The 56,853-nt window shown below is 60.4% G+C and carries 50 protein-coding genes and 2 pseudogenes (1 of these 52 running past the window's edge); 22 read left to right on the forward strand and 30 right to left on the reverse strand.

Features of this window, described 5'->3' with window-relative positions:
• Positions 1-34: 34 nt before the first annotated feature.
• The 3 genes from JFT85_RS21615 to JFT85_RS21625 are packed head-to-tail and all read left to right on the forward strand — an operon-like array spanning position 35 to position 1,663.
• A complete protein-coding gene (locus tag JFT85_RS21615; protein ID WP_053257811.1) occupies positions 35-715 on the forward strand; it encodes a class I SAM-dependent methyltransferase in 681 nt (226 codons plus the stop codon).
• A gap of 4 nt (positions 716-719) precedes the next feature.
• Positions 720-1,439, forward strand: a complete 720-nt coding sequence (locus JFT85_RS21620) for a lipopolysaccharide kinase InaA family protein (protein WP_053257810.1) — start codon at positions 720-722, stop codon at positions 1,437-1,439.
• Positions 1,436-1,663, forward strand: coding sequence for a hypothetical protein (locus tag JFT85_RS21625; RefSeq protein ID WP_053257809.1), 228 nt, complete (start codon positions 1,436-1,438; stop codon positions 1,661-1,663). Before JFT85_RS21620 ends, JFT85_RS21625 begins: the two co-directional genes overlap by 4 nt.
• Positions 1,664-1,803: 140 nt before the next feature.
• Here the strand turns inward: JFT85_RS21625 and JFT85_RS21630 are convergent, their stop codons facing one another.
• From JFT85_RS21630 to JFT85_RS21640, 3 genes are read right to left on the reverse strand one after another with little or no spacing between them, the layout of a single operon-like run.
• Positions 1,804-2,901, reverse strand: coding sequence for a DUF1513 domain-containing protein (locus JFT85_RS21630; protein WP_201230926.1), 1,098 nt, complete (start codon positions 2,899-2,901; stop codon positions 1,804-1,806).
• Between the two features lie 2 nt (positions 2,902-2,903).
• Positions 2,904-3,968, reverse strand: coding sequence for an imelysin family protein (locus tag JFT85_RS21635; protein WP_169875611.1), 1,065 nt, complete (start codon positions 3,966-3,968; stop codon positions 2,904-2,906).
• Positions 3,969-4,000: 32 nt separating this feature from the next.
• Positions 4,001-5,440, reverse strand: coding sequence for a di-heme oxidoreductase family protein (locus JFT85_RS21640; RefSeq protein ID WP_053257806.1), 1,440 nt, complete (start codon positions 5,438-5,440; stop codon positions 4,001-4,003).
• A gap of 139 nt (positions 5,441-5,579) precedes the next feature.
• On the opposite strand from JFT85_RS21640, the gene JFT85_RS21645 reads away from it, so the two are divergent.
• Positions 5,580-6,143 carry an NAD(P)H nitroreductase gene (locus JFT85_RS21645; RefSeq protein WP_069551674.1) on the forward strand — a complete coding sequence of 188 codons (564 nt, stop codon included), beginning with the start codon at positions 5,580-5,582 and terminating at the stop codon, positions 6,141-6,143.
• Positions 6,144-6,282: 139 nt separating this feature from the next.
• Here the strand turns inward: JFT85_RS21645 and JFT85_RS28765 are convergent, their stop codons facing one another.
• The 8 genes and pseudogenes from JFT85_RS28765 to gap form a co-directional block, all read right to left on the reverse strand.
• Positions 6,283-7,038, reverse strand: coding sequence for a methyl-accepting chemotaxis protein (locus tag JFT85_RS28765; protein ID WP_371850820.1), 756 nt, complete (start codon positions 7,036-7,038; stop codon positions 6,283-6,285).
• A gap of 102 nt (positions 7,039-7,140) precedes the next feature.
• Positions 7,141-8,475 (reverse strand): annotated as a pseudogene (locus JFT85_RS28770) (PDC sensor domain-containing protein); the annotation flags it as partial.
• Positions 8,476-8,560: 85 nt separating this feature from the next.
• Entirely contained in the window at positions 8,561-8,962 is a 402-nt protein-coding gene (locus tag JFT85_RS21655; RefSeq protein WP_053257803.1) for a YbaN family protein, read from the reverse strand.
• A gap of 94 nt (positions 8,963-9,056) precedes the next feature.
• Positions 9,057-9,665, reverse strand: coding sequence for a biliverdin-producing heme oxygenase (locus tag JFT85_RS21660; RefSeq protein ID WP_053257802.1), 609 nt, complete (start codon positions 9,663-9,665; stop codon positions 9,057-9,059).
• Positions 9,666-9,803: 138 nt separating this feature from the next.
• The gene (locus tag JFT85_RS21665) at positions 9,804-12,368 is read right to left on the reverse strand and encodes a TonB-dependent receptor (protein WP_201230392.1); all 2,565 of its coding nucleotides are present in this window, start codon (positions 12,366-12,368) and stop codon (positions 9,804-9,806) included.
• Between the two features lie 116 nt (positions 12,369-12,484).
• Positions 12,485-13,453 (reverse strand): FecR domain-containing protein, encoded by a 969-nt coding sequence (locus JFT85_RS21670; protein WP_201230394.1) that lies wholly within the window; start codon positions 13,451-13,453, stop codon positions 12,485-12,487.
• 74 nt (positions 13,454-13,527) lie between these two features.
• Positions 13,528-14,046: an RNA polymerase sigma factor gene (locus JFT85_RS21675; RefSeq protein WP_053257799.1), complete on the reverse strand. Its 519-nt coding sequence runs from the start codon at positions 14,044-14,046 to the stop codon at positions 13,528-13,530.
• 221 nt (positions 14,047-14,267) lie between these two features.
• Positions 14,268-15,269 carry a type I glyceraldehyde-3-phosphate dehydrogenase gene (gene gap / locus JFT85_RS21680; protein WP_053257798.1) on the reverse strand — a complete coding sequence of 334 codons (1,002 nt, stop codon included), beginning with the start codon at positions 15,267-15,269 and terminating at the stop codon, positions 14,268-14,270.
• Between the two features lie 221 nt (positions 15,270-15,490).
• Between gap and edd the strand changes: the two genes are divergently transcribed.
• From edd to JFT85_RS21700, 4 genes are all read left to right on the forward strand, one after another.
• Positions 15,491-17,317, forward strand: coding sequence for a phosphogluconate dehydratase (gene edd / locus JFT85_RS21685; protein WP_201230395.1), 1,827 nt, complete (start codon positions 15,491-15,493; stop codon positions 17,315-17,317).
• Positions 17,314-18,270, forward strand: a complete 957-nt coding sequence (locus JFT85_RS21690; protein WP_053257796.1) for a glucokinase — start codon at positions 17,314-17,316, stop codon at positions 18,268-18,270. The genes edd and JFT85_RS21690 overlap by 4 nt, the downstream gene beginning before the upstream one ends.
• Before the next feature lie 135 nt (positions 18,271-18,405).
• The gene (locus JFT85_RS21695) at positions 18,406-19,140 is read left to right on the forward strand and encodes a response regulator (protein ID WP_053257795.1); all 735 of its coding nucleotides are present in this window, start codon (positions 18,406-18,408) and stop codon (positions 19,138-19,140) included.
• Complete coding sequence (locus tag JFT85_RS21700; protein WP_053257794.1) at positions 19,130-20,599, forward strand: ATP-binding protein; 1,470 nt, start codon at positions 19,130-19,132, stop codon at positions 20,597-20,599. The genes JFT85_RS21695 and JFT85_RS21700 overlap by 11 nt, the downstream gene beginning before the upstream one ends.
• A 125-nt stretch (positions 20,600-20,724) precedes the next feature.
• Here JFT85_RS21700 and JFT85_RS21705 read toward each other — a convergent pair whose 3' ends face one another.
• Positions 20,725-21,654 carry an AraC family transcriptional regulator gene (locus JFT85_RS21705; RefSeq protein ID WP_053257793.1) on the reverse strand — a complete coding sequence of 310 codons (930 nt, stop codon included), beginning with the start codon at positions 21,652-21,654 and terminating at the stop codon, positions 20,725-20,727.
• A 328-nt stretch (positions 21,655-21,982) separates the two neighbouring features.
• Here JFT85_RS21705 and JFT85_RS21710 point away from each other — a divergent pair, with 328 nt between their 5' ends.
• Both JFT85_RS21710 and JFT85_RS21715 read left to right on the forward strand, forming a co-directional pair.
• On the forward strand, positions 21,983-22,324 hold the full coding sequence (locus JFT85_RS21710) for an antibiotic biosynthesis monooxygenase family protein (protein ID WP_053257792.1): 342 nt from the start codon (positions 21,983-21,985) through the stop codon (positions 22,322-22,324).
• A 43-nt stretch (positions 22,325-22,367) separates the two neighbouring features.
• Complete coding sequence (locus JFT85_RS21715) at positions 22,368-22,616, forward strand: hypothetical protein (protein ID WP_201230396.1); 249 nt, start codon at positions 22,368-22,370, stop codon at positions 22,614-22,616.
• 126 nt (positions 22,617-22,742) lie between these two features.
• Here JFT85_RS21715 and JFT85_RS21720 read toward each other — a convergent pair whose 3' ends face one another.
• Entirely contained in the window at positions 22,743-23,375 is a 633-nt protein-coding gene (locus JFT85_RS21720) for a flavin reductase family protein (RefSeq protein WP_069551669.1), read from the reverse strand.
• 192 nt (positions 23,376-23,567) lie between these two features.
• Between JFT85_RS21720 and JFT85_RS21725 the strand changes: the two genes are divergently transcribed.
• Entirely contained in the window at positions 23,568-24,323 is a 756-nt protein-coding gene (locus JFT85_RS21725) for a COG4705 family protein (RefSeq protein ID WP_053257789.1), read from the forward strand.
• A 139-nt stretch (positions 24,324-24,462) separates the two neighbouring features.
• On the opposite strand, the gene JFT85_RS21730 is transcribed toward JFT85_RS21725, so the two are convergent.
• The 4 genes from JFT85_RS21730 to JFT85_RS21745 form a co-directional block, all read right to left on the reverse strand.
• Positions 24,463-25,782, reverse strand: coding sequence for an MFS transporter (locus JFT85_RS21730; protein ID WP_053257788.1), 1,320 nt, complete (start codon positions 25,780-25,782; stop codon positions 24,463-24,465).
• 296 nt (positions 25,783-26,078) lie between these two features.
• On the reverse strand, positions 26,079-27,404 hold the full coding sequence (locus JFT85_RS21735) for a sigma-54-dependent transcriptional regulator (RefSeq protein ID WP_201230397.1): 1,326 nt from the start codon (positions 27,402-27,404) through the stop codon (positions 26,079-26,081).
• Positions 27,401-29,164, reverse strand: a complete 1,764-nt coding sequence (locus JFT85_RS21740; protein ID WP_069551668.1) for an ATP-binding protein — start codon at positions 29,162-29,164, stop codon at positions 27,401-27,403. The genes JFT85_RS21735 and JFT85_RS21740 overlap by 4 nt, the downstream gene beginning before the upstream one ends.
• Before the next feature lie 239 nt (positions 29,165-29,403).
• Positions 29,404-30,927: a fumarate hydratase gene (locus JFT85_RS21745; protein ID WP_053257785.1), complete on the reverse strand. Its 1,524-nt coding sequence runs from the start codon at positions 30,925-30,927 to the stop codon at positions 29,404-29,406.
• A gap of 221 nt (positions 30,928-31,148) precedes the next feature.
• Between JFT85_RS21745 and JFT85_RS21750 the strand changes: the two genes are divergently transcribed.
• On the forward strand, positions 31,149-32,081 hold the full coding sequence (locus JFT85_RS21750) for an iron-sulfur-binding ferredoxin reductase (protein ID WP_201230398.1): 933 nt from the start codon (positions 31,149-31,151) through the stop codon (positions 32,079-32,081).
• Positions 32,082-32,111: 30 nt separating this feature from the next.
• A complete protein-coding gene (locus JFT85_RS21755; RefSeq protein ID WP_078827241.1) occupies positions 32,112-32,861 on the forward strand; it encodes an enoyl-CoA hydratase-related protein in 750 nt (249 codons plus the stop codon).
• A gap of 159 nt (positions 32,862-33,020) precedes the next feature.
• Here the strand turns inward: JFT85_RS21755 and pyk are convergent, their stop codons facing one another.
• Complete coding sequence (pyk, locus tag JFT85_RS21760) at positions 33,021-34,472, reverse strand: pyruvate kinase (RefSeq protein ID WP_053257783.1); 1,452 nt, start codon at positions 34,470-34,472, stop codon at positions 33,021-33,023.
• Positions 34,473-34,646: 174 nt separating this feature from the next.
• Between pyk and JFT85_RS21765 the strand changes: the two genes are divergently transcribed.
• Complete coding sequence (locus tag JFT85_RS21765) at positions 34,647-35,021, forward strand: tetratricopeptide repeat protein (protein WP_053257782.1); 375 nt, start codon at positions 34,647-34,649, stop codon at positions 35,019-35,021.
• A 225-nt stretch (positions 35,022-35,246) separates the two neighbouring features.
• The gene (locus tag JFT85_RS21770) at positions 35,247-35,606 is read left to right on the forward strand and encodes a PilZ domain-containing protein (protein WP_053258039.1); all 360 of its coding nucleotides are present in this window, start codon (positions 35,247-35,249) and stop codon (positions 35,604-35,606) included.
• A 61-nt stretch (positions 35,607-35,667) separates the two neighbouring features.
• On the opposite strand, the gene JFT85_RS21775 is transcribed toward JFT85_RS21770, so the two are convergent.
• Genes JFT85_RS21775 through JFT85_RS21800 form a run of 6 tightly spaced genes read right to left on the reverse strand, consistent with a single transcriptional unit; the run spans position 35,668 to position 42,335 of the window.
• Positions 35,668-36,999 carry a DUF58 domain-containing protein gene (locus JFT85_RS21775; protein ID WP_078827240.1) on the reverse strand — a complete coding sequence of 444 codons (1,332 nt, stop codon included), beginning with the start codon at positions 36,997-36,999 and terminating at the stop codon, positions 35,668-35,670.
• Positions 37,000-37,006: 7 nt separating this feature from the next.
• Positions 37,007-38,002, reverse strand: coding sequence for an AAA family ATPase (locus JFT85_RS21780; RefSeq protein WP_053257780.1), 996 nt, complete (start codon positions 38,000-38,002; stop codon positions 37,007-37,009).
• Entirely contained in the window at positions 37,999-39,156 is a 1,158-nt protein-coding gene (locus JFT85_RS21785; protein ID WP_053257779.1) for a DUF4350 domain-containing protein, read from the reverse strand. Before JFT85_RS21785 ends, JFT85_RS21780 begins: the two co-directional genes overlap by 4 nt.
• The gene (locus JFT85_RS21790) at positions 39,153-40,679 is read right to left on the reverse strand and encodes a DUF4129 domain-containing protein (RefSeq protein ID WP_069553477.1); all 1,527 of its coding nucleotides are present in this window, start codon (positions 40,677-40,679) and stop codon (positions 39,153-39,155) included. Before JFT85_RS21790 ends, JFT85_RS21785 begins: the two co-directional genes overlap by 4 nt.
• Positions 40,666-41,646: a stage II sporulation protein M gene (locus JFT85_RS21795; protein ID WP_053258038.1), complete on the reverse strand. Its 981-nt coding sequence runs from the start codon at positions 41,644-41,646 to the stop codon at positions 40,666-40,668. The genes JFT85_RS21790 and JFT85_RS21795 overlap by 14 nt, the downstream gene beginning before the upstream one ends.
• Complete coding sequence (locus tag JFT85_RS21800) at positions 41,643-42,335, reverse strand: RDD family protein (protein WP_053257777.1); 693 nt, start codon at positions 42,333-42,335, stop codon at positions 41,643-41,645. The genes JFT85_RS21795 and JFT85_RS21800 overlap by 4 nt, the downstream gene beginning before the upstream one ends.
• Before the next feature lie 166 nt (positions 42,336-42,501).
• On the opposite strand from JFT85_RS21800, the gene sbcB reads away from it, so the two are divergent.
• Positions 42,502-43,929, forward strand: coding sequence for an exodeoxyribonuclease I (gene sbcB / locus JFT85_RS21805; protein WP_201230399.1), 1,428 nt, complete (start codon positions 42,502-42,504; stop codon positions 43,927-43,929).
• Between the two features lie 91 nt (positions 43,930-44,020).
• Here sbcB and mvaT read toward each other — a convergent pair whose 3' ends face one another.
• Complete coding sequence (gene mvaT / locus JFT85_RS21810) at positions 44,021-44,395, reverse strand: histone-like nucleoid-structuring protein MvaT (protein WP_005790963.1); 375 nt, start codon at positions 44,393-44,395, stop codon at positions 44,021-44,023.
• Positions 44,396-44,743: 348 nt separating this feature from the next.
• Here mvaT and purU point away from each other — a divergent pair, with 348 nt between their 5' ends.
• Both purU and JFT85_RS21820 read left to right on the forward strand, forming a co-directional pair.
• Positions 44,744-45,592, forward strand: coding sequence for a formyltetrahydrofolate deformylase (gene purU, locus JFT85_RS21815; protein ID WP_005790961.1), 849 nt, complete (start codon positions 44,744-44,746; stop codon positions 45,590-45,592).
• An 86-nt stretch (positions 45,593-45,678) separates the two neighbouring features.
• A complete protein-coding gene (locus tag JFT85_RS21820) occupies positions 45,679-45,849 on the forward strand; it encodes a hypothetical protein (protein WP_169875601.1) in 171 nt (56 codons plus the stop codon).
• 36 nt (positions 45,850-45,885) lie between these two features.
• On the opposite strand, the gene JFT85_RS28775 is transcribed toward JFT85_RS21820, so the two are convergent.
• Positions 45,886-46,650 carry a methyl-accepting chemotaxis protein gene (locus tag JFT85_RS28775; RefSeq protein WP_371850819.1) on the reverse strand — a complete coding sequence of 255 codons (765 nt, stop codon included), beginning with the start codon at positions 46,648-46,650 and terminating at the stop codon, positions 45,886-45,888.
• Between the two features lie 93 nt (positions 46,651-46,743).
• A pseudogene (locus JFT85_RS28780) lies at positions 46,744-47,778 on the reverse strand (HAMP domain-containing protein); the annotation flags it as partial.
• Between the two features lie 204 nt (positions 47,779-47,982).
• Here JFT85_RS28780 and JFT85_RS21830 point away from each other — a divergent pair.
• Positions 47,983-49,461, forward strand: a complete 1,479-nt coding sequence (locus tag JFT85_RS21830; RefSeq protein ID WP_053257774.1) for a helicase HerA-like domain-containing protein — start codon at positions 47,983-47,985, stop codon at positions 49,459-49,461.
• A gap of 4 nt (positions 49,462-49,465) precedes the next feature.
• On the opposite strand, the gene JFT85_RS21835 is transcribed toward JFT85_RS21830, so the two are convergent.
• On the reverse strand, positions 49,466-49,921 hold the full coding sequence (locus JFT85_RS21835; protein WP_069553475.1) for a DUF721 domain-containing protein: 456 nt from the start codon (positions 49,919-49,921) through the stop codon (positions 49,466-49,468).
• 305 nt (positions 49,922-50,226) lie between these two features.
• On the opposite strand from JFT85_RS21835, the gene secA reads away from it, so the two are divergent.
• From secA to JFT85_RS21850, 3 genes are all read left to right on the forward strand, one after another.
• Positions 50,227-52,962 (forward strand): preprotein translocase subunit SecA, encoded by a 2,736-nt coding sequence (gene secA / locus JFT85_RS21840; protein WP_053257772.1) that lies wholly within the window; start codon positions 50,227-50,229, stop codon positions 52,960-52,962.
• A 122-nt stretch (positions 52,963-53,084) separates the two neighbouring features.
• Positions 53,085-54,302, forward strand: a complete 1,218-nt coding sequence (gene argJ / locus JFT85_RS21845; RefSeq protein WP_201230400.1) for a bifunctional glutamate N-acetyltransferase/amino-acid acetyltransferase ArgJ — start codon at positions 53,085-53,087, stop codon at positions 54,300-54,302.
• Between the two features lie 20 nt (positions 54,303-54,322).
• On the forward strand, positions 54,323-55,267 hold the full coding sequence (locus JFT85_RS21850) for a Nudix family hydrolase (RefSeq protein WP_053257770.1): 945 nt from the start codon (positions 54,323-54,325) through the stop codon (positions 55,265-55,267).
• 128 nt (positions 55,268-55,395) lie between these two features.
• On the opposite strand, the gene JFT85_RS21855 is transcribed toward JFT85_RS21850, so the two are convergent.
• Positions 55,396-55,974: a cob(I)yrinic acid a,c-diamide adenosyltransferase gene (locus tag JFT85_RS21855; protein ID WP_053257769.1), complete on the reverse strand. Its 579-nt coding sequence runs from the start codon at positions 55,972-55,974 to the stop codon at positions 55,396-55,398.
• Positions 55,975-55,976: 2 nt separating this feature from the next.
• Positions 55,977-56,853 carry the 3' portion of a sensor histidine kinase gene (locus JFT85_RS21860; protein ID WP_069553474.1) on the reverse strand. It continues 1,160 nt past the right edge of the window, so the window shows 877 of its 2,037 coding nt (coding positions 1,161-2,037); the start codon falls outside the window, past its right edge; the stop codon is at positions 55,977-55,979.

The following is a 56,853-nucleotide window of genomic DNA, read 5'->3' on the forward strand; positions in this document are numbered from 1 at the left end:
AAGGTTGTCGGCATCAGCTACTGGAGATCCGTTGATGTCTACCCCGATCAAGCTCGATTTTTCTGAAAAGTACGACGATCAGCACGCGCAGGAATATTTGCTCAAACATCAGGACAATCTGGCTCGCCGGTTGTCCCACAAACGCGACGAGCAATTGGCGCGCGGCGCGTTGGCCATGGCCGGCGAGCCAGGCCTGGTGTTGGACCTGCCCTGCGGGGCTGGACGTTTCTGGCCGTTACTGGCGGAAAAGCCCAACCGGGTGATTATCGGGGCCGACAATTCGGCGTCGATGTTGAACGTCGCCACCATCGCCCAACCGGCGGAAGTGGTGAAACGGGTACGGCCTTTGCAGACTTCTGCGTTCGATATTGATTTACCGGATAATTCAGTCGACAGTATTTTCTGTATGCGCTTGCTGCACCATATCGGTGACGCGGCGCACAGACTGGCAATATTGAAGGAATTTCAACGCGTTACCCGCGACAGCGTGATCGTTTCGCTGTGGGTAGATGGCAATTTCAAGGCCTGGAAACGCAAGCGCCTCGAAGCGAAACGTCGCGAGAAAGGTGAGCAGGAAGGTTATCAAAACCGGTTTGTGTTACCGGCTGCTACTGTTGAGGCAGAGTTTGAGCAGGCCGGTTTCCGGGTTCAGGAGTCCCTGGACTTCATGCCGCTCTACGCCATGTGGCGAGTATATGTATTGCGTAAGAGGTAACAGGATGGCAGTTGAGTGCGTATCAGGCAGTCACGTAGCTCCCGAAGAGCGATTTGATTATTTCTGGCGCCAACGGGGCGAGTGGGTCGAGGAACCCAATCGTCGACGTGGGGGGGAAAGTGGCGTGCAACGGGTGATCAGCGCTAACGGCCGCTTGCTCTACAGCAAGCGCCAGACCGGGCATATCTACCGCAGTTGGCTCCACCCGTTTGGTCGCCCGACCGTGTTGCGCGAGCGCGATGCCCTGATGGGCCTGCGCTCGTTGGATGTGCGTGTTCCGGAACTGGTGTTTTGCGGCGCGCGCCGTGACCCGGAGCACCAGTGGAAGGCGCTGTTGGTGACTGCGTCATTGGACGGTTTCGACGAGATCGAAAACTGGTACGCCGCCGGCGGCCGCGAGCAGTACGGCGAGTTGGTCCACGAGCGCGTGCTCAAAGAGTTGGCGGGCACCCTGGCGAGAATGCACAAGGGCCGCTGGCAGCATGGCTGCCTGTACATCAAACACATCTTTGTACGGGTAACCGGCGAGGGCGACTCGGCCAATGTGGAAGTGGCGCTGCTGGATTTCGAAAAGTGCCGCCAGCGTTTGACCGCTTATCGGGCGGCGTCCCATGACATGCTGCAACTGCGGCGCCATTCGTCGTGGAGCAGTACCGACTGGGAAAAACTCAGCTACTTTTACGAGACGGCGTTTGGCAGCGCTATCAAGGGTTTAACCAGATGAAGCTAGAAATAGCACGAGGTTTGTTCCTGGTCGGCGCGTTGGGCATTGCAGCCCTGGCGCTGGCTGCGTGGGAACAACCTCGCACACAAGTGCTGAGCGCGGTGCAGGGTAGCGGGCAATGTCTGTTACCACGTGTTGCCAAGGCCAGTGTGGCGGTCAAGCCTGATCATGATTTGCTGTTATTCATGTTCGGGATGTCCCAAGGGATGAGACCGCAGAGTTGAATACATCACAGCCAACGTAAAAGGCCCCGCACTGCGGGGCCTTTTACGTTGTAGCAGCTGCAGATAGGTGCCGAGGAGCCTGCGCGTTACTGTTCCAGATCGTTTAAAAATCGGCGCCCGGAACGCTGCCATGACGGCGATCAGATCAGGTGCAGATGGTTATCCCAAAGCCCGGCCGGCAATTCCAGCGGCGTGGCGACCAACTGCTGCTGGCGGCAATCGTAGAAGCGGCAGCGCCCCTGGCCTGACGTGACAACGAACCCATCCGCCACCGCGCCCACGCCTGCACAGTCCGGCAAAGGCCCATCCAGACGCAGCTCGCCGCTGTCCATGTCCCAGATAAAAAAGCGGTTGCCCCGTGGCGCTGTCAGCGCGACCAGGCGCAGTTCGCTGTGCACTGCGACACTCGCGGTGTAGTGCCCCATCGCCTGCAATTGCTCATCGGCCACCGGGAACGCCACGAACGGCTGACCCGGACGCTTGATCGCGAGCAACTCGGAACGCTCCTGGGACGGCCCCATGAACTGCTGCCCGGTGAGGATGGTGCCATCGCTGGCAATCCCCATGTGCCGCACGCTGTTCATCTGCTGGCCGAGGGTTTCCTTGCTGATCAGGCTGCCGTCGCGGCGCATCAACACCAGGCTCGGCTCCATGGCGTTGAGGTTCATCTCCACACGGCTTTCGGCTTCGGTACGAATGCCGCCGTTGGCCACCACCAGGGTTTCGCCGTCGGGCATCCATGACACCTGATGCGGGCCGATACCGTGGGTGGAGATTTCGCCGCTGTGGACCAGTCGCTCACCTTCGAACGTGTACACGCCCAGCAGGCCGCGGCCCGGATCGGAGGTGTCGTTCTCGGTTGCGTACAGCCAGTTGCCGCTTTTGTGAATGACCGCATGGCCATAAAAGTGCCGATGGGCATTCGACGTGATGGTTTGCAGCAGCGCGCCATCACGCAGGTCGATCAGGTAACTTTCGGTGCCCGGGCGACGGGCGACGAACAGTGCAATCGACAGCGTTGGGTGGTTGATGATGTCGTGGCAGCGCTGGCCGACCTGAGTGGCAAACACCTGCTTGCCGTCCAGGCGATAGCCTACGGCGTAGTGCCTGCCGTCCGCATCATCGCGCGCCGACAGCAGCAGCGGGCCTTTGTCCTTTTGCTTGAACAGCGTCCAGCCACCCAACGTGATCGCACTGAGCAGCACGCTGCCCACCGCCAAAGCCTGTCGCCTGAGCATCATCAGTCACCGTCGTTGGCGTTAAAGCCCAGTTGGATGCCCAGCGCTTTGGCCAACTCGCCTTCATGCAGGCGGTGGACGACGTTGAGGCTGTCATAGATCGCGTCGAGCTGCTGGCGCCCGGCATCGTCGGCCAACAGTTCATTGAGGGTGCGCGGGTTGCCGGCGAACAGTTTCAGCGACGCGGCATAGGCGGCGTCGATCTTGTCGGCCAACGGCTTCTGCTCCGACGGCAGCAGGCCACGCAGGCCTTTGTTGTCGACCCCGACCCACACGGTCTGAGCCGCCGCGAGGCTGGCCTGCAGGCTTTGCAGGGAAGACTGGCTGCGCCAGGCATCGGCCTGGAACGGTTGCGCGATGCCCTTGGTCTGGCGACCCATCGGCGTGCCGAGTTTTTTCTTCAGGGTGTCCAGCGCAGTCACTTGCGCGCGCAGCAGGTCGGCGATGGCTTCGTGGGAGTCAGCGTAGCGCTGGTTCGGAAACTTGGTCATCTGCGCAAGCATGCCGTCGGTGCTGTTCCAACTGGCCAGGATCTCTTCGGCCAGGGCCTTCTGGCGCTCGCCGATGGCGACCAGCAGCGGGCAGTAGCGGGCTTTCTGGGTTTCGTCGGCGACGTCAGGCCGTGCGTCGTAGAGGATGTATTCGTAGGCCGACAGGCCCTGCACCACGACACTGGATTTGGCCAGGGCGGCGGCATCGATCTGCGGCTGGGCGGTGACCAGTTGCTCAACCTGGCGACCCACGAGGTTTTTCTTGTCCGGCCAGAACTGCACCTGCCACGAACGGTTGCCCTCGGCCAGTGGGCCGATCAGCAGCGGTTGCAACTCGGCCCAGGCCTTTTGCGCGTGGAGAAAGTCGGCACGCGCGGTCTCCAGGCTTTCCTTGCCCTGGCAGTAGGCGAGGGCGCTGACGGCCAGTTGGCGGTCAGCTTCAACCCAGCGGCTGTAGGTCGGCAGGATTACTTGCTTGGCGATGGCCGCCGAAGTCACGGCTTGCGGGTCCTGCGGCGAGCAGGCGCCGAGCGCGAGGGCGGCCAGGCTGGTGAACAACAACTTGGGACGAAACATGTCGAGCTCCCTTCGGTCAATTGGGGCAAAGCTTATAGAGAATTCAGGAACGCCAGCAACGCAGCCCGCTGCTCGGCATTAAAGGACAACACATGCTGCTGCGCCGCCTGCGCTTCGCCGCCGTGCCAGAGCACGGCTTCAAGCAGGTTGCGGGCGCGGCCGTCATGCAAAAACTGCGTGTGGCCGCTGACGGTTTGCGTCAGGCCAATGCCCCACAACGGCGGCGTGCGCCAGTCGCGGCCACTGGCCTTGAATTCGCTGCGGTGGTCGGCCAGGCCGTCGCCCATGTCGTGTAACAGCAGGTCGCTGTAGGGGCGAATGATTTGGTTGGCCAGTTCGGGTTCGGCAGCGTTGGCGGCGGTGGTGAACGTCGGCTTATGGCAACCCTGACAACCGGCCTGGTAGAACAGGTTTTTACCGGCCAGCACCTGCGGTGTGTTGACGTCACGGCGTACCGGCACGGCCAGGTTGCGGGTGTAGAACAGCACCAGACGCAGGATGTTATCGCTGACTTCCGGCTCGCCGTCAGGGCCATTGCCGTTAGGGGCCTGCTTGCAGGCGACTTGGGCCTCGGTGCAGTCATCGAAGGGTCTTAGCGACGTGGTGAGGCCCATGTCACCGGAGAACGCGTGAACATTCTGTTGATTGAGGTTGGGTTGCCCGGCTTTCCAGCCAAACCGCCCGAGGACCGTGGTGTGCCGGGCATCATCCCAGACCTGGTTGGCTCGGCCGACGATGGCTTCTTTGTCGGCGGTCTTCGGGTCGGTGTTTTTCAGAATGTCGGCGTCGCTGATCGCTTCGAGCAGGCCCAGGCCGATCATCGGCGGGGCGATTCGCGCCGAGAACAGTGTCTCCGGGTGCATCGGGCCGTAGCCGAGCTGGGTGATTTGCAGGGCGGGCTTGCGCAACTCGACCCGCGTGCCGTCCTTGAATGTCACGTTGACGGGCGTGTAGTCGACCCGCACTTTGCCTTCGGGGACTACGCCCGGCACGGCCATGTCTTGCAGTTGCCCGCCGTACACCGGCTCGGGCACCACGCCGAGCTGTTCAATGAGCTTGGCGTAGGCCGGCAGGTCTGAGCTGGGCGCGGGGATCGACAAGCGCACCAGCATCGACACCGCATTCGGCGCATCGGGCAGCGGCGGGTGACCACGGCCGTCCTTGATATGGCAGTTCTGGCAGGCGTTGGTGTTAAACAGTGGGCCGAGGCCATCGCGTGCGGTGGTGGTAGAGGGCGCAATCACCCAGGGGCTGCGAAAGAAGCTGTTGCCGACGCTGAAATCCAGGCGGCGGCTGGGAGCAAGGTTGGCCGAGGGCAGGGAAAACGCGTTCTGGTCACGCTTGTTCACCGTCGCCGCGCCGCCGGCTCGCGCTTCACCGGGCTGCGCCTTGGTGAAGCGTGGGGCGTCATCGCAAGCAGTCAGGCTCAAGGCCAACACTATTGCGGACAGGTGAAGAAGCGAACGGAACATCGAATTTCCTGAACGAAGGCGGAAAATGAGGCCGCAAAGTCTAACAGGGCAAGGCGGATTGAATAAGAGCAATTATCGTTTGGTCGAATCCGATTCATTACCGCTAGAATGGCCGCACATTTTTATCTGGAGGTGGCCAATGCAGGCTCTCGACGCTTTGCTCAACCGTGTTTCCGTGCCGCGTTTGCTGGAACCGGCACCGACCCAGGCGCAGCGCGATGTGCTGTTCGCCGCCGCCATGCGCGCGCCCGACCATGGCCAACTGCGCCCATGGCGTTTCCTGACCGTGGAAGGCGCGGCCCGTGAGCAAATGGGCACACTGCTGGCCGAAGCCGCGCGACTGCAGGACGCCGACGCGCCGCAAGCCGCCATCGACAAGGCCCAGAACGGCCCATTGCGCGCCCCGCTGGTCGTTGTGGTGATTGCCCGCTTGCAAGACCACTTCAAAGTGCCGAAGTCCGAACAGTTGCTGGCAGCTGCCTGTGCGGCCCACGGCATTCTGTTGGCGGCGTACGCTCAGGGGATTGGTGCGGTGTGGCGCACCGGCGAGTTGTCCTACTCGGCCCATGTGGCCAAAGGCCTGGGGCTGACGGCGGATGAGGAAGTGATTGGCTTTCTCTACCTGGGCACCCCACAGAACCCGCCGCGCACAGCGCCGAAAGAAGACCTGACGCCGTTTGTTACAGCCTGGACGGGTCTGTAAGAAAGCGCAGATCTGCTTTATGTGGGAGCGGGCTTGTTCGCGAATGCGGTGTGACAGTCACTGGATGTATTGACTGATCCACCGCATTCGCGAGCAAGCCCGCTCCCACATTTGCGCCTCATCGTTTTCAAGGATGGCGTTACACCTTGAACTGATCCATCAACTTCATCTGCTGGCTGGCTAACGCGTTCAGTTGGCTGCTGATGGCCGCTGACTCGGTGGCCTGGCTGGTGAGGGTTTCGGTCACGGTGCGGATTGCCGATACGTTGCGATTGACCTCTTCGGCCACCGCGCTCTGTTGTTCGGCGGCGCTGGCGATTTGCAGGTTCATGTCGCTGATCACCGTCACCGCATCGCTGATCTTGCCTAATGCCTGCACAGCTTGATGGATCTGCCCGGCGTTGCTTTGGGCCTGGTGCTGGCTGGAATGCATGGTCGCCACCACGCCGCGCGTTCCGCTCTGAATGCGTTCGATCACCAGGCGAATTTCCTCCACCGAATCCTGGGTACGTTTGGCCAGGTTGCGCACTTCGTCGGCCACTACCGCAAAGCCACGTCCGCTTTCCCCGGCGCGCGCGGCTTCGATGGCGGCGTTGAGTGCCAGCAGGTTGGTCTGCTCGGCAATGCTGCGAATCACTTCCAGCACCGAGCCGATCTGCTCGCTGTTCACCGCCAGGGCCTCGACTTCGCTCACGGCTTTGCTGACTTCGTCGGCGAGGGTGGTGATATCACGGGTGCTCTGTTCAATGATCGACATGCCTTCACGCGCCGACTGATCGGCCCCACGCGCCGCGCTGGCGGCGTTGGAGGCGCTGTTGGCCACATCGTGGGCGGTGGCGCTCATTTCATTGGAGGCGGTGGCGACCTGATCGATTTCGCGGAACTGCACCTGCATGCCTTCGCTGGTCTGGCGCGCGATGGCCGAAGACTGATCAGCCGTGCCACGTGCTTCGGTGATGCTTTGCTTGATCTGCGCGATAGTCGGCTGCAGCTTGTCGAGGAAACGGTTGAACCAGTTTGCCAGCTCGCCCAATTCGTCTTTCTTGGCATAGCTCAGGCGCTGGGTGAGGTCACCTTCGCCGCTGGCGATGTTCTTGAGCATGGCGGCGACGGTATTGATTGGGCGGGTCACGCCGGTGGCGGTCAGCCAGATCAAAAGCAAGCCGAGCAACGCGGCGGCCGCGCCGACCAGCAGGGCTTTGAGCGTGGAGGCGTTTTGGGCCTTGTCGAGTATCCCTTGCAGTTTCAGTGCATCGGCCAGCATCACGTCTTTGGGCAGCTTGATGACCACCCCCCAGGATTTTGCATCGGCAATCGGTTTTACCGGGTACACGGCGCGGATCGTGTCGTCCTGTTCGCGGATCGTGCGCGTGTCACTGGCCAGCAATTGCACGATGTCTTTGCCTTCGGCGCCAAGGGTGTCGATCAGGTTTTTGCCGACCTTGTCCGGTTGGCCGCTGAACGCTGCAATCAAGCCGGTGCTGGACAGAATCTCCAGGTGTGCGGCGCCGTCGAACAGTTCTTTTTGTGCTGCGTCCGTCGTAGCTTGCAGGGTGTTGAGGGCGATATCGATGCCGATCACACCGATGACTTTGCTGTCGACGATCAACGGCAGTGAGATAGTGGTCATCAGCACCTGCTTGCCGGCCACTTCATCGGAATACGGGTCAAGCAGACAAACGTTGCGCGTGTCACGCGGGCAGGTGTACCAGATGTTGTAGGGCGTACCGCTGAGGTTGAGGCTGGTCTTGTTCAGGTCGTCTTCGACCATCACCGTGTTCAGGCCTTCGCCGCCAGCGCGGCTCCAGTAGCTGGAGAAGCGGCCTTTTTCATTGGAGACGCGGGCTTTATCGTCGACAAACTCGCTGTCCTTGCCGTCCAGACCGTTGGGTTCAAATGACAGCCAAATACCGAGCACCTTGCTGTTGCGCTCGAACGCGGTTTTCAGGCTTTGGTTGAGCTCCTCACGCACCGCACCCGGTTCCAGCGAGCGTTTGCTGGCGAGGGCGCGCAGGTCCTTGACCTGATCGGCGAGTGCGGTGACCACCACCAGATTTTCGCCAAAGGTTTTCTGCAATTGCAAGGCTTGCTCGGCGGCCTTGGCTTGCAACAGATGTTGCACACTTTGGGTGAGCATTCGCGAGCTTGAGTCGCTGATCAACTGATCATTTTGGTTGGTTTCGTACAGGTTGATGCTGATGATCAGCGCAATCACCCCCAACAGGCAAAGGCCGGACAGCAGCACAATTTTCAGGCGGATGGAGAGGGTGTCGAACATAGGTTCACTCGCGAATGGACTTGTCAGGATGCAAACAGGGCGAGCCAAGTCCATTTGGCGCTATGTCCGGAACATCGGCGCATCAAGATGTTTCATGAGGGAAAGGTGATGAGCGGTCGGTAAAACACTAAACGCCACGTTATACGGGCGTTGCGAGCCGTTCCGGGCGTGACCAGATCCACAGGTTACCGAGGCCCATACCGGCAATTGCCAGGTAGATCGGCCAGCCGTGATCGAGCATCACCAGCATCAAGCCGGCACATGCCAACATGCTCAGCGTGGCGCTGACTTTGGCCCTGCGCGCGATGATCTTGCCGTTGCGCCAGTTGAACAGGATCGGCCCGAACAGCCGGTGGTTTTCCAGCCAGGCACTCAAGCGCGGCGAGCTTTTGGTCGCGGCCCAGGCGGCAAGCAGGATGAATTCAGTGGTGGGCAAACCCGGTATGACAATCGCCACCAGCCCAATGCCCAGGCTGACGTAGGCCAGCAGGCCGAAGAGGAGCTGCGCGATTTTTGAGGTGGATTGGGTTTTGCCGGTCATGGGTTGGGTGATCACAGAAGTCAGTATGAAATGAGATTCAACGGTGGGAGCGAGCAAGCCCGCTCCCACAGTTGATTGCATTTCAATTCGAGTGTTACGCCAGTTCAGGGGCCGTAGCGTACGCCTGTTCCAGTAATACGGTGAAGCGCACAAACGCGTCGATCGCACCTTTTTCGACCGCGGCTTCTTCTTCGGCGCTGAACGCCAGGCCATCGAGGGTGCGGGTAAAACGCTTCCAGCCTTCGGCGCGACCACCGGCCGGCTCGCCGAGGTGGCGGGCCCCGAAGGTCTCGCTGAGGCCCAGGCCCACAGCGCGCTTGATCAAGAACGCAGCGCCCAGCTTGGAACCTTCGGACACGAACAGCCAACCCAGAGCCTCGGCCTTGCTCGGGTTTTTCACGGCGCCGGCAACCGGTGCGGGCACTTCGGTGTCGAGGTCACCGAGGTCCAGCCTGGCGGCGTCGGCACGGCAGCGCTCGGCCAGGTCCGGGACGATCTTGATCAATTCGGGGTCGTTGTACAGGGCTACCAGTTCTGATTGGAACAGGTATTGGGCGACCACGAAGCGGGCGAAGTTGGCTTGGGTTTCGAATGGAGCGTGGGCTTTGACCAGCGCATCGAGCTGGGTATGCGGCGCGTGAGTGATTTGGTTCAGGCGCTGGGAGCGCAGGCCTGGGCGTTCTGCGGTAGGGGAAGCGGTCATCGAAAAAAGTCCTTGAGAAGCGTTGCGCCTGGGTGCTCTAAAGAGAGCGGTTATCAACTAGACGAACAAGAAGACGCGGCACAGTAAAAAATCCTCACCTCGCCGCTGATTAATCGTGGCGAGGTAAGGTGGGGATTGTCAGATGTCCCAGATCAGGTTGATCGCAAAGTTGCGCCCGGGCTGGGTCAAGCGGTCGAGGTTGGCCGGTGCTGTAACCCCGGCTTCGCCGACGCCGTCGTAGCTGCGCACGTCATCCCAGTTCCAGTATTTCTTGTCGGTGAGGTTGTAGAGGCCGCCGTTGATAGTCACGTCGTTGGTGACTTTGTAGTAGCCGGTCAGGTCGACGATGCCGAAGCCAGGTGTTTTGAAGGGGGCACTGGTGCTGCCATCAGGCGCGTGGAAGGTGGTGCTGTCGACCCGATTCTGTTTCTTCACCAACGTCCAGCTGACCAGCGCGCCATATTGCGTTTGCTCGTAGCCCAGGCCGAATACGCCTTTAAGCGGGTTGACGCTGTTGAGCGGCTCGCCGTTGTCGTCGTTGCGGCCATAGGTGTAACCAACCGAGCCTTGGGTGTAGAGGCCTTGCGGTGCGCCGAAGGCGTCGAGGTTCAATCGACCTTTGGCTTCAATGCCCTTGATGGTGGCGTGCTTGATGTTGTTGGCTTCGAACTGTTGCACGGTGCCGCCGGCAACCGAGGCGTCCTCGTCGATGAAGTCGCGGTACTTGTTGTAAAACACAGCGATATCGAACGAACCTTCGTCGAAGTTGCCACGAATCCCGGTTTCCACGCCTTTACTGCTCTCAGGCTTGAGGTTCGGGTTGGGCTCGACGGTGTAGCCTTCATTCAAGTTTTCAAAGCGGCCATACAAGGCTTTGGCCGACGGTGTGCGGAAGCCTTCGGCGTATTGGCCGAACCAGGTGTAGTGATCGGTCAGCGCGTAGGTCAGGCCGAATTTAGGGGTGACACGGTGCCAGGTTTTTTCCGCATTGCTGTGATCGTAGATCCGGTTAGGGTCGACGGTGTTGAGGAATTCCTGGGTCAGCTTGGGTTTGAGCTGGGTGTAGTCGTAGCGCACGGCGGGCAGGAAGGTCCATTTGTTCCAGGTGATTTGATCCTGCACAAACAGCGAGTAGGTGTTGATGGTCGGGTCCGGGAAGTCGCTGGACTTTTTCACGCTGTCGCCGGCTGAGGGGCTGGGCGCGCCGATGGCCTTGCAACCGCCGCCAATGGCCAGGCAGCTGGCGGCGCCTTCGCGGGAGCCGGTGACTTTCTGCTGTTTCAAGGTGGTGCCGTACGTCATCTGATGATCGGTTTCGCCGAGGCTGAACGCCTTGTCCAACTGTGCGTCGAACACCCATTGTTTTTCTTCGTACAGGGTTTCGCGGGTGCGCAATACACGGCGCGATGGCTGGTAGATTTCGGCGGTGGTCTGGTCGGTCTTGGCGATCTGGTAGTTGAGACGGGTTTTGATGTGATCGGCAATCGGCGAGTCGAGGGCGAAGCGGTTTTCGATACCAAAGCGCTCACGGGTGATGGTGTCGTTGCCCGAGCGGGCGCGGTAGAAGTTGAAGCCTCGCCCGCCGGTGAACGGTCCGCCTACCGCGTTCTTCAAGTTGACGTCGCGATCATCCTTGAACTTCTCATACGTCAGGCCCAGGCGATTGTCATCGCCATAATTCCAGCCCAGCTTGGCCAGGACATTGGTGGTGCGTGCATCCTCAGGGTTGGCGCCGGTGCGCGCCAGGCCGGTGGCGTTGTTGCCGTCATAGGATTCCATTTCATGGCCATTGCGCTGGCTCAGGTGCAGTAAACCGTCGACGTCCTGCACGCGGCCGGCGACGGTGCCGGAGGTCAGCCAACTGTCGTCGGCGGAGCTGTAGCCGGTTTTCAGGCGGGCGCCGACGTCCTGGCCGGGCTTGATGATGTCGTCCGGGTCGAGGGTGAAGTAACTCACTGCGCCGCCGATGGCGCTGCTGCCGTACAGGGCCGAGGCCGGGCCACGCAGAATTTCCACGCGCTTGACGATTTCCGGGTCGACGTAGTTGCGGCGTGTCTTGGCATAAGGGCCGTTGAAGAAATTGTCCGGCACTTCCACACCGTCTACCTGAGTGAGGATGCGGTCGCCGTCGATGCCGCGAATGTTGTAGCCCGCGTTGCTGGCGCGGGTGCCCGCGCCACCGACTGATACGTTGGGCTCGTAGCGCACCAGTTCACGGAGGGTGTTCACGTTCTGGCGGTCCAGCGCCTGGCGATCCTGAACAGTGACGGTGCTTGGCACGCTGCTGACGTCCTGCTCGTTACGGGTGGCGCTGATGGTCACCTGTTGCAGGTTGAGCACGCGGCCCGCCGCACGTTTCTCCAGGACGATGCTGTTATTGCCCAGTTTGCGATAGCTCAGGTTGGTCCCCACCAACAGCCGGTCCAGGGCTTTTTCCGGCGACAGTGCCCCGCGCACGCCGGGGGATGACACGCCCTGGCCCAACGCCGCGGGCAGGCCGATTTGCCAGCCGGTTACCGCGGTAAAGGCATTCAATGCCGAAACCAGCGGTTGTTGCTCAATGCTGAAACTGTATTGGCCGTGACTGCGCGCGGCAGGTTCGGCGGCGGTGGCGGCCATGGCCGGCGCACTGGCCAGCAGGATGGCAGCGGTCAGCAGGGACAGGACGGGCGAAGAGGACCGGCGGTTGAAACGAGAGTACATCGAGAGCGCTCCGGAGATACGAATCTTATAGTTGCGAACCGAACCAAATAGGAATCAGTTGCATTGGCTATAACGAGACGTACCGCCGGTGGCTATCGAGTAAAAATAATTCTCATTTAGTTCAGGATCACCAACGCCGGGTATTCCGAAAGCTTGGCCGAGGTGATGTGCGCCAGCGAGCGCACCACGTCGAGGGGCTGATCGAGGCGGTAGTTGCCGGTGACGGCGGTGCTTGCGAGCTTGTCGTTGTTGTTGACGATCCAGCCCGGGTAGTAACGGCGCAGCTCGGCGAGCACTTCGCTCATCGGGCAGTTTTCGAACACCAGCCGGCCCTGGACCCAGGCCAGCTCCTTGCTGGCATCCAGCTTGGCGGGTTGGCCAAAGCCCTTCGGGCCGATACGGATGCTCTCGCCTGCGCTCAGGCGAACGCGGGCATCATCGAAGGTGTTGCTCAGGTCGACATCACCGCGCTGCACCTGCACCTGGGCCTCGCCGTTGAGATAGCGCACGGCGAAGTCGGTGTCGCGCACGCGGGCACGCACGGGGCCTGCGTCAATCTCCAAAGGCAGGCCGCGGTTGGGCGTCACTTCAAAAAACGCCTCGCCCTGGTAAAGGCGGGCGACGCGCTGCTGGTCCTTGATGCTGCTGGAGAATGCCGAGTTGGTGTTCAGCAGCACTTTGGAACCATCGTCCAACTGCAGACGCTGGCGTTCGCCAACCACCGTGAGGTGGTCGGCTTGCAGGCGAACAGGCAGGTTGCTGAAGCTGAACAGGCCGATCAGCAGCACGGCAGCGGTGGCTATCGGTTTCCAATGGGGTTTGATCCGGCGCCAGGCCGTCGGCTTGCGCGGCGCGGCCAGCGCCACAGCGGCGCTGTACACCGGCGCACCACCCCAGGCGGCCTGGGCCTTGCTGAAGGCGTGCGGGTGCGCCGGGTCGCTGGCCAGCCACGCGTCGAATTCGGCGCGCTGCCCGGGTTGCGGGCATTGCAAGGCGATCAGCCAGTCGAGGGCCTGGTCCATAGCCGTGTCTTGCAACACCTCATGAGCCAGCTCATGGGGACGCAGTTTATTCGGGGCCGTCACGGTGTTCCTCGGGTCTTCGCCACGTTCTATTCATTTTTCCTGCAGCCTGGATCGACAGTTCTGTCGGGTGAAGCTTAAGGCTGATCCAGACGTTCGGCCACACCTACACAGATGGCCATGATCAATTTCAGTTCCTTTTGCACGGTGCTCAAGGACACTTGCAACTGATCGGCAATCTCCTGATAGCTGCAACCGTGCAGGCGGCTGAGGATGAAAATCTGTTGTTGGCGGGCGCTCAACTGGCCGAGGCTGACGCTCAAGTGTTCGAGCAGTTGCTCGGCCTGCGTCGCGTCTTCGGGGGTGCTGATCGGGGCGGCGACGCTTTGCAGCACGTCCAGCGGGACATCTTCCTGCAGCGTGCGCGCCTGGATTCTGCGCGAGCGCAGATGATCCAACGCAAGGTTGCGCGCGGTTTGATAGACGAAGGGTTCGAGGTGGTCGATCGGCCGCTCACTGAGGGCGCGGGTCACACGCAGGTAGGTTTCCTGCAACAGGTCTTCGGCGGTGCTGGGGTTATTCACCATCCGCTGCAACGTGCGTAGCAGAATCACCCGTTGGGTGAGAAAGACTTGGTTGAAGCGAGATTGGCTCACAGTGATACCAGACCGATAGGCGGTTAATGATAATGCTTATCATCAAGGCGAATGGCAAGTGGCTATTGCTGTGAAGCCGCACCGATCAAATAGGGGAAGGGTTTTTTGTGGGAGGCGGGCTTGCCCGCGATGCAGGCACCTGGGTATTTCAGTCAAACCGAGGTGATGCTATCGCAGGCAAGCCAGCTCCCGCAGAAGCCAGCTGCCACACAGGCCGAGCCTTACTCGGCGTTGCAGAGCGCCAGGCAGTTATCCAGCATACGGTTGGAGAAGCCCCATTCGTTGTCATACCAGGCCAGCACTTTCAGCAATTTGCCGCTGACTTTGGTGTGATTGGCATCGAAGATCGACGACAGCGGGTTATGGTTGAAATCGCTGGAAACCAGCGGCAGCGTGTTGTAACCGAGAATTTTCGAGTGCTGGCTGGCTTCTTTGAGCAGGGCGTTGACTTGCTCGGCCGTGGCGTCTTTTTTCAATTGCACGGTGAGGTCCACCAGGGACACGTTGATCACCGGCACACGCACCGCCATCCCGGTCAGTTTGCCGGCGAGTTCCGGCAGCACCAGGCCTACCGCTTCAGCGGCGCCGGTTTTGCTCGGGATCATGTTCTGGGTCGCCGAGCGCGCACGGTACGGGTCGGTGTGGTAGACGTCGGTCAGGTTCTGGTCGTTGGTGTAGGCGTGAATGGTGGTCATCAGGCCGCTTTCAATACCCAGCTCGCGGTGCAGCACCTGGGCGACCGGCGCCAGGCAGTTGGTGGTGCACGACGCGTTGGAGATGATCTGGTGGGATTGACGCAAAATGTCATGGTTCACACCGTAAACCACGGTGGCATCGGCGCCTTTGGCCGGGGCCGAGATGATCACCTTGCGCGCGCCGGCGGTAATATGGGCGGCAGCCTTGTCACGGTCGGTAAACAGACCGGTGCATTCGAACACTACGTCGATCTTGTGCGCAGCCCAGGGCAGCTCGGCCGGGTTGCGAATGGCGCTGACGGCAATCCGGTCACCATTGACGGTCAGGCTTTCCTGATCGTGGGCGACCTCTGCTTCGAAAGTGCCATGCACGGTGTCGTATTTGAGCAGGTGGGCGTTGATCGAGCTGTCGCCCAAATCGTTGATGGCGACGATCTGCAAATCCTGGCGATAGCCTTGGGTATACAGTGCGCGCAGGACATTACGGCCGATACGGCCAAAACCATTGATTGCGATACGAAGAGTCATTGGAAAGTGCCTGTCGTCGATTTGTTGTAAGAATTACAAGATTATTCGCATAAAAATAGAAAACAAGCCTTTTTAGTGGCAATATTTTGTTCAATCTACAACGAGTGACCTGAATCAACTGGTCCGATGATTCAAACGACACCCGGCCATCCCATGCGCTGCGGGCGTTTGATCAGCATAGGAACGCAGGTCGCCACATCCGTTAGCCTGGAGTTCTACACATGCATCCCCGCGTTATTGAGGTCACCGAACGGCTTATCGCCCGCAGTCGTGCAACCCGCGAGGCTTACCTTGCGCTCATTCGCGGCGCCGCCAGCGACGGCCCGATGCGCGGTAAGCTGCAATGCGCCAACTTTGCCCACGGCGTCGCCGGCTGCGGCACTGAAGATAAAAATAGTCTGCGCATGATGAATGCCGCCAACGTGGCAATTGTTTCTTCATATAACGACATGCTCTCGGCGCATCAGCCGTACGAGCATTTCCCTGAACAAATCAAGAAAGCCCTGCGCGAAGTCGGTTCGGTCGGCCAGTTTGCCGGTGGCACGCCTGCCATGTGCGACGGCGTGACCCAAGGTGAGCCCGGCATGGAGCTGAGCCTGCTGAGCCGTGAAGTCATCGCGATGTCCACGGCGGTAGCGTTGTCCCACAACATGTTCGACGCGGCGCTGATGCTGGGCATCTGCGACAAGATCGTGCCGGGCCTGATGATGGGCGCGTTGCGCTACGGTCACCTGCCGATGATCTTCGTACCGGGCGGCCCGATGCCGTCGGGCATTTCCAACAAGCAGAAGGCCGATGTGCGCCAGCGCTATGCCGAAGGCAAGGCCAGCCGCGAAGAACTGCTGGAATCGGAGATGAAGTCCTACCACAGCCCCGGCACCTGCACCTTCTACGGCACTGCCAACACCAACCAATTGCTGATGGAAGTCATGGGCCTGCACTTGCCGGGCGCCTCGTTCGTCAACCCGTACACGCCGCTGCGTGATGCGCTGACCCGCGAAGCCGCGCACCAGGTCACCCGCCTGACCAAGGCCAACGGCGGCTTCACGCCGATCGGCGAGATCGTCGACGAGAAGTCCATCGTCAACTCCATCGTGGCGCTCAATGCCACCGGCGGTTCCACCAACCACACCCTGCACATGCCGGCGATCGCCATGTCGGCAGGCATCATCCTCACCTGGCAGGACATGGCCGACCTCTCCGAGGTGGTACCGACCCTGTCCCACGTGTATCCAAACGGCAAAGCCGACATCAACCACTTCCAGGCAGCGGGCGGCATGTCGTTCCTGATCCGCGAACTGCTCGAAGCCGGTTTGCTGCACGAAGATGTCAACACCGTGGCCGGCAAGGGCCTGAGCCGTTACACCCAGGAACCGTTCCTGGTCGATGGCGAGCTGATCTGGCGCGACGGCCCGATCGAAAGCCTCGACGAAACCATCCTGCGCCCTGTGGCCCGTGCGTTTTCGCCGGAAGGCGGCCTGCGCGTGATGGAAGGCAACCTCGGGCGCGGTGTGATGAAAGTCTCCGCCGTGGCGCCGGAGCACCAGATCGTCGAAGCCCCGGCGGTGGTGTTCCAGGATCAGCAGGATCTGGCCGACGCGTTCAAGGCCGGCCAACTGGAAAAAGACTTTGTCGCGGTGATGCGCTTCCAGGGCCCGCGCTCCAACGGCATGCCGGAACTGCACAAAATGACGCCGTTCCTCGGCGTCTTGCAGGACCGTGGCTTCAAAGTGGCGTTGGTAACAGACGGGCGTATGTCCGGCGCGTCGGGTAAGATCCCCGCCGCGATTCATGTCAACCCCGAAGCCCAGAGCGGCGGGCCGCTGGCACGCGTGCAAGATGGCGATATCATTCGCGTCGATGGCGTGAAGGGCACCCTGGAGCTTAAGGTGGACGCCGAAGAATTTGCAGCGCGCACGCCTGCCACGGGCCTGTTGGGCAATAACGTGGGGGCCGGTCGCGAACTGTTTGCATTTATGCGCATGGCTGCAAGCTCCGCAGAGCAAGGCGCCAGCGCCTTTACCTCTGCCTTGGAGACGCTTAAGTGAAGCTAGCGCTGGTCGGTGATATCGGGGGTACCAACGCCCGTTTTGCGTTGTGGCGGGATCAGGAACTGCATTCGATCCGTGTGCATGCCACTGCGGATCACCAGAGCCCTGAGGAGGCCATCAAGGTCTACCTCAAGGAAGAGGGCCTGGAAAGCGGGGACATCGGCGCGGTGTGCCTGTCGGTCGCCGGGCCGGTGAGTGGCGATGAATTTAAATTCACCAACAATCACTGGCGCCTGAGCAAAACTGCATTTTGCAAAACCTTGCAGGTGGACGAGCTGCTGCTGGTCAATGACTTCACGGCAATGGCCCTGGGCATGACTCGCCTCAAGCCCGACGAATTCCGCGTGGTCTGCGAAGGCACGCCGGAGCCGTTGCGCCCTGCTGTGGTGATCGGCCCGGGCACTGGCCTGGGCGTTGGCACCTTGCTGGATTTTGGTGAAGGTCGCTGGGCAGCGCTGCCGGGGGAGGGCGGTCATGTTGACCTGCCGCTGAGCAGCCCGCGTGAAACCCAGCTGTGGCAGCACATCTACAATGAGATCGGGCATGTCAGCGCCGAAACCGCCTTGAGCGGTGGCGGCCTGCCACGTGTGTACCGCGCCATTTGCGCGGTCGATGGGCACACGCCGGTGCTGGACACCCCGGAAGCCATTACCGCGGCCGGCCTGGCTGGCGAACCGGTGGCCATGGAAGTGTTGAACCAGTTCAGTATCTGGCTCGGCCGGGTGGCGGGTAACAACGTGTTGACCACCGGTGGGCGCGGTGGCGTGTACATCGTGGGCGGGGTGATTCCGCGGTTTGCCGACTTCTTTATCAACAGCGGCTTTGCCAAGAGTTTCCGCGACAAAGGCTGCATGAGTGATTACTTCGACGGTATTCCGGTGTGGCTGGTGACGGCGCCGTATTCCGGGTTGACCGGGGCGGGCGTGGCGCTGGAGCAGGCTTTTGCATAGGTACTGATGGCCTCTTCGCGAGCAAGCCCGCTCCCACATTTTGAAATGCATTCCAAATGTGGGAGCGGGCTTGCTCGCGATAGGTCGAAGGGCAACAAATGACTTAAGCTTGGCCATAACAACAAGGAGGCCCCCGTGAGCGTAATCAGTAAATCGATTCTCCTCGTCGACGACGACCAGGAAATCCGCGAATTGCTGCAAACCTACCTCAGTCGCGCTGGCTTCCAGGTACGTGGCGTGCCGGATGGCGCAGGGTTCCGCCAGGCCATGAACGAGGCGCCGTGCGACCTGGTCATCCTCGATGTGATGTTGCCGGACGAAGACGGTTTTAGCCTCTGCCGCTGGATTCGCCAGCACCCGCGCCAGGCGCAGGTGCCGATCATCATGCTCACCGCCAGTTCCGACGAAGCCGACCGCGTGATCGGCCTGGAGCTGGGCGCCGACGACTACATCGGCAAACCCTTCAGCCCTCGCGAGCTGCAAGCGCGGATCAAAGCCCTGCTGCGGCGTGCCCAGTTTGGCCAGGAACGCAGCATCGGCGGCGATGTGTGGGTGTTCGACGAATGGCGCCTGGACATGATCAGCCATCGCCTGTTTCACGTTGACGGTGAAGAGGTGATTCTCTCGGGCGCCGATTTTGCCCTGCTTAAATTGTTTCTCGACCACCCTCAACAAATTCTCGACCGCGACACCATCGGCAATGCCACTCGCGGCCGCGATCTGATGCCGCTCGACCGCATCGTTGACATGGCCGTCAGCCGCCTGCGCCAACGCCTGCGCGACACCGAAAAACCTCCAAGGCTGATCCGCACCGTGCGCGGCAGCGGTTATCAGCTGGCAGCCAGCGTGGTTGCCGGCAATGCCCACTGAGCCGTTGACCGAGCGCCGCCGGCGCTTCCCGGTACCGCGCTCACTGTTGGGGCGGATGTTGCTGCTGACCTTGCTGGCGGTGCTGTTCGCCCAGGCGCTGTCCAGTGTGATCTGGGTCTCGCAATTGCGCGCCACCCAGCTCGAAGGCCTGGTCACCAGCGCCCGCAGCCTGGCGCATTCGATGACGGCCAGCGTGAGTTATTTTCGCTCGTTGCCGGTGGCCTACCGCCCGTTAGTGCTAGATCAACTGCGCAGCATGGGTGGCACCCGCTTTGTGGTGACGCTCAACGACCGCCCGCTGGATATGCAGATATTGCCGCAGACCCCGCGCAAGCAGGCGGTATTGCAAGCGGTGGATGAAGTGCTGCGCCAGACCCTGGGCAGCGACGTGCATATTTCGGTGGAGTTCGTCAGCGCCGAGGACCTGCGTATTTTCAATGCCGGTTTGAAGCTCGATGAACTGCCGCGCTCCTGGGCGCATTACGCGCTGACGCTTGAACCGGTCAACCCTCCCGTGTTGGTCACGCAGATCCAGCTCGCACCGGGCGAGTGGTTGTACATTGCCTCGCTGTTGCCCGAGCCCTACACCAGCCTTGAAGAGCAAGGCCTGCCCTCGCAGCAGGTGTGGTTCATCGTATTGACCAGCGGCTTTCTGTTGTTGTTTATCGGCCTGCTGGTGCACTGGCAGAGTCGGCCGCTCAAGCGCCTGGCGCGGGCGGCACGGGACATGTCCCTGGGCGCGGATGTGGAGCCGGTGGCTGAAGGCGGCGGCAGCGAAGTGGTGGAAGTGGGCCGTGCGTTCAATGCCATGCGTGAACGCATCAGCCGCTACCTGACCGAGCGCAGCCAATTATTCAGTGCGATATCCCACGATTTACGCACGCCGATTACGCGCCTGCGCCTGCGTGTGGAACTGCTCGAAGACGAGAACCTGCAAAACAAATTCGGCCGTGACCTGGATGAGCTGGAGTTGTTGGTCAAGGGCGCGCTGCAATGCGTGAAAGACACTGATATCCATGAAAACATCGAGCCGGTCGACCTCAATCACGTGCTCGATTGCCTGGTCGAGCCGTACCTGGCGCCCAATGGCAACGGCCGCATCACCCAGCATGGCCGCGCCCTGGCGCCGTATCCGGGCAAGCCGCTGGCGCTTAAACGCTGCATCGGCAACCTGATCGACAACGCGTTGAAGTACGGGCAGAACGCCCACTTGCATATCGAGGACGATGGCGCGGAATTCATCCTGCACGTTGATGACGAAGGGCCAGGCGTGCCGGAGCAGCGGCTGGAGCAAGTCTTCGAACCGCATTTTCGCTTGGCCGGCCAGCAGCAGGGCTACGGTTTGGGCCTGGGCATCGCGCGCAACATCGCCCACAGCCATGGCGGCGAAGTGAGTTTGCAGAACCTGCGCGAGGGTGGTTTGCGAGTCACCTTGCAGCTGCCGCGAACCCTGGACTAAAGCACACAGAGGATCAAATGTGGGAGCGGGCTTGCTCGCGAATGCAGAGTGTCAGTCACCGATAATTTTGACTGGTCCGCCGCTTTCGCGAGCAAGCCCGCTCCCACATTTTGAACGCCTCTGGGTCAGATGCTCTGGCGCAACCGGGCCAAATCTCTCAGTGGCGGCGCCCCAAACAACCGGCTGTACTCGCGGCTGAACTGCGACGGGCTTTCATACCCCACCCGATACCCCGCCGCCGAGGCCTCCAGCCCTTCGGCGATCATCAACCGCCGCGCCTCCTGCAAACGCAGCTGCTTCTGGTATTGCAACGGGCTCATGGCGGTGATCGCCTTGAAGCGGTGGTGCAAGGTCGAGACGCTGAGGTTCACTTCCTTGGCCAGCTCATCAATACGCAGCGGCTGTTCATAGTTGCCGTTCAGCCAGGTGATCGCCTGGCTTACGCGATGGCTCTGACTGTTGGCCACGGCAATTTCATACAGTCGGTAGCCTTGCGGGCCACGCAGCAACCGGTAGAGGATTTCGCGGTTGATCAACGGTGCGAGCATCGCAATGTCTTTGGGGGTGTCCAGCAAGCGCGCCAGGCGCAGCACGGCATCCAGCAACTGGGCATCAATACGGTCGACGTACATGCCGCGAGACGTCGGCCGCGACGGCACGCCCATCGGCCCGGCCTCGGCAATCAGCGCCGTGAGTTGCGCCGGGTCGATATTGATCCGCACCGACAGGTTGGGGTCTTGCGGCGTCGCGTCGATGACCCGACCGGCCACCGGCATGGCGACCGAAAACACCAAATAGTTGAGCGGGTCGTAGGCAAAGACCTCGTCGGCCAGGCGCACTTCCTTGCTGCCACTGGCAAGAATGCACAGCGCCGGTTCGACCAGCACCGGCATGAAGTCGCGCGGCGTGTTGTGGCGGTTCAGGAACAACGAGGTGACCGCTGTGCCGTAGGAGCCATCTTCCCAGGTATGCCGGTGCACGATGCTGGCGAGTTCGACGCGCTGTTTTTCCGTCTCGGCATCGAGGGGAATGGACGTATGTTGCGGCGACGACATGGGGTGTCCTCTACAAGCTTCTTTGATGGGCTCAGCTTAGCGGTGGCTTTTCAAAAGGTGTTACGTCGATTCTGCACAATCCTTGCCTGATCCTGCGATAAGTCGTGAATCAGGCAAGCACGACGCCTGTCATCTGCCTGAAACACTGAGCCTGTGCATGGAATAAATCCCGGGCGCCAAACGTCTTATCTACGCTTCTCGCAGGATTGTGCAATAAGCCTGCAGGAATTGACTAACCACGCCCACGCCTGCGCCGCTATCTTTGATCCTGTGGCAACACGCCCCCACAGTGGTTGCCGAGCATCACTTCTCAACGGGAGAGTCGAACATGTCCACCCCCATTCCCGCGAGCCATATGGCCTTTATCCGCGCCCGCACCGGGTGCAGCACCGAACTCGGTGCACGCTTGAGCAGTTTGATTGAACCGGGCCGTCAGGCTCAGGGTTGCCTGCAATTTTCATTGCAGCATTCCCAGGTCGATCCCGATGTATGGTTGGTCTCGGGCTTTTGGAGTAGCGAGCAGGCGATGAGCGCCTACTTCAGTTCGCCGGCCCTGATGATCTTTACCGAGCTGTTGAACGACGGGGTGGTCCGCAGCATGGACTTCCAGACCTTTACCGAGGCGTCCGCTGCGCATGCCTACGGCGAGTACCTGCAACTGGCCGGTTAGTGCTTTAGAATGGCCGACTTTCCCATTGGCCAGGATTTGCAACATGGCACGTAAAGAGTTTGCCCACCACGAAGCCGTTTCCGCCTTGGTGCGTGAAGAAGAGGGTGGCTACAGCGCTGCCATTGCCGTCAAGGCACTGGATGGCATGGGCGCCCCGCGTTTTCACAAGATCCTTGATGGACAGACGTTCAAAACCGCCTCCGACGCCGACGATGCGGCTGCCGCGCAATTGGTGCAGCTGGTCGATGTGGACGAAGAAGGTCAACTGAGCTGGGAAACAGCGGCCAACTAAACAACACCGCCGATCCAAATGTGGGAGCGGGTTTGCTCGCGAATGCACAGCGTCAGTCACTGGCAATATTGACTGACCCACCGCTTTCGCGAGCAAGCCCGCTCCCGCACTTTTATTGAATTCCAATCAGCGCGCAGTGGCGCCTGGGCGATACATCTTGAACAGTGCCTCCGGCCCCAACTGGAAGTAATCCGCCGGGCCACCGCCACGCAATATCGGCTCGGCGGCGGCGGTGTCGTAAATCCCATCCTTGAGCAGCCACTTGGCGATGTGCACGGCAACCACTTCGCCGAGTACCAGCCAGCTGGGCACCAACTGCTTGTCGGCGCGCTGCAGCTGAATAATCTGCGTCACCTTGCATTCGAACGACACCGGGCTCTCGCCCACACGCGGCACGCCGACGATTTTCGAGGCCACCGGCGTCAGGCCGGACAGTTCGAACTCATTCACTTCCGGCGATACCGCTGCGCAACTCTGGTTCATCTGCTCGGCCAGCGGGCGGGTGGCCAGGTTCCACACAAACTCGCCGGTCTGTTCGATGTTGTTCAGGCTGTCTTTGCGGCCCACGCTGGAAAACCCAATGATCGGCGGGATGTAGTTGAACGCATTGAAGAAACTGTAGGGCGCCAGGTTCAGACGGCCTTCGCTGTCATGGGAGGAAATCCAGCCGATGGGCCGTGGGCCGACGATGGCATTGAACGGGTCGTGTGGCAGGCCGTGGCCATTGGCGGGTTCGTAAAAGTGGATAGCGTCAGACATGGCCGGGGTTCCTGCTGTTGGGTTCGGTGAAGGCGCCATACTGCAATTCATGGCGGCGAATTTCCATCGGCTGGATGGAATTTTCATTTAGTGCCCACCTATTTTTCACAGCGCCACGTTCAGTCTGCGCGCCAGGTCGACACCCCTCTAAGTCGGCCCATTGAAAGACTGAGCTTCGGAGCCTTCTGCACCATGAACAAACTTCCTCAGATCACCCTGGCGTTCTGGGTCATGAAAATCTGCGCAACGACCCTGGGCGAAACCGCCGGGGATTTGCTGTCGATGACCCTGAATGTCGGGTACGCCATCAGCTCGATGATCCTGATCAGTGTGTTTCTCGTCACCCTGGTCACACAACTCTGGTCGAAAACCTACAACCCGGTGCTGTACTGGATCGTGATTCTGTCCACCAGTACGGCGGGCACGACCATGTCGGATTTCATGGACCGTACCCTGGGCCTTGGCTATGCGACGGGCTCGATGATCCTGATCGCGATCCTGTTGATCATCTTTGCCTTGTGGCATGTCAGCGGTGATTCGCTGAACGTGAACAAGGTTCAGACCTTTCGGGGCGAACTGTTTTACTGGATGGCGATTCTGTTCTCGAACACCTTGGGCACCGCGTTGGGTGATTTCCTTGCGGATGATTCCGGGTTGGGTTTCGCTGGCGGCGCTTTGCTGATCGGCTCGGCTATTGCGGTGGTAGTGGCACTCAAATACTTCACCAAAATCTCGTCGGTGCTGTTGTTCTGGGTGGCGTTTGTATTGACCCGACCGTTTGGTGCGACCCTGGGTGACTTCCTCACCAAACCTCATGAAAAGGGTGGGCTGGATTTCGGCACCATCGGTTCATCGGCGGTGTTGGCGGCGGTACTGGTGGTGATGATTGCCGGGGCGTCGTATGCGCAGCGTCGGTATGGTCGTCAGCAGTCCGTAGAGTTGACCTGACACTGTTTAAGAAACGCTATGCAACGAAATGTGGGCGCGGGCTTGCTCGCGAATGCAGGGTTTCAGTCAACGGAAATACTGACTGGTCCACCGCGTTCGCGAGCAAGCCCGCGCCCACATTTTTTACTGCGCCCAGCCTTTAGTCCGTGGTAATCCGCGAATGCTTGCGGGTGTCTTTCATGGTCACGTAGACCACCAGCGACACCGCGATGCACGCGGTTACATACCAGTAGTAACCGGTCTCCATGCCGATGCTCTTGAACCACAGCGCGATGTATTCAGCGGTGCCGCCGAAAATCGAAACGGTCAGTGCATATGGCAGGCCCACGCCCAGGGCGCGGATTTCCGTAGGGAACAGTTCGGCTTTCACCACCGCATTGATCGAGGTGTAGCCGCTGACGATGATCAGCGCCGCCATGATCAGGAAAAACGCGCCCCACCAGGTCTGGATGGTGTGCAGCGTGGTGAGGATCGGTACGGTAAACAGAGTGCCGAGGATACCGAAGGCGATCAGGATCGGCCGGCGGCCGACCTTGTCCGATAACCCACCGACGAGCGGTTGCAGGCACATGAACAGAAACAGCGTTGCCGCCGAAATGGTGGTGGAGTCGGAAATGCTCATGCCGACCGTGTTCACCAGGTATTTCTGCATGTAGGTGGTGTAGGTGTAGAACGCCAGGGTGCCGCCCATGGTCAGGCCGACCACGGTCATCAGTTCTTTCGGGTGGCGCATCAAGGTGCGCATGGCGCTTTCCTTGGCTTTTTCCTTCTTGCTGAACGACTCGGTTTCTTCCATGCCGCGACGCAGGTACAGCGCGACCACTGCGCACAGGGCGCCGATGGCGAACGGGATACGCCAGCCCCAGTCATACAACTGTTCGGTCGTCAGGACTTGTTGCAACACGATCAGTACCGCCAAAGCGATGAGCTGGCCGGAGATCAGCGTCACGTACTGGAAGCTGGAGAAGAAACCGCGTCGTTCCTTGGTCGCCATTTCACTCAGGTAAGTGGCCGAGGTGCCGTATTCGCCACCCACCGACAAACCTTGCAGCAGGCGTGCGAACACCAGCAGGATCGGTGCGCCGACGCCGATGGTTTCATAGCCCGGGCTCAACGCGATGATCAGCGAGCCGAAGCACATCAACAGTACCGAGGCCATCAAGGCGGCTTTACGGCCGGCGCGGTCAGCATACAGGCCCATCAGCCAGCCACCGATCGGGCGCATCAGGAAGCCCACGGCGAAGATCGCGGCGGTGTTGAGCAGTTGGGCGGTGGTGTCGCCTTTGGGGAAAAAGGCTTTAGCGAAGTACAAGGAGAAGGCGGCGTAGACGTACCAGTCATACCACTCGACCATGTTGCCGACCGAACCACTGAAAATCGATTTGATGCGGCTGGAAGTACTGCGTTCTTTTGCCGGCGCAGCCGCCGACCCCAGAGGCAGGGCGTTGGAGTTATCCATTGAAGGATCCTTCATCTAATTGTTTTTGTGGAGCAGCGCGAGCGCAGCCTGGTTCGGGCTATAGCAGGAGCTGTGCCAAATAGATGAAGGCCCGGTCTAGAAGGGTTACAAGATTTTTTTGAGCGGAAAGTCGCTGATGGTTTGAGGGTGATGAGCGGAAATCCGCTTATGGCTACTGGCTCCTTCGCGAGCAAGCCCGCTCCCACATTCGATCCCATTCCAACTGGAGGGATGCGGTCGAATGTGGGAGCGGGCTTGCTCGCGAATGCGTCCTGCCAGGCAATAAAAAATTCAGCCTACAGAAACGTATCCCGCACTAACCCATGCCGCTGCATCTTTTCATTGAAGGTGCGCCGCGGCAGTTGCAGTTCAGCCAGCACCGCCTTGATATCACCCTTGTGGCGTACCAGCGCCGCTTTCAGGCAATGCGCTTCGAAGGCTTCCTGCTGCGCCGCCAGGGATTGCCCGGCCTCGATACCTTCCGGTTCCGGTTCGCCAAGGCCCAGCACCTGGCGTTCGGCGACGTTGGCCAACTCACGCACATTGCCCGGCCAGTCATGGCTGAGCAGGCGCCCCAGTTGCGCGCCGCTCAAGGGGTGTGCGCTGCGGCCCAGGCGCTCGGCGGCGCTGTGTGCAAAGTGGTCGAACAGTAGCGGAATATCTTCACGGCGCTCGCGCAACGGCGGCAGGCGCAGTTGCGCTACGTTCAGGCGGTAGGCCAAATCTTCGCGAAAACGCCCGGCGCGGGCCTCTTCGAGCAGGTCGGGCTTGGTGGCGGCGATGATGCGCAAGTCCACGTGGATACTTTGATTGGAGCCCAGCCGCTCGAGTTTCTGTTCCTGCAATACGCGCAGCAGTTTCACCTGCTGAGCCAGCGGCATGCTTTCGATTTCATCGAGGAACAGCGTGCCACCGTGGGCGTATTCCAGCTTGCCGATGCGCTTGCCCTGGGCGCCGGTGAACGCGCCGCTTTCGTGGCCGAACAGCTCGGCCTCAAATAGCTGCTCGGGGATCGCCGCGCAGTTGAGCGCTACAAACGGCTTTTTCGCGCGCGGGCCGCAATCATGCAGGCAGCGGGCGACCAATTCCTTACCGCTGCCAGTCTCGCCACGAATCAATACGTTGACGGGCAAGCTGGCCAGGTCGAGCACCTGGCGCCGCAGGTTCTGCAAACCGCGCGACACGCCCAGCAGGCTGGATTCCAGCTGCGCCCGATGGTCGGCCTGTTGATGCAGGCGACGGTTTTCCAGGATCAGCCCGCGTTTGTCCAGCGCGCGGCGCAGGCTGTTGAGCAAGGCATCCGGGCTGAAGGGTTTTTCCAGAAAGTCGTAGGCACCGTCGCGCATGGCTTCCACGGCCATCGGCACATCGCCATGGCCGGTGAGCAAGATCACCGGCAAGTCGGCATCGCGGCGCTGCACTTCGGCCAACAGTTCCAGGCCGCTGAGCCCGGGCATGCGCACGTCGCTCAGGATCACCCCGGGGAAGTCCTTGGGCAATTGCGCCAGGCATTCTTCAGCGCGACTGAACAACTGCACGGCAAACCCCGACAGGCTCAGCCACTGCTCGACGGCCGTGCGAATGCTGGCTTCGTCATCGACCACAATCACCGCATTTATCATAGGTCAGGCGTCTCCAGCACAATCGGCAAGGTCAGGGTAAACACCGCGCCGTCGCCACGGTTGCCGGCGAGCAGGCGCCCACCGAGTTCGTGCACGATGGCGTAGGACACCGCCAGCCCGAGGCCAAGCCCATCCCCCACAGGCTTGGTCGTAAAAAACGGATCGAAGACACTGTTCAAGTGCGCTTCGGCAATCCCGCCGCCGCTGTCGCTGACGGTCAATTGCCACAGTTGCTGGTCGGCGTGCAGGCGGATTTCCAGGCGTTTGCGCGGTTTGTCTGCCATGGCGTCGAGGGCGTTGCGCAACAGATTGATCAGCACCTGTTCCAGGCGGATCGCATCGCCGCGCACCCAGGCCGGGCGGGTCAGGTCCAGCACCACACCGATGGCTTCATCGCGCAACCGTGCGTCAAGCAGGTGCAAGGATTGGTCGACGACTGTCGCCAGGTCCAATCTCTCGCGCAGGCCGCTGGGGCTTTTGCGGGCGAACGTCTTGAGGTGGCCGGTGAGTGCGGCCATGCGCGTGAGCATGTCGTCCAGCGGCGTGAGCGCCTTGTAGGCATCGTCCACGCGGCCATGGTCGAGCAGCAGTCGCAAGGTCGCCAACTGCATGCGCTGGGCGGTCAGCGGCTGGTTGATTTCATGGGCGAGGGCGGCAGACATCTGCCCCAGTGCCGCCAGCTTGGCGGATTGCACCAGGCCATCTTGCGCCGTGCGCAGCGCCTGAGTGCGCTCCTCTACCAGCTGTTCGAGCTCTTCGCGGCTGCGTTGGCGCAAGCGGGCCAGGCGCCAGCGTTGAGTCAGGAACAGCACCAGAAACACCAGCGCCAGCCAGGAGCCGGCAGCGGCAAGCCCGGCATTGCGTTGGTCTTCAAAGGCGAACTGTGGCTTGCGCAATAGGTGCAAGGTCCAGCCTTCGGCCTTCAGTGGCAGGGATTCCCAGATGTAGTTGGCGCTGCCGTCGGGACCGTTGACGCGCATCAGGTGGCTGTTTTCGTCAAAGCGTTGCAGCGTTTGGGTGTCCAGCGGCCGCAGTTGTTTCTTGTCGTATTGGCGGGTGGCTTTGAGCTCAGTGAGGTCGCTGGCCGACAACGGACGCAGGTTGCGGTAACGCCAGCCCGGCTGATTGGCGATAAACACGATGCCGCGTGCGTCGCTGACCAGCAGCAGGTCATTGCCCTGGGCCCATTCGCGTTCGAGTTCGGGAAATTCCAGCTTCACCACCATCGCGCCAAGGAACTGTTCGTGTTCATCGACCACTGCGCTGGAGAGGAAGTAACCCGGAATGCCGGTGGTCACCCCCACCGCATAAAAACGCCCTGTGCCCTGGCTCAAGGTCTGGCTGAAATACGGGCGAAACGCGTAGTTGTGGCCGACATAACTGCTGGGCAGGTTCCAGTTACTGGCTGCCACGGCCAGGCCGGTGCGGTCCATCAGTTCCAGGGTGGAAGACTGCGCGGCGCCGTTGATGCGTTCCAGCTTGCGGTTGAGCACGTCCTGGGTGGCGGTGTCCAGCGGGGCTTTCAGGGCGCTGATCATTTCCGAATCCAGCGCCAATACGGCGGGCAGGGCGCGGTAGCGTTCGATCAGGGTGTGCAAGGAATTGGCATACAGCGCCAGTTGCTGATTGGCGCGAGCGGCATCATCCACCAAGGCCTGGCGCTCGGCATGGCGGGTGGCCAAGGCGGCGGCCAGCACGGCACCGGCGATGATCAACAGTGAGTAGAAGGTCAGGCGCAGGGGGCGTGGGATCACGATCATACGGTGATGAACAGGCGCGGTAAGGGGCAAGCACCATAGCATGAGTAGGACTGTATTTTGTGGCGAGCGCGGCTTGTGTGGGAGCGGGCTTGCTCGCGAATGCGGTGTATCAGTGACAGTTAAATTGACTGACCCACCGCTTTCGCGAGCAAGCCCGCTCCCACATGACCGCGTACACAATAAAAAAAGGCGACTGGGCCATGGGGCCGCAGTCGCCTTTCTCCTTGCGAGGGAAGTGCTTACTGCACTTCTACCGCCAGGCTTTCACTGATCTTTTTCTGCCAGATGGCAGGACCGGTGATGTGCACGGATTCGCCCTTGCTGTCCACCGCAACGGTGACCGGCATGTCTTTCACGTCGAACTCGTAGATCGCTTCCATGCCCAGTTCGGCAAACGCGACAACGCGCGACTTCTTGATGGCCTGTGCCACCAGATAAGCGGCGCCGCCAACAGCCATCAGGTACACGGCTTTGTAGTCCTTGATCGCTTCAATCGCAGTCGGGCCGCGCTCGGATTTGCCGATCATGCCCAGCAGGCCGGTTTGCTCGAGGATCTGGCGGGTGAACTTGTCCATCCGCGTCGCCGTGGTCGGGCCCGCCGGGCCAACCACTTCTTCGCGCACCGGATCAACCGGGCCGACGTAGTAGATGAAGCGCCCTTTGAGGTCCACCGGCAAGGTTTCACCCTTGTTGAGCATCTCGACCATGCGCTTGTGCGCAGCGTCGCGGCCAGTGAGCATCTTGCCGTTGAGCAACACGGTTTCACCCGGCTTCCAGCTCTGTACTTCTTCCGGGGTCAGGGTGTCGAGGTTGACGCGACGGGCCGACGGGCCGGCTTCCCAGACGATCTCCGGGTAGGCGTCCAGCGGTGGCGCTTCCAGCGACGCCGGGCCCGAACCGTCGAGCACGAAGTGCGCGTGACGGGTGGCGGCGCAGTTGGGGATCATGCACACCGGCAGCGAGGCTGCGTGGGTCGGGTAGTCCATGATTTTTACGTCGAGCACGGTGGTCAGGCCACCGAGGCCCTGGGCACCGATGCCCAGTTGGTTGACCTTCTCGAACAGCTCCAGGCGCATCTCTTCGATACGGTTCTGCGGGCCGCGCTTTTTCAGCTCGTGGATGTCGATGGATTCCATCAACACTTCCTTGGCCATCACCGCAGCTTTCTCGGCGGTGCCGCCGATGCCAATGCCCAGCATGCCCGGTGGGCACCAGCCTGCGCCCATGGTCGGAACGGTCTTGAGCACCCAGTCGACGATCGAGTCGGACGGGTTGAGCATGGCCATTTTCGACTTGTTCTCGGAACCACCGCCTTTGGCGGCCACGTCCACTTCCACGGTGTTACCCGGGACGATGGAGTAGTGGATCACGGCCGGGGTGTTGTCCTTGGTGTTTTTACGCGCGCCAGCCGGGTCGGCGAGGATCGATGCACGCAGCACGTTTTCCGGCAGGTTGTAGGCGCGACGCACGCCTTCGTTGATCATGTCGTCCAGGCCCATGGTGGCGCCGTCCCAACGTACGTCCATGCCCACGCGCACGAACACGGTGACGATACCGGTGTCCTGGCAGATCGGGCGATGGCCGGTGGCGCACATGCGCGAGTTGATCAGGATTTGCGCGATGGAGTCACGGGCTGCCGGCGATTCTTCACGCAGGTAGGCTTCGTGCATCGCCTGGATGAAGTCAACGGGATGGTAGTAGGAAATGAATTGCAGGGCGTCGGCAACGCTCTGAATCAGGTCGTCTTGCTTGATCACGGTCATGAGTCGCGCTCCTCTATAAGACGGGAACATTCAATAAAGGTGGCTTCAGTGGGGTACATCGGTCGGCTGAAGTCACCTTTCCAAGGCACGCCGAGTGCAGCAGGCGCGACGCTAAAAAGGCGCGGCAGTATAACCCGGCGCGGTGGCCGATACACCCGACTATGGTCAAACTCTGTCGGGCGTGATTCCCTGTACGCAGCCCTTTCTGATTGAGACCTTATATGCCTGAACTGCGTGTCGGCGAACGCCACTGGTCGGTCGCCACCGGCAGCAACCTGCTGGATGCCTTGAATACGGTAGGTGTGGGTGTGCCTTACAGTTGCCGGGCGGGCAGTTGCCACGCGTGTCTGGTGCGGTGCCGGGGCGAGGTCGAGGACAAGCAACCCGATGCCCTGAGCGCGGCGCAACGCCAGGATGGCTGGCGCTTGGCTTGCCAGTGCCAGGTCATCGCAGACGTGCAGGTCGACGCGTTTGACCCGCTGCGTGACGGTTTGCCGGCCCGCGTGGTGGGTGTGGATTGGCTGAGTATGAATGTGCTGCGCCTGCGCCTGCTACCTGAGCGTGGCCTGCGTTACCGGGCCGGCCAGCATCTGGTGCTGTGGGCGGGGCAGGTGGCGCGTCCGTATTCGTTGGCGAGCCTGCCCCAGGAAGATGCCTTCCTGGAGTTTCATCTCGATTGCCGTGAGCCCGGCCAGTTCAGCGATATCGCCCGGCAGTTGCAGGTCGCAGACGGGTTGCAACTGGGCGAGTTGCGAGGCGGGGCATTGCACTACGACCCCGACTGGCAATCGCGGCCGCTATGGCTGCTGGCGTCCGGCACGGGCCTGGGCCCTTTGTGGGGCGTGCTGCGGGAGGCGTTACGCCAGGATCATCAGGGCGCTATTCGCGTGATTCACCTGGCCCATGATGCCGAGGCGCATTACTTGGCTGAGCCCCTGGCGCAGTTGGCTGCGCAGCATTCGAACCTGACCGTTGAGCTGTGGACCTCGGCTGAGTGGGACCAGGTATTGGCGCAACTGCGGCTTGTTTCGCGGCAAACTCTGGCCTTACTCTGCGGACACCCTGTCAGTGTCGAGGCGTTTTCCAAGCGCCTGTTCCTGGCCGGACTGCCGCGCAATCAACTGCTGGCCGATGTGTTCCTGCCCCGTGGTTGAGCGCTGAATTTCCCAGCCGCGAGACTCGCCATGACTGATGCCATCCTGCAGCGCCGCGAACGCGGGCTGCTGACCTTGCAGTTCAATCGTCCCGACAAGAAAAACGCCCTGACGCGCGCCATGTATACGCAACTGGCCGAGGCGCTGGAACAGGCGGATGCAGACTCAGGCGTGAGTGCCGTGTTGATTCAGGGCAGTCGCGACTGCTTCACGGCCGGCAACGATATTGCCGACTTCCTCGAACAGCCGCCCAGCGACCTCGACAGCCCACCGTTTCATTTCATGAAAAGCCTGCTCAACTGCCGTAAACCGGTCATTGCCGCGGTAGCGGGCGCGGCAGTCGGTATCGGCACGACCCTGCTGCTGCATTGCGACCTGGTGTATATCAGTCGCGATGCACGCTTGCGCATGCCATTCGTTAATTTGGGGTTGTGCCCCGAGTTTGGCTCAAGCCTGATCCTGCCGCGTCTGTTGGGGCATGCGAAAGCCGCGGAGTTGTTGCTGCTCGGCGAAGGGTTTACCGGGGAGCAGGCGGCGGCATGGGGGATTGCGACCGAGGCGCTGGGCAGCGGCGAAGCGGCATTGGCCAAGGCGCGGGAGATTGCCGAGCGCTTTGAGACCCTGGCGCCGGGGGCCGTGCAGGTCAGTAAACAGCTGATGAAAAGTGTTGATCGCGAGCAGTTGCGGCGGGTGATCGAGGAAGAGGGGGCGTTGTTTACTCAGCGCTTGAAATCGCCGGAAGCGATTGCGGCGTTGTCAGGGTTTATTGCCAGGCGCTGAGGACGCCATCGCGGGTAAGCCCGGCTCCCACAGTTGAGCGCACGCCAATGTCGGCACTGGCTTGCCTGCGATGAGGCGCTCTTAGTTAGCCCGTCAACCGGCCTTGAAATGCAAAAAGCCCCGCCATTCACATGGCGGGGCTTTTTTTCAGCGTGTTACTCAGACCATTGGGTCGCCAACGTGCAGGATTTTCATGCCGTTGGTGCCGCCGATGGTGTGGTAGCTGTCGCCCTTGGTCAGGATGACCCAGTCGCCTTTTTCCACGACGCCGCGTTTGAGCAGCTCGTCGATAGCCGCCTGGCTGACTTGGTTTGGCGGCAGGGACGCCGGGTCAAACGGAACGGTGTACACGCCACGGAACATGGCCGCGCGGGCCTGGGTTTCGCGGTGCGGGGAGAACGCGTAGATCGGAATCGAGGAACGGATGCGCGACATGATCAACGGCGTATAGCCACTCTCGGTCAAGGCGATGATCGCTTTAACGCCCGGGAAGTGGTTGGCGGTGTACATGGCTGCCAGCGCGATGCTCTGGTCGCAGCTTTCGAACACTTTGCCGATACGGTGGCTGGAGGTTTTGCTGGTCGGGTGTTTTTCGGCACCGACGCAGATACGCGCCATGGCCTGGACGGCTTCCAGCGGGTACGGTCCGGCAGCACTTTCAGCCGAGAGCATCACGGCGTCGGTGTAGTCGAGCACGGCGTTGGCCACGTCGGACACTTCGGCGCGGGTCGGCATCGGGTTCTGGATCATCGACTCCATCATCTGAGTCGCCACGATCACCGCTTTATTGTGGCGGCGTGCGTGCAGGATGATCTTCTTCTGAATACCGATCAGCTCGGCGTCACCGATTTCCACGCCCAGGTCGCCACGGGCAACCATGACCGCGTCGGAAGCCTTGATCAGGCCGTCGAGGGTTTCGTCATCGGCCACGGCTTCGGCGCGTTCGATCTTCGCCACCAGCCAGGCGGTACCACCGGCTTCGTCGCGCAGTTTGCGGGCGTATTCCATGTCGGCGGCGTCGCGCGGGAAGGACACGGCGAGGTAGTCCACTTCCATTTCGGCGGCGAGCTTGATGTCGGCCTTGTCTTTTTCAGTCAGGGCCGGCGCCGTCAGGCCACCGCCGCGGCGGTTGATGCCTTTGTGGTCGGACAGCGGGCCACCGATGATCACGGTGCAGTTCAGCTCGGTAGGGGTCGCTGTGTCGACGCGCATGACCACGCGACCGTCGTCCAGCAGCAGTTCGTCACCGACGCCGCAATCCTTGACCAGGTCCGGGTAGTCGATACCTACGACATCCTGGTTGCCTTCGGTCAGCGAATGGCTGGTGGAGAAGGTGAACTTGTCACCGATCTTCAGTTCGATTCGCTTGTTGGCGAATTTGGCGATACGAATTTTCGGGCCTTGCAGGTCACCCAGCAATGCCACGAAGCGGCCATGCTTGGCGGCCAAGTCACGCACCAGCTTGGCGCGAGCCTTGTGCTCGTCCGGGGTGCCGTGGGAGAAGTTCAGACGGGCAACGTCCAAACCAGCCAGAATCAGCTGTTCGAGGACTTCCGGCGAGTTACTGGCCGGGCCAAGGGTGGCGACGATTTTGGTACGACGGACGGACATGCACAGACTCCTGAGTTCAAGCGCTGGGGAAGGCTACTATGCTCTTTGGTTGTAGTCATTGTTCGTTTGCACTACTTATCGATGATTCGCTTGTTTTCGCTCCAGTTGAATAGACGAACATCCTTGAAGATTTTCGACGCGGGGTCGATACACTGCACAAGACAGGAGAACCCCATGCGAATTTTGCTCATTGCTGCCCTGGCCGTCAGTGTCGTCGGCTGTACCCGCTGGTCGATGGACCATCATTTGAACAACGCTTACCGTGCCTATGGGGTCGGTGATTGCGAGCGCGTTACTCTGGAATTGTCCCAGGTAGACCGTGAAAGCCGTACCCGTCGTTACGTGCAACCGGAAGTCTCGATGTTGCGCGGGCAATGCCTGGAGCGGCAAAAATTGTTTGTCGATGCGGTGCAAACCTACCAGTTCATTATCAATCAATACCCGTCCAGCGAATATGCCTACCGTGCTCGTGCCCGGCTCGACACCCTGAAGCAATTGGGGCATTACTCTGGCGCGAGCGTTGCACAACCGCGCCCGGCGTCACTTTGATGATCTTTGTCATTCTATAGCTGGCCCGGCGCCAGTCTTGAGCTATCCTTTGAGTGTTCGTTTGTACAAGGTTGTGTTCAAACGAATGGAATGCTTGGGGTTGGCAGCGGTAGAGCGACAAAGCACAGGCTGTCGTCGCGCCGATCTCCAGGGAGAGCGGGCCTTATCGCCCGTTCCGAATCACTGGCGCGGCCAGACTCATGGCCAATGGATGGCGAATTCAGCATGTTTACCGACCGACGGATTGAGCGGCATCAGTTGTCATGTTTCCTGAAAGTGTTCAACCGGCTTACGGACAAGCCGATTGGTTACTTGGGTAACGTGTCTAAAGACGGGCTGATGTTGATCAGCCAATTACCCATGATGATCGACGTGGCGTTCGAGCTGCGTTTGAAAATTCCGACAGCAGACGGTGATTTCCAGGCAATTGACCTCACCGCCACCTGCTTATGGAGCCATGAGGACGTCAACCCGCAACACTACGACTCAGGGTTCAGTGTGGTCGAAGCGCCTGAGGCGTACGAGCACTTGATCAACGCCCTGTGGCATTACTTCAGTTTTGATCCTTTGCAGGCTTCCGCCTAGACCTTGCACGCTCTTGCCCCGGCCCGGGTGTGGTTCACCAGGCCGTGGTGGTGTGCATGCCTCACAATACGCCCGCTTTTTTCCAGCCCAGATAACGCGTGACCAAGGCCGCTCCAAGCCCTGATGGCGGCGTATCCAATACCGACAAGCCGTGGGCGCTCAAGCGCTCATGCAGATCGTTTCTCTTATTGAGGTAGTCGATGGCGCCGCTGTAGGCCAGCGCTTCGGGCAAGGTTTGCACGGGGGACTGGCGCAGTTGGTCGAGCACGTCTTCACGCAGGCTGGCGACCAGTACCCGATGTTGCCGGCCGATGCGTTTAACCGCGGTCAGTAGCTCTTCATCGTCCTCATCCCGTAGGTTGGTGACCACAATGACCAGCGCCCTGCGTTTTTGTCGGGCCAGTAACTGGCTGGCGGCGGCCTGGTAATCAGCGGTGCGGCGGGTGGTGTCGAGGTCGTATACGGCATTGAGCAACAGGTTCAGTTGGCCGGTGCCCTTGACGGGCGCCAGGTAGCGCGGCTGGTCACATGCAAAGGTGCATAGCCCCACCGCGTCGCCTTGGCGCAAGGCGACATAGCTGAGCAGCAGACACGCATTAAGGGCGTGATCGAAGTGAGAGAGTTCTGCGTCCTGGCTGCGCATGCGTCGGCCACAATCGAGCATGAACACAATTTGCTGGTCGCGTTCGTCCTGGTATTCGCGGGCGATTGGCGTGCGCTGGCGCGCGGTGGCTTTCCAGTCGATCTGCCGCAGGCTGTCGCCTTCGCGAAACTCGCGTAACTGATGAAACTCCAGCCCCAACCCTCGTCGCTGGCGTTGACGTATGCCCAGTTGGCTCAACCAATTGTCCACTCCCAGTAACTGTGCGCCGTACAGACGGGCGAAGTCCGGGTAAACACGGGTCGTATCACGGGCCTCAACCAGGCGCCGCGCGGACCAAAGCCCCATGGGGCTGGGCAGGTGAATTTCACAACGGCTGAAAATGAAGTGCCCGCGCCGTAAGGGGCGCAGGCGATAGCCGAGCTCGCTGCTTAGACCGGGGCGTAGTTCGATGGATTGCGGCATATTCTCCACGCTCAGGCCGTCAGGCGCGTGGTCGAATACCTGTACCGTCAGCGGCTGTGGGTAGTCGTGTTCAAGCGTCACACGCACCTCGCCCCAGCGGCCCAAGGCCAGGCTGCCTGGCATCTGCCGCCGCACGCGTGCACACGGCAGGCGGCTTAGACGCATGGCGTCCAGCAGCGCCAGTAGAAACAGCGCGAGCAGCAGGCCCCAAGCCACCGAATACAGGGTGTCGGGCACCTTGAACTGCAAGGCCGTAGCGGCACCCAGCAGGCTGTTCAAGCCCAACAGTACGCCGAGCCAGATCAGCAGCAGACGAGTCGGCTTCATGGACGGGTCATTGCCGAGGTGCCGGAATCTGGTCCAGCAACTGCTTGAGCACCTGGTCCACTTCCAATCCGTCGATGTCCAGTTCGGGAGCGATACGAACCCGGTGGCGCAGCACCGCCAAAGCGCAGCCCTTGATATCGTCCGGGGTGACGAACGCGCCCCCGCGCAGCAAAGCACGGGCGCGGGCGCCGCGTACCAGGGCGATGGAGGCGCGAGGGCCTGCACCGATGGCCAGCCCCGGCCAGCTGCGAGTAGCCCTGGCCAGGCGCACGGCGTAGTCGAGAACTTGTTCGTCCAGCGCCAGTTCGCTGGCAATCTGCTGCAACTGCAGCACCTCATCCGCTTGCAGCACTGTACGTAATGGCTGCACATCCAGCATATCGGCCCTGGATGAGCGGGTGACTTCGCGCACCATATCCAGTTCCTGCTGTGAGTCGGGGTAGTCCATGCGCACTTTGAGCATGAAACGATCCAGCTCGGCCTCGGGCAGCGGGTATGTGCCTTCCTGTTCAATGGGGTTTTGGGTCGCCAGCACCATGAAGGGTTGGCCGATGGGCAGTGCTTCACCTTCAAGGGTGACTTGACGCTCCTGCATGGCTTCAAGCAGGGCGGCCTGAGTCTTGGCCGGGGCGCGGTTGATTTCGTCGGCCAGCAACAGGTGAGTGAACAGCGGCCCCTTGCGCAGCTTGAACTGTTCGGTGTGCAGGTCGTACACGGCGTGGCCGGTGACGTCGCTGGGCATCAGGTCCGGGGTGAACTGGATGCGTGCGAAATCGCCACCGAAACAACGGGCCAGCGCGCGTACCAGTAGCGTTTTGCCCAGGCCGGGTACGCCTTCAAGCAATACATGGCCGCCTGCGATCAGCGCGGTGAGCACGTCGTCAATCACCTGGTCCTGGCCAATCACTGCCTTGCGCAGTTCAACGCGCAGGGCCTGTGCCAGCTGGCTGGCGTGTTGAAGGCTTTCGGCAGCCGGGTCAGTGGCCGTTGGAAAATCGCTCATAGGGCGTTCCTTAGGGTTTGCAGGTTGGCCACCTCCCGGCTGAAATCGGCGCTGGAGAGCCGTTTTTCCGGGAGTGGGCCGAGGGCCTGGCGGATGACGTGGGAGGGTTGGCGCGTCAGGCGTTCAAGTACCTGCCACTGTTGCGCGCTTTCGAGGTGTTCAAAGCCTGGGTGGCGACGCCTTGCAGCCCGTTGCACATCACTCTGCAAGGCTTGCAACAGCGTGCCCTGGCCGCTGCGTCGCAGCAGGAAGTCGGCGCTGGCCTGCAAGTGCTCCTGCAACTGGCGACGTGCCTTCGGTGCCGGGGCGCGGATCGGCCCCTGGCGCATAGCAGCTCGCCAGAGCGCCAGGCTAATCAGCGCGATGAGCGCCACCAACGCCTGGGGAAAATTGCGTATCAACAGGCTCAGCAGGTCGTCCACGTCGCTGTTGAACAGTAAGGTTACGTCCTTGCCCTGGTTGAGGTACCACAATAGCCAGGCGTTATCGTGTTTGCCGATATTCGGGGTTTTCCACAGATCGCTGTCGGTCACAACCGTAACGGTGCCGTGGCCGAAGTTGCGTTGCATCAAGTGGCTGGATTTGGCGCTATTGGCGGAAAACTGCGCCAGGTGCTTGGGGTCGGTGAGGCTGAAGTCAGTATTGAAGCTGAAGTAGGCGGGAGCAGTTTCATTGTCGACATAGAGTTTGGTCAGGTCCGGCGCTGTCTTTTTGCGCGAGGAAGTGGGTTCGTCAGCGGTCTCGCTCAACGTTTGATGGATATTCAACCGATCAAGCAGCAGGTCGCCGCTTTTGCCTGTTTCTTCATCCCATAGCGCTTCGGCGACCAACAACAAGTGGCCACCGGATTTTGCCCAGGCCAGCAGTTGGTCCACCTGGCGTGGCGTCATGTTGCTGCGTTCACCCAGCAGCAACAAACTGTGCCCTTCGGCAGGCAGGTCGGCAAGCCTTTCAAGGCTGTTGGCTTGCTCCACTGCAAGGCCTTGCTGACGCAGGAAGTATTCGGCTGCCAAGTAGGTGTTGGCCATGACCTGAGGCGACGGGCCACGGTCGACTACCTCGTCATAGGGCGTTGCGATATGCCAAAGGTAAAGGCCACCTGCTCCCAGCAAACCTAACAGCAACAGGCCGACCCACAACATTGGCCGGTTCATTGGGCGGCTCCCGGACTGAAGAGGGCACGCCAATCGCGGCACAGTTGCTGTTGCACCGAGGTGGGGGGAAGGTGGTGGCCATAGGCGAGGTTTTGCCAGTGGCGGGTCAGTTCATCGCTGAAGGCCAATAATTGCGGTTGTTGCAGGTGATGAACGTGCTGCAGGACCTGGCCTTCGGTGTCCGCGCTTTTCAGCGGTAAGTTGAAGTCGTGCAGCAGTCGGGTGAGCAGGCCGCGATACAACAGACCAAGAGCTTCCCTTGGCTGGGTAAGCCACAATTCTTCGACGGCGCTGGCGACGTCGTCAGGCAAGGTGTCGGTGCCCAGCGCCAGGCCGAATAAGTGGGTGGGTGCCGGTTTGGCAGCGTTCGGTTTGAGTGGCCTGCGGCGGCTGACAAAGGTGCGTAGCCAGTCGCGATAGCGCCAGACCAATAGCGCCACGCACCCCGCGAGCAGGCTCCATAACAGTATTTCCAGGCCGAGGGCTGCGTGTTTGAAAGTAGCGCTGTTGAAGCTGTCCAGCAGTGACTGAAGCCAGGCCGGAAGTTTGCCCTCACCGCGCGCCTTGTGTTTTGCAGTGGGCGTTTCATCGCCAAAACGGTAACGGGTGACGGTTTCCTGATTTTTGAACGGGGGAGCGTCCAGCAGCGTCTTGATCGATTGGCTGGCGGCCTGGGGCGTGACCTGCCTGGGCGATTCCGGGGCGTCGGCCAGGGCCGGGCGGCTGAAAGGAAGAAGCATCAGCCCGGCCACTAGCAGTAACGGTACGATGCTGCTCAGGCGTTGGCGCAGCCGGCGGAACACCAATTCCAGGTCCCAGGCCTCCAGGACGGTGCGGCGGTTGAGGTACAGGCTGAAACCGCATGCGACATAGATGGGCTCCCAGAACACCAGGATCAACGCATAGAAGGCGTTGCTCAAATGCTCCAGCCACACCCCTTCTGAACCGGTTGCCAGTGCCAGCCGTTGCCAGTCCCAATCCAGTTCCAGTTGTTGCGGAATGAAGAGATAGAACAATGCCATGCAACCGAACCAAAGGCCTATTTCCAAATGCACCCCGATGATGGTCAGCCAGCGTGCAGCACCGGCGTTGCGCTGCAGGAGCACCCCTAGACGTCTTTCGCGGGCCTGGCCGTCCAGGCCTTCGAGTTGGCTCACCGGCATCACAAAGCTGCGGCTCAGGCTGAACCGCCTCCAGGTCAGGCTGGCCAGCAGTTGACCTTTGAGCAGGCGCGGCCAATGGCGTACTGCCTGTTTGAGGCTGGGTGTCTCGCCAAACAAGGCTTTTGACAGGATGTGCAACGGTAGGCGGTCAAAGGCCGGTTTTAGCCACCAGAATAAAAACATCGCCGTGGAAGGGTAATCCCACAGCAGGGCGGTCAGCATCACGAATAGTGGCAGGGTCACCATTGCCCAACTGGTCATCAATAGCAGGCGATGCTCCCGCGCCATTAATACGCCCAGGTCCATGGCTTCCCAGGGCGTGCGCGGCCGAATCACTACGCTGGCATCACTCAGGCGCATGGTGAGTCCGTCCGGCAAGGGCCAGGTAAGCGCCCATCAGCAGCCACAGCCCGGCGCCTGTCAGGTATTTGATCCAGGGGGCGAGCGTGCTGGAAGACGACCAATAGGCTTCAATAAATGCCGCGATCAGCAGGAATAACATGACCCCGCAGAGCATCTGCACGCTCTTGCGTGCCGCCAGACGCAGGGATTCGCTGCGTGTCAGTTGCCCGGGGGCGATCAACGCCCAGCCCAACTGCAGGCCTGACGCGCCGGCCAGGGCAATGGCACTGAGTTCGAAAGCGCCATGGCCGATGACAAACGACCAGAAGGTCTGGCCGTAGCCGATCTCCGTGAGGTGCCCGGATACGGCGCCGATGATCAGGCCGTTGAAAATCAAAAAGAACACACTGCCCAGGCCAAACAGCAGGCCGGCGGCAAACGTCTGGAAAGCAATGCCGGTGTTGTGCATCACGTAGTAGCCAAACATCATCCAGTCTTCACTGGATGCGCGATCGGCGGCACGTCCCAGGCGGCTGGCATCCGGGTCGTACATGCTGTGCATCTCGGCCACCTGCTGGGGGCTGACGATGCTGTAGATCAGGTCTGGAAACAGATAGACCAGCAACCCAACCGCCACCAGGCTACCGAAGAACAACAGGCTGGCGATTAGCACGAAGCGCCACTGTTCACGCACCAGACGAGGGAAGTCAGCCAGGATGAAGCCCAATGCGTTCGCCCCCAAGTGGCTGCGGTGGCGATACAGTTGTTGGTGGCCGCGCAGCGCCAGTTGTTGCAACGGGTCTATCAGGTAGCTGCTGTAGCCACGTTCCTGGGCCAGGGCGAGGTGCTGGCACACGCGTCGATAATGGTGTGGAAAATCAGCCACGTCGCGGGCTCTGGTCTTGCCTTGCTCCAACTGCTTGAGTTGTTCGGCAAAGGCTTGCCACTGCGGCTGATGGCGGCTTTCGAACAGGCTCTGCTTCATGTCGGCCCCAGCAAGCCGCGAGCCACGCCATTGAGTTGCTCCACGGCGCGTGCTGGAGAGACGTGCAGCGGTGTTGCAAGGATGGCGGCGAGTTCGTGTACCCGCTCGGCGGAGAGTTCACTCTGGCGTTCGGCGAAGCCAAGGATGGCGCGTTGCTCGCTGAGTTCCAGTGCAATGGGCAGGCGCAGGGCGGCGGCCGGAGGCACCTTCGGGCGAGCCAGTGGCTGTTCGCGGTAGATCACCAGCGTGCCGGCAGCGAGATCACCGAGCCGTTTGAAATGCGGATGTTGCAGGCAACTGATGGCGCCAAGGAAGTAGCCGAAAGGCAGCATGTCGACAAAACGCAGCAGGTTGCGAATGAGTGAGGCGGACCAGCCAATGGGTGTGCCGTCATCCTGTACTACCCGCAAGCCCATGACCTGCTTGCCTGGAGAGCAACCTTGGTTGAGTACCTCAAACAGCACCATGTACCACCAACTGATCAGGAACAGCAGCAGGGAACCCAGGCCGAAACCGATATTGCCAAGCAGCGCCAGCGGTACGAGCAGGATGCCCATGATCAGGCCGCGCAAGCCCAGATCGAAAGCGAAGGCCAACGCACGTGGCATCAGCCCGGCCGGGCGTAACGGCAAGTCTATGCCCTCCGGGGTCTCGATCTGGTAATGGGTATCCAAAGGAGCTGATGGCATTGCGATCCTTGGCAGTGCGGGCGGCTGGAATGCACGGATGCTAGCAGTGTCGACGGCGGAAGCAACCATTCAAGGTTTTGCTGGATGTTTGTACAGGTCAGGTATTGCTGGCCCCGGACGTATTACAGCGCCTAGACTTTGCCGATCTTCAGCACAGGAACAGCCCGTGACTACCCTTTTCTGGTACGACTATGAAACCACCGGCATCAACCCGCGCAGCGATCGTCCGCTCCAGGTCGCCGGTGTTCGTACCGACCTCGAACTCAACGAGGTCGGCCCGCCGGTCAACCTTTATTGCCGGCCGAGCGACGACATCCTGCCGCACCCGGCGGCCTGCGCGATAACCGGTATTACCCCCAACATCCTGGCAGAGAAGGGCCTGGCCGAAGCCGACTTCATGACGCGCGTACACGCCGAGTTGGCCGCGCCGGGCACCTGTGGGGCCGGTTACAACACTTTGCGCTTTGATGATGAAATGACGCGCTACAGCCTGTACCGCAACTTTTTTGACCCCTACGCCCGGGAGTGGCAGGGCGGCAACAGTCGCTGGGACTTGATCGACGTGGTCCGCACAGCCTATGCGCTGCGCCCCGAAGGCATTGTCTGGCCCGAGCAGGATGGTCGCGTTACCCTCAAGCTTGAGCGTTTGACCGACGCCAATGGCATCGACCATGGTCAGGCCCACGATGCGTTGTCCGACGTCCGCGCCACCATTGCCTTGGCCCGTTTGGTCCGCGAGAAACAGCCCAAGCTGTATGAATGGTTATTCCAGCTGCGCAGCAAACAGCGGGTGATGGATCAGGTTCGCCTGTTGCAACCCATGGTGCATATCTCAGGTCGTTTTTCCGCCGCGCGCCATTACCTGGGCGTGGTACTGCCTCTGGCCTGGCACCCGCGCAATCGCAATGCATTGATTGTCTGTGACCTTGGGCTCGACCCGCAGGGTTTGCTGGACCTGGACGCCGATACCTTGCGCCAGCGGCTCTACACGCGCCGTGACGACCTGACGGACGGTGAACTGCCGGTGCCGCTCAAGTTGTTGCATATCAACCGCTGTCCGGTCGTTGCGCCCTTGAGTGTGCTGAGGGCTCAGGATCGTGAGCGCCTTCAGTTGGATATGGATGTCTGTCAGGCACGCGCGCTGCGACTAACTGACGCACAGGAAGTTTGGCGCGACAAGTTGGCGGCGATTTATGCCGAGGAAGATTTTGTGCCGAGTCAGGACCCGGAGCAGCAGCTCTATGACGGTTTTATTGGTGACCGCGACCGACGTTTATGCGAACAAGTCCGAGCGGCTGAACCTTCACAGTTAGCACATCAGCAGTGGCCTTTTGATGATCATCGATTGCCGGAATTATTATTCCGCTACCGCGCTCGTAACTTCCCGGAGACCTTGAACAACGAGGAGCAACAGCGCTGGAAACTTTTTTGCCAGCAACGTTTGTCAAACCCGGAGTGGGGCGCGCCGAATACCTTGTTGGCATTTAAGCAGGCACGTGAGGAGTTGGCCGTTAGTGCTACATCGTTTCAGTGCCAGGTGCTGCACCAATGGCAGGAATATGCCGATTCTTTAGCGGCCCGCCTGGACCTGTAGCCCGGTCATTGGAGAGTATTCGGACAATAAAAAACGCCAGCAAGCTGGCGTTTTTTTATGTGTTGCATATCAGGCGACAGCCCGACCAGGCTTAGCCCAGCAGGGTAGCCCAACCTTCAACGACGTCGCCGCCCCACTTGGCTTTCCACTCTTTCAGCGTTTTGTGGTTGCCACCTTTGGTTTCAATCACTTCGCCGTTGTGCGGGTTCTTGTATTGCTTGACCTTGCGAGCACGCTTGGTGCCGGTAGTTTTCACAGCGCCACGAGGTGCTTTGACTTTCGATTCCGGATCCAGCAGCGCGATGATGTCACGCAGGGATTTGGAGTATTCACCCATCAGGGTGCGCAGTTTGCCTTCGAATTCCAGCTCGGTTTGCAGCTTGTCGTCTTGGGACAGGTTCTTCAAACGGGCTTGCAGCTCTTTGATAGCTTCTTCGGTGGCGCGGTATTCGTTGATCAGAGACATGGGGACTACCTTATGTAGAGCACTGATTGACAGGGAGTGGCCCAATAATAGTCAGGCAATTTCCTCAAGTAAACATATAAGGAGCTATTTATGTGAATTACTTTGAATGTTTGTGGCAATGCTATGCAATCGAGTTAATTAGTAGGTGGTAGGCGTAAAGATAATCTCGTTTTATTTTTGATAACTGCCTGAGTGTGCGGTGGCAGCGTCATATAGCAGCGCTAAACCCTTACGCTATTAAGGGATGTCGCCAGGCCGGGTGTGCAGATTAAGGCGCAAGGAATACTGCAGTTTTTCTGCGTAATCGCTAGAATGGCGACCTTTGCGAAGTTCTGGAGTTTTCCCCTAATGCGCACTTTTCGGCTGGTGATTGCTTGCCCGGACCGGGTTGGCATCGTTGCCAAAGTCAGTAACTTTCTGGCCTCCCACAACGGTTGGATCACCGAGGCGAGCCATCACTCGGACGATCTCAGCGGTTGGTTTTTCATGCGTCACGAAATTCGTGCCGACACGCTGCCCTTTGGCCTTGAAGCTTTTCGTGAGGCTTTTGCGCCGATCGCCGAAGAGTTTTCGATGACCTGGCACATCACCGACACGGAGCAAAAAAAGCGCGTGGTACTGATGGCCAGTCGTGAGTCCCATTGCCTGGCTGACCTGCTGCACCGCTGGCACAGCGATGAGCTGGACTGTGAGATCGCCTGTGTGATTTCCAACCATGACGACCTGCGCAGCATGGTCGAATGGCACGGCATCCCGTATTACCACGTGCCGGTCAACCCACAGGATAAAGAGCCGGCGTTCGCCGAGGTCTCTCGCCTGGTCAAGCAGCATGAAGCTGACGTGGTCGTGCTGGCGCGCTACATGCAAATCCTGCCGCCGGAACTGTGCCGCGAATACGCGGGTAAGGTGATCAATATTCACCACAGCTTCCTGCCGTCGTTTGTGGGGGCCAAGCCTTACCACCAAGCCTCCTTGCGTGGCGTGAAGCTGATTGGCGCAACCTGCCACTACGTCACCGAAGAGTTGGACGCCGGCCCGATCATCGAGCAGGACGTCGTGCGCGTCAGCCACAGCGACAGCATCGAAGACATGGTGCGTTTCGGCCGTGACGTCGAGAAGATGGTTCTGGCCCGTGGCCTGCGCTACCACTTGGAAGATCGCGTGCTGGTGCACGGCAATAAGACGGTCGTGTTCTGATCGCGACGTACTTATTGAAGAATAAGGGGCCTGGGCGTTAAATCGTCCCAGGCCCTTTTTCTTTGCCTTTCATTGAGGATTGATGGATGAGCGATCCGCTGGACAAAGCCACCTCCAAAGCCCCAGCGACGCTGGGGGAGGGGTGTTTGAGCCGGTTCGACCCGGATGAGCTGGACGCAGAGGACGGCACCGAGTTTCCCGGTGCCGCGCACCTATGGGCGCGCGAACAGGCCAAACTCGAGCCCAAGGACGAATAGTGACCCGCCGCCATGCCAGGCGGCGGGCTGTCCGCATCAGATCCGGAAGCTGCCCACCAACTGCTTCAAACGGGATGCCTGTTGCTCCAGGTCGGTACACGCACGCAGCGTTGAGTGCAGGTTTTCCACACCTTCCTGGTTGAGGGTGTTGATCTCGGTGATGTCCATGTTGATCGACTCCACCACCGAGGTCTGTTCTTCGGTAGCGGTGGCCACTGACTGGTTCATGCCGTCGATCTCGCCAATGCGCTGGGTCACGCTGTTGAGGCGTTCGCCGGCCAGGTTGGCGATGTCCACACTCTCAAGGCTATGGCGCTGGCTTTCGCTCATGGTGCTGACCGATTCCCGGGCGCCGACTTGCAGCTCTTCAATCATCTTTTGCACTTGTTGCGCCGATTCCTGGGTGCGGTGCGCCAGGTTGCGCACTTCATCGGCCACCACCGCAAACCCGCGCCCGGCTTCCCCCGCGCGCGCCGCTTCGATCGCGGCGTTAAGTGCCAGCAGGTTGGTTTGCTGGGAAATGCTGGTGATGACCTCCAGAATTTGCCCGATATTCACGGTCTTGCTGTTGAGCGCTTCGATATTGCTGCTGGAAGCACTGATCATCGCGGATAACTTGGTCATCGCCGTGATATTGCGATCAACCACTTGCTGACCGTCTTCGGCCAATTGCCGCGCATCGCTGGCCTGGCCGGAAGCCTGCGCAGCATTACGGGCGATCTCTTGTGCAGCGGCGCCCAGTTGGTTGATGGCGGCGGCGACACTGTTGGTACGGTTGGCCTGCTCATCGGAGTTGACCATGGACGAGTTGGACGCACTGACCACGCGCAGGGCGACTTCGTTGACCTGCTCGGTGGCCGAGGACACTTCGCGAATCGATGTATGAATCCGTTCCACGAAACGGTTGAATGCGTTACCCAACGTGCCAAATTCGTCGTGATTCTGGATGCTCAGGCGGCGTGTCAGGTCACCTTCGCCATCGGCGATGTCCTGCATGGCACGGGTCATCACATGCAGGGGTTGCAACAGCACACGGATCAGCATGCCGAGGAGCGCGATGATGATCACCACGGCAATGATCGTGGCGATGACGGCTGAGGTACGGAATTTGCTGAGCATGGCGAAGGCTTTGTCTTTATCCACCGAGACGCCCAGGTACCAGTTCACCGACGGCAGGCCCTTGATCGGGGTAAAGGTGACGATGTTGTCCTTGCCGTTGGCTTCAACTTGGCTGAAGTCACCGCTGATTTTTGGTGTGTTTTTCGGGTACACGTCAGCCAGGGTTTTCATCACCAGGTTTTTGTCCGGGTGCACCAGCACTTTGCCGTCAGCACTGACCAGGAAGGCATAGCCCATGTCACCGAAGTTCAGCGCACTGATGTTATCCACCAGGGTTTGCAGGCTCAGGTCGCCGCCGACCACGCCGATGCTCTGGCCGGTCTTGGTGGTGCTGGGGGTGGCAACAGAAATGATCAACTGCCCGGTAGCGGCGTCGATGTAAGGTTCGGTCAGGGTCGAGCCGTTGCTGCTCTGGGCGCCTTTATACCAGGGACGAACCCGTGGATCGAAGCCATCCGGCATCTTGGTGTCGGGGCGGATGGTGAAGGCGCCTTTGCTGTCACCCACGTAGGTTGCCATGAACGAGGAGGTCAGGGCCTTCTGCTCGAGCAGGCTGGCAACCACACTGGGGTCAGGATTGATGGCGATGTTTTGTGCCGCATTCTCTACCAGGGCAATACGACCGGTCAGCCAGGTTTGAATATTGCTGGCGGTGACATCGCTCATTTCATGCAGGTAACTATTGAGGTCGTCGCGAATCGCGTTGCGTTGCAGGTAGTCGTTATAAAGGGTAAACAGCGCGAAAGCGGCGATGACGATAAGGGAGGCTGCAAGCAGGATCTTGTGGCTGAAGCGCAGGTTTTTATTCATGGCTTGTAGGGTCCGCTAAGGTCTTAATATCCGAAGCGCATCCTCATGGGATACGCAAAATGACAGCGTCAAAAAAGGTGTGATACTGCTGGTAATAGCTCTGTGAGTCCCTGTAGGAGCTATCTGACCTATTTTTAGACTTTGTGGGTCTTACATCTGTCTGTATCGACCTGGCGGCACTAAAGATTAACCAAAGGTGACGAAATGCCTGATTCCTCGCAACTCCTTATCGGCGCTGGTCTTGATGGCCAACCCATCGCCCAGGCCATGCGTCTGGCCAACCGTCACGGGTTGATTGCCGGCGCCACCGGCACGGGCAAGACCGTCACGTTGCAGCGCCTGGCGGAGGCCTTCAGTGAGGCGGGTGTGGCGGTGTTCGCCGCGGATATCAAGGGCGACCTGTGTGGTCTGGGGGCGGCGGCCAACCCGCAAGGTAAAGTCGCCGAGCGCATCGCGGGTATGCCCTTCCTTAACTACACGGCCAAGGCTTATCCGGTGACGCTGTGGGATATCCACGGGCAGTCCGGTCATCCGCTTCGCACCACCATCAGCGAAATGGGGCCTTTATTGCTCGGCAGCCTGCTGGAGCTCACCGACAGCCAGCAGTCGGCACTCTATGCCACGTTCAAGGTGGCTGACCGCGAAGGGTTGTTGCTGCTCGACCTCAAGGACCTCAAGGCATTGCTCAACCACCTGCGTTATCACCCGCAATTGCTGGGCGACGATGCAGCGCTGATGACTACTGGCTCCAGCCAGGCACTGCTGCGGCGCCTGGCCGTGCTCGAACAGCAAGGTGCCGAAGCCTTGTTTGGTGAGCCGGCCCTGCAACTTGAGGATATTTTGCAGCCGGCCAGTGATGGCCGTGGGCGCATCCACCTGCTCGACGCCAGCCGCTTGGTGCATGAAGCGCCTAAGGTCTACGCGACCTTCCTGCTGTGGCTGCTGGCCGAGCTGTTCGAACAGTTGCCAGAACGCGGTGACGCCGATAAGCCGCTGCTGGCGTTGTTTTTCGACGAAGCGCATTTGTTGTTCGCCGATACACCCAAGGCTTTGCAGGACCGACTGGAGCAAGTGGTCCGTTTGATCCGGTCCAAAGGTGTTGGTGTGTACTTCGTCACTCAGTCTCCCGGTGATTTGCCTGACACGGTATTGGCGCAATTGGGCTTGCGTATTCAGCACGGTCTGCGTGCGTTCACCACTAAAGAGCAGAAATCCTTGCGCGCCGTGGCGGACGGTTTCCGGCCTAACCCGGCGTTCGATGCCTTGTCGGTATTGACTGAGTTGGGCACCGGTGAGGCATTGGTGGGCACTTTGCAGGAAAAGGGCACACCAGAAGTCGTCCAGCGCGTGCTGGTCGCACCGCCACAGTCGCGCATCGGGCCGCTGAGCGAGGCCGAACGTGCGGCCTTGATCGCCAGTTCGCCATTGCAGGGGCGGTATGACAAGCCGATTGACCGGGAGTCGGCCTATGAAGTGCTGATGGCGCGCAAGGAACTTGGGGTCAGCGAAGAGGCGAAGCCCGCCGCCGAAGAGCCGAGCTTTACCGACAAAGCGGGTGCCTTTCTGGGCACCACGGCTGGCAAGGCACTCAAGTCAGCGATGCAGCAGGCCGCCAATCAGATGGGGCGGCAGCTGGTGCGGGGCTTGTTGGGGTCGTTATTGGGCGGCAGCAAGCGCAAATAACGCTTCAGGATTTGGGTTTGCCGTGGGCGGCCAACCGCTCGAGCGCCGCGCGCAAGCCCGGGTCACTGATGCCGTCAGCCGTTGCCTGAATGGTTTCGGCGGCGTTCTCCGAGAGGTCCATCGTGTGCCCCACCGCGCCTTGCTGCACGGTGGGCGGCTGCACCTTGAACTGGATACGGGTCAAGCTGGCAAACTCATCAAATGCCATCAATTGTCGCTGCAGGCGTTTTTGCTGATAGCGCAAACGGGTTGCCCAATGGCCGTCGGTGACAATTAACAGCAAATTACCCTCGCGCCAGGACGCCACATGGCAATGCTCACGAGCAGCAGGTTGCAGCTGGCTTTCGACCAGGCGTTGCAAATGGCCCAAGCGTTGTGCGTGGCCAAAGATGGCTTTTAACGGCTTGGCTTCGCGAAGCAACACGCTGGGCGCGCGGGCTGTAAGAGGGCGAAATGCCATGTTTAGACACCTTAAGTAACAGAGCCGCCATCTTAGCAGAAAGCGCCTGAGCGGCCCCAGGCAATGCGATAGCAGGGTAATGCTCGTGAAATCAATAGGTAACTTCTGCGCTCCATGGGTTGAAGTTCCCGCAAAAGCCCTTATTTTAAACAGGCCCTCTCACCGCCCCATGCCAGCATCGGGGAACAACGCCACTTTCCTCACCCACGATTCCGGGTAGAATGCGCGTTCGCATGCGGCCGTGAGGGCTGCTCGGGCCACTCACGGTGCGCCCTCCATCCCTATGTGTGGAAGAACCTGCCGATATGTTTGCGCCTTTGTTAAAGAAACTTTTTGGAAGCAAGAATGAGCGCGAAGTCAAACGCATGCTCAAGACGGTGCAGCTGGTTAATGCCTTCGAAGAGCAGATGGTTGCCCTTTCGGACGAGCAATTGCGCGCCAAGACCCAAGAGTTCAAGGCCCGCATAGCCAAAGGTGAAACCCTCGACAAGCTGCTTCCCGAAGCCTTTGCGGTCGCCCGTGAAGCCGGTAAGCGTGTCATGGGCATGCGCCACTTCGACGTCCAGTTGATCGGCGGCATGACCTTGCATGAAGGCATGATTGCCGAAATGCGTACGGGTGAAGGCAAGACCCTGGTGGCAACCCTGGGTGTTTACCTCAACGCACTGTCCGGCAAGGGCGTGCACGTTGTGACGGTGAACGACTACCTGGCGCGCCGGGACGCCAATTGGATGCGCCCGCTGTATGAATTCCTCGGCCTGACCGTCGGCGTGGTAACGCCGTTCCAGCCGCCGGAAGAGAAGCGTGCCGCCTACGCTGCCGACATCACCTACGGCACCAACAACGAATTCGGTTTCGACTACCTGCGCGACAACATGGCGTTCAGCATGGAAGAAAAATTCCAGCGCGAACTCAACTTTGCCGTGATCGACGAAGTCGACTCCATCCTGATCGACGAAGCCCGTACTCCGCTGATCATCTCCGGCCAGGCCGAAGACAGCTCGCGCCTGTACACCGAGATCAACAAGTTGATCCCGCGTCTGGTGCAGCACATCGAGGAAGTGGAAGGCGTGGTGACCAAAGAAGGTCACTTCAGCATCGACGAGAAGACCCGTCAGGTTGAGCTCAACGAAGCCGGTCACCAGTTCGTCGAAGAGATGCTGACCCAGATCGGCGAGTTGGCCGAAGGTGAAAGCCTGTACTCGGCGCACAATCTGGGCCTGTTGACCCACGTGTATGCGGGCCTGCGCGCTCACAAGTTGTTCCATCGCAACGTTGAATACATCGTCCAGGACGGCCAGGTCGTACTGGTTGACGAACACACCGGCCGTACCATGCCGGGGCGTCGTCTGTCCGAAGGCCTGCACCAGGCTATCGAAGCCAAGGAAGGGCTCAACATCCAGGCTGAAAGCCAGACGTTGGCGTCCACCACCTTCCAGAACTACTTCCGTCTGTACAACAAACTGTCCGGCATGACCGGTACGGCCGACACCGAAGCGTTCGAATTTCATCAGATCTACAACCTGGCTGTGATGGTGATTCCACCGAACAAGCCGCTGGCGCGTAAAGACTTCAACGACCTGGTGTTCCTGACCGCCGAAGAGAAATACGCGGCGATCATCAACGACATCAAGGACGGCATGGCCCAGGGGCGTCCGATCCTGGTGGGTACCGCAACCATCGAAACGTCCGAGCACGTGTCCAACCTGCTCAACAAGGAAGGCATCGAGCACAAGGTCCTCAACGCCAAGTTCCACGAAAAAGAAGCCGAGATCATCGCCCAGGCCGGTCGCCCAGGCGCACTCACCATCGCCACCAACATGGCCGGTCGTGGTACCGACATTCTGTTGGGCGGTAACTGGGAAGTGGAAGTGGCCTCGCTCGACAACCCGACCCCTGAGCAGATCGCCCAGATCAAGGCCGACTGGCAGAAACGCCACCAGGCTGTGCTCGAATCCGGCGGCTTGCAGGTGATCGCGTCCGAGCGTCACGAATCGCGCCGTATCGATAACCAGCTGCGTGGTCGTGCCGGTCGTCAGGGTGACGCCGGTTCCAGCCGTTTCTACCTGTCTCTCGAAGACAGCCTGATGCGTATCTTTGCCTCGGACCGCGTGAAGAACTTCATGAAAGCCCTGGGCATGCAGTCCGGTGAAGCGATCGAGCACCGCATGGTGACCAACGCCATCGAGAAGGCCCAGCGCAAGGTAGAAGGCCGTAACTTCGACATTCGTAAGCAACTGCTTGAGTTCGATGACGTCAACAACGAACAGCGTAAAGTGATCTATCACATGCGTAACACGTTGCTGGCCGCCGACAACATTGGCGAGACCATTGCCGATTTCCGTCAGGACGTGCTCAACGCTACCGTCAGCGCCCATATCCCGCCACAGTCGCTGCCTGAGCAGTGGGATGTTGCCGGTCTGGAAGCTGCGTTGAAGAGCGATTTCGGGGTCGACTTGCCGGTTCAACAGTGGCTGGACGAAGACGACCACCTGTACGAAGAAACCCTGCGCGAGAAGCTGATGACCGAGCTGCTGGCCGCGTACAACGAGAAAGAAGAGCAGGCGAGTGCCGAAGCACTGCGCACCTTCGAGAAGCAAATCGTACTGCGCGTGCTGGACGACCTGTGGAAAGACCACCTGTCGACCATGGACCACCTGCGTCACGGTATCCACCTGCGTGGCTACGCCCAGAAGAACCCGAAGCAAGAGTACAAGCGCGAGTCGTTCACGCTGTTCTCCGAACTGCTGGATTCGATCAAGCGCGATTCGATTCGCGTGCTGTCCCACGTTCAGGTGCGTCGCGAAGACCCGATCGAGGAAGAAGCTCGCCTGCGTCAGGAAGCCGAAGCACTGGCTGCGCGCATGCAGTTCCAGCATGACGAAGCCCCCGGTCTGGAAGCCCCGGAAGTCCTGGGCGAAGAGGTCGATGTGGCCTTGGCTCAAGCCCCGGTTCGCAATGATCAGAAGCTGGGTCGCAACGAACTGTGCTGGTGCGGTTCGGGCAAGAAGTTCAAACACTGCCACGGCGAAATCAACTAAGATTTTTGCCTGACGCTGCAACACCCCGCGCCGCGACCGGCTTTTGCCGTCGCGGCGTTTTGCCATTAATTCACCGTCGATAGCGACGGCACAGACATCACCTATTTTTAAGGAGCGCATTCATGGCTGTTGGTCTTGGTCCTTTGCCCACATTGCACCCGGTTGCCGGTTTTGAACTCGGTATCGCTTCGGCCGGCATCAAACGCCCGGGGCGCAAGGATGTGGTGGTGATGCGCTGTGCCGAAGGCTCGACGGTCGCGGGTGTGTTCACCCTCAATGCCTTCTGCGCCGCACCGGTTATCCTGGCCAAGCAACGCGTTGCCGGCCCGATCCGTTACCTGCTGACCAACACCGGCAATGCCAACGCCGGCACCGGCGAGCCTGGTCTGGTCGCCGCAGCCCGCACTTGCGCCAAGCTGGCCCAACTGACCGGCGTGGACGCCAGCCAAGTGCTGCCATACTCCACCGGCGTGATCGGCGAGCCGTTGCCTGTGGAAAAGATCGAAGGTGCATTGCAAGCGGCGCTGGACGACCTGTCTGTGGATAACTGGGCGGCTGCGGCCACCGGTATCATGACCACCGACACGCTGCCCAAGGGCGCGAGCCGTCAGTTCGTGCACGACGGTGTGACCATCACCGTGACCGGCATCAGCAAGGGCGCGGGCATGATCCGTCCGAACATGGCCACCATGCTCGGCTACATTGCCACCGACGCCAAAGTCTCTCGCGACGTGCTGCAGCGCCTGATGCTGGACGGCGCCAACAAGTCGTTCAACCGCATTACCATTGATGGCGACACCTCGACCAACGACTGCTGCATGCTGATCGCGACCGGCCAGGCCAGCCTGCAGGAAATCACCTCCACCGAGGGCCCGCTGTTCGCGGCGCTGAAACAGGCCGTGTTCGAAGTGTGCATGGACGTGGCCCAGGCCATCGTGCGCGACGGTGAAGGCGCGACCAAGTTCGTCACCGTTGAAGTCAACGGCGGCGGCAATCATCAGGAATGCCTGGACGTCGGCTATACCGTGGCGCATTCGCCGCTGATCAAGACCGCCTTGTTCGCCTCCGACCCGAACTGGGGCCGCATCCTCGCCGCCGTTGGGCGTGCCGGCGTGCCTGACCTGGACGTGAGCAAGATCGACGTGTTCCTCGGCGACGTGTGCATTGCCAGCCGTGGCGCGCGCGCCGAAACCTACACCGAAGCCCAAGGCTCGGCCGTGATGCAGCAGGAAGAAATCACCATCCGTATCGAGCTGGGTCGCGGTGAGTGCAGCGAAACCATCTGGACCACTGACCTGTCCCACGAGTACGTGAAGATCAATGCGGAATACCGCACCTGATAGCCAAGAGGATAAGCGCGGTGAAACGAGTGCATGTAGCAGCAGCGGTGATCCGCGGTGTCGACGGCAGAATCCTGCTGGCGCGCCGCGCGGATACTCAGCACCAGGGCGGCCTGTGGGAGTTTCCCGGCGGCAAGGTGGAGGCTGAAGAATCGGTCGCCACCGCGCTGTCCCGCGAGTTGAAGGAAGAGCTGGGCATTCAGGTCACCACGGCGCGACCGTTGATCAAGGTGCAGCATGACTACGCCGACAAGCAGGTGTTGCTGGATGTCTGGGAAGTCTCGGCCTTTACCGGCGAGCCCCATGGTGCCGAAGGGCAGCCGTTGGAATGGGTCGCCCCGCGGGATTTGCCCAACTATGAGTTCCCTGCGGCCAATGCTCCAATCGTCGCAGCGGCGCGGTTACCGGCCGAGTACCTGATTACTCCGGGTGAGCTGGAAACCCCAACGCTGCTGCGCGGTATTCAGAAAGCCATTGCCGGTGGCATCAAGCTCATTCAGCTGCGTGCGCCCAACGGTTACGACCCGAAATACCGTGACCTGGCGGTGGATGCTGTTGGCCTGTGTGCCGGCAAGGCGCAATTGATGCTCAAAGGGCCGTTTGAATGGCTGGGGGATTTTCCGGCGGCGGGTTGGCACATGACCTCGGCGCAGCTGCATAAATACGCGAGCAAGGGCCGACCGTTGCCGAAGGATCGCTGGTTGGCGGCCTCGTGCCATAACGCTGAAGAACTGGCGCTGGCGCAAATGATGGATGTGGATTTCGTTACGCTGTCGCCGGTGCAACCGACCCAGACTCACCCTGATGCCCAGCCGTTGGGTTGGGAGCTGGCTGCACAGTTGATCCGTGGGTTCAGCAAGCCGGTGTTTCTGTTGGGCGGGGTTGGGCCTGCCGAGCGGGAGCAGGCTTGGGACGCTGGCGCTCAGGGTGTGGCGGGCATTCGGGCGTTCTGGCCTGAGGTTTAATGTTGTTCTGAATGGCCCCTTCGCGAGCAAGCCCGCTCCCACACTTGACCGAGTTCCAACGTTGGAATGCAGTCAAATGTGGGAGCGGGCGTGCTCGCGAAGAGGCCAGATCAGTCACCAAACAAACATCAGTGTGGCTTAGCCGCCGCCTGCCAAAGAATTTCAGCAACACCCTGGCGCTTGGCAATCACCCTGGCCGCCACAAACAACAAATCCGACAGCCGATTGATATACGCCAACCCCAGGCCTTCCAACGGCTCAACCGCATTCAAATGCTGACACCGCCGTTCCGCACTTCGCGCTACGCTGCGGCACACGTGGGCCTGGGCAATCAGCGCTGAGCCACCGGGCAGGATGAAGTTTTCCAACGACCCGACTTCCTCGTTCCAGCGATCAATCGCGGCTTCCAACCGATCGACTTCGGCCGCATTCAACGCCTTGTACACCGGCATTGCCAGTTCACCGCCGAGGTCGAACAAACGATGCTGGCAGGGTGTGAGCACTTCAATCACATCCATCAGTGCCGGATGCTTGCCGCTCTGTTCTTCAAGGTTGGCCAGCAGCAAACCCAACTGACTGTTCAGCGTGTCGACCTCGCCAATCGCTTCCACCCGAGGGTGGTCCTTGGGGACGCGGCGGCCGTCGCCGAGGCCCGTCTCGCCGTTGTCGCCGGTGCGGGTGTAGATCTTCGACAGGCGAAAGCCCATGGTCATTGCTCCAGTTGAGTCAGTTCATTGGGTGGCATTTGGCTGCCGGCCAAAGGCAGGCGCAGTGTGAAGCAGGTGCCCTGGCCGAGGGTGGAGTGCACCTCCATCTGCCCCTTATGGTTGTTGGTAATGATGAAGTACGACACCGACAGCCCAAGCCCGGTGCCTTGGCCAATTTCCTTGGTGGTGAAAAACGGCTCGAACGTGCGTTTGCGCACGTTTTCGCTCATGCCGATGCCGTTGTCTTCCACTTGGATCTCCGCCCACGGCGGATTGAGGCGGGTACGCAGGATAATTCGCCCAGGCTCACGGTCGTCTTCGCGCAGGTGAATGGCCTGGGCGGCGTTTTTGAGCAGGTTGAGCAGCACCTGTTCGAGTTCGTTGGCAGTGCCGGGAACCGGGCCCAGTTGCGGGTCGAACTGGCGAATGATCGCCTGGCCTTTGAAGTCAAAGCCGATTGTCAGGTCGAAGTCATTACCGGCAATTTCCACGGCCTGATCGATCAGTGCCGGCAAATCGCAAGGTGCCATCTGGCGATTACTGCGGCGGCTGAAACTGAGCATGTGGGTAACGATTTTCGCCGCTCGGGCGCCTGCCTGCTGAATGCCGTCGAGCAGTTGCGGTACTTCGCGGCTTTGCAGGTAGTGGTTGACCGTGTCCAGTTCGATGCCCGCCTGTTCGGCGTACTCCAGGTTTTTGGGCAGGTCGGGAGACAGGCGGCGGCGGATATTCTGCACGTTGTGCAGGATAGCCCCCAGCGGGTTGTTGATCTCATGGGCCATGCCTGCGGCAAGGCCGCCGACGGAGAGCATTTTTTCCGACTGCACCATCATTTCTTCCAGGGACAAGCGCTGGGTGATGTCGTCGATACGAATGACC

The organism is Pseudomonas sp. TH04, assembly GCF_016651355.1.
GTDB classification, from domain to species: Bacteria; Pseudomonadota; Gammaproteobacteria; order Pseudomonadales; family Pseudomonadaceae; genus Aquipseudomonas; species Aquipseudomonas fluorescens.

Bases quoted from the DNA above. Each gene is read 5' to 3' on its own strand.
- JFT85_RS21715 (WP_201230396.1), top strand. From the start codon at position 22,368: ATGGCACGTAAAGAGTTTGCCCACCACGAAGCCGTTTCCGCCTTGGTG.
- JFT85_RS21750 (WP_201230398.1), top strand. From the start codon at position 31,149: ATGCCTGAACTGCGTGTCGGCGAACGCCACTGGTCGGTCGCCACCGGC.
- JFT85_RS21765 (WP_053257782.1), top strand. From the start codon at position 34,647: ATGCGAATTTTGCTCATTGCTGCCCTGGCCGTCAGTGTCGTCGGCTGT.
- JFT85_RS21615 (WP_053257811.1), top strand. From the start codon at position 35: ATGTCTACCCCGATCAAGCTCGATTTTTCTGAAAAGTACGACGATCAG.
- JFT85_RS21820 (WP_169875601.1), top strand. From the start codon at position 45,679: ATGAGCGATCCGCTGGACAAAGCCACCTCCAAAGCCCCAGCGACGCTG.
- argJ (WP_201230400.1), top strand. From the start codon at position 53,085: ATGGCTGTTGGTCTTGGTCCTTTGCCCACATTGCACCCGGTTGCCGGT.
- JFT85_RS21755 (WP_078827241.1), top strand. From the start codon at position 32,112: ATGACTGATGCCATCCTGCAGCGCCGCGAACGCGGGCTGCTGACCTTG.
- JFT85_RS21770 (WP_053258039.1), top strand. From the start codon at position 35,247: ATGTTTACCGACCGACGGATTGAGCGGCATCAGTTGTCATGTTTCCTG.
- JFT85_RS21795 (WP_053258038.1), bottom strand. From the start codon at position 41,646: ATGAAGCAGAGCCTGTTCGAAAGCCGCCATCAGCCGCAGTGGCAAGCC.
- JFT85_RS21630 (WP_201230926.1), bottom strand. From the start codon at position 2,901: ATGCTCAGGCGACAGGCTTTGGCGGTGGGCAGCGTGCTGCTCAGTGCG.
- JFT85_RS21855 (WP_053257769.1), bottom strand. From the start codon at position 55,974: ATGGGCTTTCGCCTGTCGAAGATCTACACCCGCACCGGCGACAACGGC.
- JFT85_RS21775 (WP_078827240.1), bottom strand. From the start codon at position 36,999: ATGAAGCCGACTCGTCTGCTGCTGATCTGGCTCGGCGTACTGTTGGGC.
- JFT85_RS21830 (WP_053257774.1), top strand. From the start codon at position 47,983: ATGCCTGATTCCTCGCAACTCCTTATCGGCGCTGGTCTTGATGGCCAA.
- JFT85_RS21660 (WP_053257802.1), bottom strand. From the start codon at position 9,665: ATGACCGCTTCCCCTACCGCAGAACGCCCAGGCCTGCGCTCCCAGCGC.
- JFT85_RS21780 (WP_053257780.1), bottom strand. From the start codon at position 38,002: ATGAGCGATTTTCCAACGGCCACTGACCCGGCTGCCGAAAGCCTTCAA.
- mvaT (WP_005790963.1), bottom strand. From the start codon at position 44,395: ATGTCTCTGATCAACGAATACCGCGCCACCGAAGAAGCTATCAAAGAG.
- JFT85_RS21785 (WP_053257779.1), bottom strand. From the start codon at position 39,156: ATGAACCGGCCAATGTTGTGGGTCGGCCTGTTGCTGTTAGGTTTGCTG.
- JFT85_RS21745 (WP_053257785.1), bottom strand. From the start codon at position 30,927: ATGACCGTGATCAAGCAAGACGACCTGATTCAGAGCGTTGCCGACGCC.
- JFT85_RS21620 (WP_053257810.1), top strand. From the start codon at position 720: ATGGCAGTTGAGTGCGTATCAGGCAGTCACGTAGCTCCCGAAGAGCGA.
- JFT85_RS21790 (WP_069553477.1), bottom strand. From the start codon at position 40,679: ATGCGCCTGAGTGATGCCAGCGTAGTGATTCGGCCGCGCACGCCCTGG.
- JFT85_RS21735 (WP_201230397.1), bottom strand. From the start codon at position 27,404: ATGATAAATGCGGTGATTGTGGTCGATGACGAAGCCAGCATTCGCACG.
- JFT85_RS21835 (WP_069553475.1), bottom strand. From the start codon at position 49,921: ATGGCATTTCGCCCTCTTACAGCCCGCGCGCCCAGCGTGTTGCTTCGC.
- JFT85_RS21705 (WP_053257793.1), bottom strand. From the start codon at position 21,654: ATGTCGTCGCCGCAACATACGTCCATTCCCCTCGATGCCGAGACGGAA.
- purU (WP_005790961.1), top strand. From the start codon at position 44,744: ATGCGCACTTTTCGGCTGGTGATTGCTTGCCCGGACCGGGTTGGCATC.
- JFT85_RS21720 (WP_069551669.1), bottom strand. From the start codon at position 23,375: ATGTCTGACGCTATCCACTTTTACGAACCCGCCAATGGCCACGGCCTG.
- secA (WP_053257772.1), top strand. From the start codon at position 50,227: ATGTTTGCGCCTTTGTTAAAGAAACTTTTTGGAAGCAAGAATGAGCGC.
- JFT85_RS21700 (WP_053257794.1), top strand. From the start codon at position 19,130: ATGCCCACTGAGCCGTTGACCGAGCGCCGCCGGCGCTTCCCGGTACCG.
- JFT85_RS21730 (WP_053257788.1), bottom strand. From the start codon at position 25,782: ATGGATAACTCCAACGCCCTGCCTCTGGGGTCGGCGGCTGCGCCGGCA.
- gap (WP_053257798.1), bottom strand. From the start codon at position 15,269: ATGACTCTTCGTATCGCAATCAATGGTTTTGGCCGTATCGGCCGTAAT.
- JFT85_RS21625 (WP_053257809.1), top strand. From the start codon at position 1,436: ATGAAGCTAGAAATAGCACGAGGTTTGTTCCTGGTCGGCGCGTTGGGC.
- JFT85_RS21740 (WP_069551668.1), bottom strand. From the start codon at position 29,164: ATGATCGTGATCCCACGCCCCCTGCGCCTGACCTTCTACTCACTGTTG.
- JFT85_RS21710 (WP_053257792.1), top strand. From the start codon at position 21,983: ATGTCCACCCCCATTCCCGCGAGCCATATGGCCTTTATCCGCGCCCGC.
- JFT85_RS21665 (WP_201230392.1), bottom strand. From the start codon at position 12,368: ATGTACTCTCGTTTCAACCGCCGGTCCTCTTCGCCCGTCCTGTCCCTG.
- JFT85_RS28765 (WP_371850820.1), bottom strand. From the start codon at position 7,038: ATGCAGGTGCAGTTCCGCGAAATCGATCAGGTCGCCACCGCCTCCAAT.
- JFT85_RS28775 (WP_371850819.1), bottom strand. From the start codon at position 46,650: ATGGTCAACTCCGATGAGCAGGCCAACCGTACCAACAGTGTCGCCGCC.
- JFT85_RS21800 (WP_053257777.1), bottom strand. From the start codon at position 42,335: ATGCCATCAGCTCCTTTGGATACCCATTACCAGATCGAGACCCCGGAG.
- JFT85_RS21725 (WP_053257789.1), top strand. From the start codon at position 23,568: ATGAACAAACTTCCTCAGATCACCCTGGCGTTCTGGGTCATGAAAATC.
- JFT85_RS21635 (WP_169875611.1), bottom strand. From the start codon at position 3,968: ATGTTTCGTCCCAAGTTGTTGTTCACCAGCCTGGCCGCCCTCGCGCTC.
- pyk (WP_053257783.1), bottom strand. From the start codon at position 34,472: ATGTCCGTCCGTCGTACCAAAATCGTCGCCACCCTTGGCCCGGCCAGT.
- JFT85_RS21640 (WP_053257806.1), bottom strand. From the start codon at position 5,440: ATGTTCCGTTCGCTTCTTCACCTGTCCGCAATAGTGTTGGCCTTGAGC.
- JFT85_RS21645 (WP_069551674.1), top strand. From the start codon at position 5,580: ATGCAGGCTCTCGACGCTTTGCTCAACCGTGTTTCCGTGCCGCGTTTG.
- edd (WP_201230395.1), top strand. From the start codon at position 15,491: ATGCATCCCCGCGTTATTGAGGTCACCGAACGGCTTATCGCCCGCAGT.
- JFT85_RS21655 (WP_053257803.1), bottom strand. From the start codon at position 8,962: ATGACCGGCAAAACCCAATCCACCTCAAAAATCGCGCAGCTCCTCTTC.